Annotated in this window: 49 protein-coding genes (1 of these 49 running past the window's edge); 20 read left to right on the top strand and 29 right to left on the bottom strand. The window is 60.2% G+C overall.

Going from position 1 to position 57671, the window contains the following annotated elements; translation table 11 throughout:
- Positions 1-1373 carry the 5' portion of a glycosyltransferase gene (locus CXY71_RS10910; protein ID WP_104135633.1) on the bottom strand. Its footprint begins 1108 nt before the window's first position, so only the first 1373 of its 2481 coding nucleotides appear in the window; it begins with the start codon at positions 1371-1373; its stop codon lies off the left edge, out of view.
- Positions 1374-1757: 384 nt separating this feature from the next.
- On the opposite strand from CXY71_RS10910, the gene CXY71_RS10905 reads away from it, so the two are divergent.
- Genes CXY71_RS10905 through CXY71_RS10875 form a run of 7 tightly spaced genes read left to right on the top strand, consistent with a single transcriptional unit; the run spans position 1758 to position 9842 of the window.
- Positions 1758-2822 (top strand): CpsD/CapB family tyrosine-protein kinase, encoded by a 1065-nt coding sequence (locus CXY71_RS10905; protein WP_233204600.1) that lies wholly within the window; start codon positions 1758-1760, stop codon positions 2820-2822.
- Between the two features lie 53 nt (positions 2823-2875).
- Positions 2876-4702, top strand: coding sequence for a nucleoside-diphosphate sugar epimerase/dehydratase (locus CXY71_RS10900; RefSeq protein ID WP_104135631.1), 1827 nt, complete (start codon positions 2876-2878; stop codon positions 4700-4702).
- Positions 4699-5832: a DegT/DnrJ/EryC1/StrS aminotransferase family protein gene (locus CXY71_RS10895; protein WP_104135630.1), complete on the top strand. Its 1134-nt coding sequence runs from the start codon at positions 4699-4701 to the stop codon at positions 5830-5832. The genes CXY71_RS10900 and CXY71_RS10895 overlap by 4 nt, the downstream gene beginning before the upstream one ends.
- Positions 5829-6458, top strand: a complete 630-nt coding sequence (locus tag CXY71_RS10890; RefSeq protein WP_104135629.1) for a sugar transferase — start codon at positions 5829-5831, stop codon at positions 6456-6458. Before CXY71_RS10895 ends, CXY71_RS10890 begins: the two co-directional genes overlap by 4 nt.
- A gap of 57 nt (positions 6459-6515) precedes the next feature.
- Positions 6516-7469 carry an NAD-dependent epimerase/dehydratase family protein gene (locus CXY71_RS10885; protein WP_104135628.1) on the top strand — a complete coding sequence of 318 codons (954 nt, stop codon included), beginning with the start codon at positions 6516-6518 and terminating at the stop codon, positions 7467-7469.
- The gene (locus CXY71_RS10880) at positions 7466-8647 is read left to right on the top strand and encodes a glycosyltransferase (RefSeq protein WP_104135627.1); all 1182 of its coding nucleotides are present in this window, start codon (positions 7466-7468) and stop codon (positions 8645-8647) included. Before CXY71_RS10885 ends, CXY71_RS10880 begins: the two co-directional genes overlap by 4 nt.
- A 4-nt stretch (positions 8648-8651) precedes the next feature.
- Entirely contained in the window at positions 8652-9842 is a 1191-nt protein-coding gene (locus CXY71_RS10875; protein WP_146072805.1) for a hypothetical protein, read from the top strand.
- Between the two features lie 6 nt (positions 9843-9848).
- Here the strand turns inward: CXY71_RS10875 and CXY71_RS10870 are convergent, their stop codons facing one another.
- The 12 genes from CXY71_RS10870 to CXY71_RS10815 all read right to left on the bottom strand — a co-directional run bounded on the left by CXY71_RS10870 (position 9849) and on the right by CXY71_RS10815 (position 25333).
- Positions 9849-10883, bottom strand: a complete 1035-nt coding sequence (locus tag CXY71_RS10870; RefSeq protein ID WP_104135674.1) for a 3-oxoacyl-ACP synthase III family protein — start codon at positions 10881-10883, stop codon at positions 9849-9851.
- Positions 10870-11880 (bottom strand): 3-oxoacyl-ACP synthase III family protein, encoded by a 1011-nt coding sequence (locus CXY71_RS10865; RefSeq protein ID WP_104135625.1) that lies wholly within the window; start codon positions 11878-11880, stop codon positions 10870-10872. The genes CXY71_RS10870 and CXY71_RS10865 overlap by 14 nt, the downstream gene beginning before the upstream one ends.
- Complete coding sequence (locus CXY71_RS10860) at positions 11877-12518, bottom strand: acetyltransferase (protein ID WP_104135624.1); 642 nt, start codon at positions 12516-12518, stop codon at positions 11877-11879. The genes CXY71_RS10865 and CXY71_RS10860 overlap by 4 nt, the downstream gene beginning before the upstream one ends.
- A complete protein-coding gene (locus tag CXY71_RS10855) occupies positions 12515-13234 on the bottom strand; it encodes an SDR family NAD(P)-dependent oxidoreductase (protein WP_233204598.1) in 720 nt (239 codons plus the stop codon). Before CXY71_RS10855 ends, CXY71_RS10860 begins: the two co-directional genes overlap by 4 nt.
- Before the next feature lie 41 nt (positions 13235-13275).
- The gene (locus CXY71_RS10850; protein WP_104135622.1) at positions 13276-13509 is read right to left on the bottom strand and encodes a phosphopantetheine-binding protein; all 234 of its coding nucleotides are present in this window, start codon (positions 13507-13509) and stop codon (positions 13276-13278) included.
- A 220-nt stretch (positions 13510-13729) separates the two neighbouring features.
- A complete protein-coding gene (locus tag CXY71_RS10845; RefSeq protein ID WP_104135621.1) occupies positions 13730-14815 on the bottom strand; it encodes a glycosyltransferase in 1086 nt (361 codons plus the stop codon).
- A 1306-nt stretch (positions 14816-16121) separates the two neighbouring features.
- Positions 16122-16829: a hypothetical protein gene (locus CXY71_RS20705; RefSeq protein WP_146072804.1), complete on the bottom strand. Its 708-nt coding sequence runs from the start codon at positions 16827-16829 to the stop codon at positions 16122-16124.
- Positions 16830-17826: 997 nt separating this feature from the next.
- Positions 17827-19095 (bottom strand): nucleotide sugar dehydrogenase, encoded by a 1269-nt coding sequence (locus CXY71_RS10835; RefSeq protein WP_104135619.1) that lies wholly within the window; start codon positions 19093-19095, stop codon positions 17827-17829.
- Complete coding sequence (locus CXY71_RS10830; protein ID WP_233204596.1) at positions 19095-20390, bottom strand: O-antigen ligase; 1296 nt, start codon at positions 20388-20390, stop codon at positions 19095-19097. Before CXY71_RS10830 ends, CXY71_RS10835 begins: the two co-directional genes overlap by 1 nt.
- Before the next feature lie 16 nt (positions 20391-20406).
- Complete coding sequence (locus tag CXY71_RS10825) at positions 20407-21789, bottom strand: glycosyltransferase family 4 protein (RefSeq protein WP_158253055.1); 1383 nt, start codon at positions 21787-21789, stop codon at positions 20407-20409.
- A complete protein-coding gene (locus CXY71_RS10820; RefSeq protein WP_104135617.1) occupies positions 21786-23186 on the bottom strand; it encodes a glycosyltransferase in 1401 nt (466 codons plus the stop codon). The genes CXY71_RS10825 and CXY71_RS10820 overlap by 4 nt, the downstream gene beginning before the upstream one ends.
- A gap of 44 nt (positions 23187-23230) precedes the next feature.
- The gene (locus CXY71_RS10815) at positions 23231-25333 is read right to left on the bottom strand and encodes an acyltransferase family protein (RefSeq protein ID WP_146072803.1); all 2103 of its coding nucleotides are present in this window, start codon (positions 25331-25333) and stop codon (positions 23231-23233) included.
- 218 nt (positions 25334-25551) lie between these two features.
- Between CXY71_RS10815 and CXY71_RS10810 the strand changes: the two genes are divergently transcribed.
- Positions 25552-27753: a glycosyltransferase gene (locus CXY71_RS10810; RefSeq protein WP_104135615.1), complete on the top strand. Its 2202-nt coding sequence runs from the start codon at positions 25552-25554 to the stop codon at positions 27751-27753.
- An 82-nt stretch (positions 27754-27835) separates the two neighbouring features.
- Here the strand turns inward: CXY71_RS10810 and CXY71_RS10805 are convergent, their stop codons facing one another.
- The 3 genes from CXY71_RS10805 to CXY71_RS10795 are packed head-to-tail and all read right to left on the bottom strand — an operon-like array spanning position 27836 to position 31555.
- Complete coding sequence (locus CXY71_RS10805) at positions 27836-29932, bottom strand: hypothetical protein (RefSeq protein ID WP_146072802.1); 2097 nt, start codon at positions 29930-29932, stop codon at positions 27836-27838.
- Between the two features lie 58 nt (positions 29933-29990).
- On the bottom strand, positions 29991-30722 hold the full coding sequence (locus CXY71_RS10800; RefSeq protein WP_233204595.1) for an ABC transporter ATP-binding protein: 732 nt from the start codon (positions 30720-30722) through the stop codon (positions 29991-29993).
- Complete coding sequence (locus tag CXY71_RS10795) at positions 30719-31555, bottom strand: ABC transporter permease (RefSeq protein ID WP_104135613.1); 837 nt, start codon at positions 31553-31555, stop codon at positions 30719-30721. Before CXY71_RS10795 ends, CXY71_RS10800 begins: the two co-directional genes overlap by 4 nt.
- Before the next feature lie 122 nt (positions 31556-31677).
- Between CXY71_RS10795 and CXY71_RS10790 the strand changes: the two genes are divergently transcribed.
- Positions 31678-32547: a glycosyltransferase family 2 protein gene (locus tag CXY71_RS10790; RefSeq protein WP_199184282.1), complete on the top strand. Its 870-nt coding sequence runs from the start codon at positions 31678-31680 to the stop codon at positions 32545-32547.
- A gap of 52 nt (positions 32548-32599) precedes the next feature.
- Here the strand turns inward: CXY71_RS10790 and CXY71_RS10785 are convergent, their stop codons facing one another.
- Entirely contained in the window at positions 32600-34111 is a 1512-nt protein-coding gene (locus tag CXY71_RS10785) for a glycosyltransferase family 39 protein (RefSeq protein ID WP_104135612.1), read from the bottom strand.
- Positions 34112-34347: 236 nt separating this feature from the next.
- On the opposite strand from CXY71_RS10785, the gene CXY71_RS10780 reads away from it, so the two are divergent.
- The gene (locus tag CXY71_RS10780; RefSeq protein WP_199184281.1) at positions 34348-35124 is read left to right on the top strand and encodes a polyprenol monophosphomannose synthase; all 777 of its coding nucleotides are present in this window, start codon (positions 34348-34350) and stop codon (positions 35122-35124) included.
- Here the strand turns inward: CXY71_RS10780 and rfbA are convergent.
- Together rfbA and CXY71_RS10770 are read right to left on the bottom strand one after the other, a co-directional pair.
- The gene (rfbA, locus tag CXY71_RS10775; RefSeq protein ID WP_104135611.1) at positions 35121-35987 is read right to left on the bottom strand and encodes a glucose-1-phosphate thymidylyltransferase RfbA; all 867 of its coding nucleotides are present in this window, start codon (positions 35985-35987) and stop codon (positions 35121-35123) included. The two genes, CXY71_RS10780 and rfbA, sit on opposite strands and share 4 nt — an antisense overlap.
- A gap of 5 nt (positions 35988-35992) precedes the next feature.
- Positions 35993-36601 carry a dTDP-4-dehydrorhamnose 3,5-epimerase family protein gene (locus tag CXY71_RS10770; RefSeq protein ID WP_104135610.1) on the bottom strand — a complete coding sequence of 203 codons (609 nt, stop codon included), beginning with the start codon at positions 36599-36601 and terminating at the stop codon, positions 35993-35995.
- Positions 36602-36673: 72 nt separating this feature from the next.
- On the opposite strand from CXY71_RS10770, the gene rfbB reads away from it, so the two are divergent.
- The 5 genes from rfbB (at position 36674) to CXY71_RS10745 (ending at position 41792) form a co-directional block, all read left to right on the top strand.
- Positions 36674-37660 carry a dTDP-glucose 4,6-dehydratase gene (gene rfbB / locus CXY71_RS10765; protein ID WP_104135609.1) on the top strand — a complete coding sequence of 329 codons (987 nt, stop codon included), beginning with the start codon at positions 36674-36676 and terminating at the stop codon, positions 37658-37660.
- A gap of 1 nt (position 37661) precedes the next feature.
- The gene (rfbD, locus tag CXY71_RS10760; protein WP_104135608.1) at positions 37662-38516 is read left to right on the top strand and encodes a dTDP-4-dehydrorhamnose reductase; all 855 of its coding nucleotides are present in this window, start codon (positions 37662-37664) and stop codon (positions 38514-38516) included.
- Complete coding sequence (locus tag CXY71_RS10755) at positions 38513-39655, top strand: glycosyltransferase family 1 protein (RefSeq protein ID WP_104135607.1); 1143 nt, start codon at positions 38513-38515, stop codon at positions 39653-39655. Before rfbD ends, CXY71_RS10755 begins: the two co-directional genes overlap by 4 nt.
- A gap of 119 nt (positions 39656-39774) precedes the next feature.
- Positions 39775-40806, top strand: a complete 1032-nt coding sequence (gene gmd, locus CXY71_RS10750) for a GDP-mannose 4,6-dehydratase (RefSeq protein ID WP_104135606.1) — start codon at positions 39775-39777, stop codon at positions 40804-40806.
- Positions 40806-41792 (top strand): GDP-L-fucose synthase, encoded by a 987-nt coding sequence (locus tag CXY71_RS10745; RefSeq protein ID WP_104135605.1) that lies wholly within the window; start codon positions 40806-40808, stop codon positions 41790-41792. The genes gmd and CXY71_RS10745 overlap by 1 nt, the downstream gene beginning before the upstream one ends.
- A gap of 322 nt (positions 41793-42114) precedes the next feature.
- On the opposite strand, the gene CXY71_RS10740 is transcribed toward CXY71_RS10745, so the two are convergent.
- From CXY71_RS10740 to CXY71_RS10730, 3 genes are all read right to left on the bottom strand, one after another.
- Positions 42115-43479: an LCP family protein gene (locus tag CXY71_RS10740; protein WP_233204594.1), complete on the bottom strand. Its 1365-nt coding sequence runs from the start codon at positions 43477-43479 to the stop codon at positions 42115-42117.
- Positions 43476-43943 carry a 5-(carboxyamino)imidazole ribonucleotide mutase gene (gene purE, locus CXY71_RS10735; RefSeq protein ID WP_104135668.1) on the bottom strand — a complete coding sequence of 156 codons (468 nt, stop codon included), beginning with the start codon at positions 43941-43943 and terminating at the stop codon, positions 43476-43478. The genes CXY71_RS10740 and purE overlap by 4 nt, the downstream gene beginning before the upstream one ends.
- 98 nt (positions 43944-44041) lie before the next feature.
- Positions 44042-45178 carry a 5-(carboxyamino)imidazole ribonucleotide synthase gene (locus CXY71_RS10730; RefSeq protein WP_104135604.1) on the bottom strand — a complete coding sequence of 379 codons (1137 nt, stop codon included), beginning with the start codon at positions 45176-45178 and terminating at the stop codon, positions 44042-44044.
- Between the two features lie 126 nt (positions 45179-45304).
- Here CXY71_RS10730 and CXY71_RS10725 point away from each other — a divergent pair, with 126 nt between their 5' ends.
- On the top strand, positions 45305-45859 hold the full coding sequence (locus tag CXY71_RS10725) for a GtrA family protein (RefSeq protein ID WP_104135667.1): 555 nt from the start codon (positions 45305-45307) through the stop codon (positions 45857-45859).
- Here CXY71_RS10725 and CXY71_RS10720 read toward each other — a convergent pair.
- Both CXY71_RS10720 and CXY71_RS10715 read right to left on the bottom strand, forming a co-directional pair.
- Complete coding sequence (locus CXY71_RS10720) at positions 45836-46411, bottom strand: PH domain-containing protein (protein ID WP_104135603.1); 576 nt, start codon at positions 46409-46411, stop codon at positions 45836-45838. The two genes, CXY71_RS10725 and CXY71_RS10720, sit on opposite strands and share 24 nt — an antisense overlap.
- 8 nt (positions 46412-46419) lie before the next feature.
- Positions 46420-47244, bottom strand: coding sequence for a biotin--[acetyl-CoA-carboxylase] ligase (locus CXY71_RS10715; protein ID WP_104135602.1), 825 nt, complete (start codon positions 47242-47244; stop codon positions 46420-46422).
- 287 nt (positions 47245-47531) lie between these two features.
- On the opposite strand from CXY71_RS10715, the gene CXY71_RS10710 reads away from it, so the two are divergent.
- Positions 47532-49136 carry an acyl-CoA carboxylase subunit beta gene (locus CXY71_RS10710; protein WP_104135601.1) on the top strand — a complete coding sequence of 535 codons (1605 nt, stop codon included), beginning with the start codon at positions 47532-47534 and terminating at the stop codon, positions 49134-49136.
- A gap of 17 nt (positions 49137-49153) precedes the next feature.
- Positions 49154-49384 (top strand): acyl-CoA carboxylase subunit epsilon, encoded by a 231-nt coding sequence (locus CXY71_RS10705; protein ID WP_233204593.1) that lies wholly within the window; start codon positions 49154-49156, stop codon positions 49382-49384.
- 316 nt (positions 49385-49700) lie between these two features.
- Here CXY71_RS10705 and CXY71_RS10700 read toward each other — a convergent pair whose 3' ends face one another.
- Genes CXY71_RS10700 through CXY71_RS10685 form a run of 4 tightly spaced genes read right to left on the bottom strand, consistent with a single transcriptional unit; the run spans position 49701 to position 54200 of the window.
- Complete coding sequence (locus tag CXY71_RS10700; RefSeq protein ID WP_104135599.1) at positions 49701-50750, bottom strand: hypothetical protein; 1050 nt, start codon at positions 50748-50750, stop codon at positions 49701-49703.
- Entirely contained in the window at positions 50750-52147 is a 1398-nt protein-coding gene (locus CXY71_RS10695; RefSeq protein ID WP_146071601.1) for a sensor histidine kinase, read from the bottom strand. The genes CXY71_RS10700 and CXY71_RS10695 overlap by 1 nt, the downstream gene beginning before the upstream one ends.
- The gene (locus CXY71_RS10690) at positions 52140-52844 is read right to left on the bottom strand and encodes a response regulator transcription factor (protein WP_233204592.1); all 705 of its coding nucleotides are present in this window, start codon (positions 52842-52844) and stop codon (positions 52140-52142) included. Before CXY71_RS10690 ends, CXY71_RS10695 begins: the two co-directional genes overlap by 8 nt.
- Before the next feature lie 39 nt (positions 52845-52883).
- A complete protein-coding gene (locus CXY71_RS10685; protein WP_104135597.1) occupies positions 52884-54200 on the bottom strand; it encodes a class I SAM-dependent RNA methyltransferase in 1317 nt (438 codons plus the stop codon).
- An 81-nt stretch (positions 54201-54281) separates the two neighbouring features.
- On the opposite strand from CXY71_RS10685, the gene CXY71_RS10680 reads away from it, so the two are divergent.
- The gene (locus CXY71_RS10680; protein WP_104135596.1) at positions 54282-54977 is read left to right on the top strand and encodes a nucleoside triphosphate pyrophosphatase; all 696 of its coding nucleotides are present in this window, start codon (positions 54282-54284) and stop codon (positions 54975-54977) included.
- 79 nt (positions 54978-55056) lie between these two features.
- A complete protein-coding gene (locus CXY71_RS10675; RefSeq protein ID WP_104135595.1) occupies positions 55057-56829 on the top strand; it encodes a biotin carboxylase N-terminal domain-containing protein in 1773 nt (590 codons plus the stop codon).
- Positions 56830-57102: 273 nt separating this feature from the next.
- Here CXY71_RS10675 and CXY71_RS10670 read toward each other — a convergent pair whose 3' ends face one another.
- Positions 57103-57435, bottom strand: a complete 333-nt coding sequence (locus CXY71_RS10670) for a hypothetical protein (RefSeq protein ID WP_199184280.1) — start codon at positions 57433-57435, stop codon at positions 57103-57105.
- Between the last annotated feature and the right edge of the window lie 236 nt (positions 57436-57671).

Genomic DNA, 57671 nt, shown 5'->3' with positions numbered 1-57671 from the left:
CTCTTGCGCAGGCTGTCGAAGAGGGCCATTGCGAGCCCCTGAAAGACGATCACGTCGCTGGTCAATTCCAGTTTGCGCATGGCGCGGTCATCGCCCGGTCGCACGTGCACGATCTCGAACGGAGCAGAGACCGGCTCAGCTCCCGCCAGAGTTACGAGGGTCACGGCGTTGTCCTTGGAGAGCGCCTCGGCCATGTGCCAGGCACGAATGGCCGGACCCGCCATCTTAGCGCCGATCGGGTCGCCGGTGATGATGAGCACCCGGGTCAGCACGGGAATCTCGGTCACCCCAAAGGCCTGAATAATCTTGTCGTAGCCCTCAAGATAATGCTCGGTCGGGTAGGAGGGAGCATCCGTTTCAACGAAGAGCGGCCAGATACGGTTGTCGGCGACAACACGACTCGATTGGATCTCGTTGCGCGATATCAGCAGCGAAGGGAGATTCTCGACGAACTGATCAATCGCGTACATCCCGGCGACGGTCTCTTTGGCCACCGTGGTGGCTGGCCCGTTGTCTGCACCCTTGCGCAAATCGAACTCGGTGGAGTCGAGGCCGCCTCGCGCGACCGCGCGGCGCACGGCCAGCGCGAGGGTGGCCGGGAACGTCTTGGCCAGGGCTTCGTCGCCTAGGTTCTTGTACTGCGTGAACAAAGCATTGCGCTCAAGCAGATAGGTCTCTTTGAAGGAGCCGTACGAGCCCATCGACGCGTGGTGTTTATGGAAGGCGATGGAAGCCGGCGCATATGCATAGCGATAGCCCTTAAGGTTGAGCCGCCACCCCAGGTCGACGTCTTCAAAGAACATGAAGTAGCGCTCATCGAAGCCGCCCAGCTCGTCGTAGACATCCCGGCGAACGAACATCGCCGACCCCGTGCCGAACAGCACGTCTTGTTCCACATCCGGCGTGGTCGGGAGAGGCTGGCCGGTAAGGGGCTTGTAGCCCATACCGAACCAGGTCATGGCCGACCCGATGTAGTCGACGAGAACGCCGTCCCAGTCGACCACCTTGCTGGCAACCGCCCCGATGCGGGGTGATTTTTCGAACGTCGCCACGGCCGCGGCAATCCACTGCGCGTCGGGCTTGGCGTCGTTGTTCAGGAACGCCAGATACTGCCCCGAACTCGCTGCCACACCCAGGTTGCAGCCGCCGGCGAAACCGAGGTTCTCCTTGGAGACGACCAGCTTGATCTGCGGAGCAGCGGCCCGCAGGCGTTCCTCGCTGTCGTCACCCGACGCGTTCTCGACAATGATGATTTCGAGCTGGTCTTGCGGCCAATTCAATTTCTTGAGGTGCTCAAGCGCCTCGATCGTGTCGTCGGTGCCTCGGTAGTTCACGAGTACAACGGAAACGACACCCGGTCGGAGCTTGGTCATGCGGGCCTCTCATACGGGAATTGGTACCCCGGCAGTCTACCCATCCCGAGGAGGGTCGAGACCGAAGGTGCTGTCGTCTAATACATGTTCTGTAGAATGTTGGTCTATGCCAGCCGACCGTGAAGTGAACTGATGACGGAACCAATGATGCGAGCAAGTGAATATCTAAGGCTCCTGCGTAACAGCTGGGCGTCGATACTGGTTTTGTGTCTGACCGCCGGCACGCTCTCATTGGCTATGAATTCGCTGCAAGCGCCCGTCTTCAGAACCACCGCGACTCTGTCCGTCGCGGCGTGTGTGACATTCGAGGATGCAGCTGGATGTGACCCCGTTAGAGGAACGGCCCACGCCGTGCAGCGCGCTGACATCTACGCTAGCCTGGCGGTGTCTGAGCCTGTTGCAAATAGGACCGCTTCCCGACTCAATTTTGAAGTAGACAAAGGCAGGCTAGCGGGAGCCATTACAGCGGCTGCCCGAACAGGAAGTCCTCAGTTCAACGTGACCATCGATTGGCCAGTTGAGAACGAGACGGCAGCAATCGCAAACGCCGTTTCGGCTGCGATTATTGATTACGCACACTCAGCCATCGACAGCGTTGACGGCGAAAACTCATCCGTCGAGATTTTTATCGCTAGTCCCGCCGTCGATACTCAGCGAATTGTCGGGTCAGCCACTACCGCCACCGCCCTGGGGTTGACCCTCGGTCTTGCGCTCGGGCTGGGCATCGCTTTCCTGAGGTACTTCTTGGATCGTCGCCTCCGAACAGCAAGAGAAGCGGAAGAAATAACAGCTCTCGACCTCTTAGGAGATTTGTCCCCGCAAATCGGACCGCGTCCACAATCCCAGCCTGCATCCACAGCATCGCTCAATGATTCCATTCGTCGTGTCAGAGCGGGGGTGCTGCAGCGAATGAACGCAAGGCACGCAAGAACTCTTCTGGTCGCCTCTTCCCGAGAAGACGAAAATGCCGCTAACGTCGCTATTTCTCTGGCAACGTCGATCGCCGAGACTGGGGCGCGCGTACTTTTCGTCGATGCAGATCTACGCGACCGCAGCATGAGTGCCCATTACGGATTTCAGGACGGTGACGGGCTCATCGATCTGGTTAATGAAACAGCGACGTCGGATCAGCTGCTGCACCAAGTCGGCGCCAGTTCTCTTAGATTTCTAGCTGCCGGGTCCAGGACTGCTGATGCCGCAGAATTCATGTCGCACGGCGCGGTCCAAGAAAAACTCAGGCAGCTGAGTGCGGACTTTGACGTCACGGTAATCGCAGCACCTCCAATTCTTGCCTATTCAGATACGCTGGCTCTTCTGCCCGTAGCCGATGCTGTCCTTCTCGTAGCCCGAGTAGGTGTCGTTCATCGCCACGCTCTCGTAGAGGCTGTTCGAATTTTAGATCAACTAGGAAAACGTCCGATGGGTCTCGTTACAACAGACACGGTCTAGCGAACACAAGCAAACCTGGAAGACAATTACCGGTCGTGGAAAGAACTAAAGCAATGACTCGTCAGAAACCGAGAACCCGGTTGCATAAGCAGTTGGCATCTTTACGGATCTTGTTTGGGGGACAGTTCTTCTTCGACTCCGCCTCGTGGGCGCTTGCGCTGATACTCGCCACCATTTTCCGGTACGAGTTTGCCATGCAATACGTATCGTGGCCACCTCTTCTCATCCTGTGTGCAGTTGCAATCGTTCTTCAGTGGGTCCTAGGCCGTATCCTCAACCTTTATCGCGGTCGGTTTAAGGTCGGAACGTTTCATGAGGTTCAAACACTCTCGCTCACGGCCGCCATTGTCGCGGTAATAATTGGACTGCCTGTTCTTCTCTTTGGCATCTCATTTCAAATTCCTCGCAGCGCGGTACTTCTAGCGTTGCCAATCGTTCTGGTTCTCATGGGCGGAGCACGCTATCTTCGTCGATTGCGCGCTGAGAAAAACGCCAAGCCCGACGAGACGGCCCAACGGACAATCATTTATGGCGCTGGATATATGGCTAGTCACTTGGTTCCGCAAATGCTCACTGACCGCTATTCGAAGTATTTGCCCGTCGCCCTTGTCGATGACAGCCCGACGAAGCGCAACTTCTCTGTGCATGGAATTCATGTTCGGGGTACAGGAAATGACCTTGCAGAGGTCGCGGCACGAACTGAGGCGACGACCCTTATCGTATGTATCGCTCGCGCTGATGCGGCCCTAATTCGAGGGATTACCGACGCCGCAAGCAAAGCCAAACTGCGCGTGCTTGTGCTCCCCCTAATGGACGCACTTCTCGAGGGCGGATTTGGACTCGGGGACCTCAAGGATGTATCAATCGAGGACCTCATTGGGCGCAACCCCGTAGATACGGAGATTGAGTCGATCGCGGATTACCTAACTGGCAAGAAAATTTTAGTCACCGGTGCTGGCGGATCGATAGGTTCAGTACTTTGCAAACAAATCGCTAAATTTGCGCCGGCCGAACTCATGATGCTTGACCGGGATGAGTCCGGCCTTCAGGCGACCCAGATCACAATCGACGGGAATGGACTTCTCGACACTAAGGACGTAATCCTCGCTGACATTAGAGACGCGCAGGCAATCTCGAAAATTTTCGTTGAACGTCAACCCGATGTCGTCTTCCATGCAGCTGCGCTCAAGCACCTCCCCATGCTTGAGCAATACCCTGACGAAGCGTGGAAGACGAACGTGATCGGAACGCTCAACGTGCTGCAGGCAGCACGTGCGGTCAATGTCGGTACGTTCATCAACATCTCTACCGACAAGGCCGCGAACCCGACGAGTATTCTCGGGCATTCCAAACGTGTCGCCGAGAAGTTAACGTCTTGGGCTGCTCAGGAAACTGGTCAGACTTACCTTTCAGTGCGTTTTGGCAACGTAATCGGAAGCCGCGGATCTATGCTTCCCACCTTCACTGCCCTCATCGAGTCGGGCGGGCCCCTCACGATCACCCATCCCGATGTGACCAGATTTTTCATGACGATCCCCGAAGCCTGCCAGCTCGTCGTTCAGGCCGGGGGAATCGGACGTCAGGGTGAAGTCTTGATCCTTGATATGGGTGTCCCTGTGCGGATCCTGGACATTGCGCAACGCATGATCGCTATGTCGGGCAAGAACATCGAGATTGTCTACACGGGTCTGCGTCAGGGTGAAAAGCTCCACGAAGAACTTCTCGGAGACAGCGAATCTGATTCCCGACCACTACACCCGAAGATCTCACACGCGGTTGTGGCGGCCCTCGACCCCGCAAAGCTAGACAAACCTGAATGGGATCGTCGCGCTGGGGTCAACGTACCGTATCAAAGCGTATCGGAGACTCAAACACGATGACCAAACGTATTTTTATGTCCGCCCCCGACGTCGGAATTCTCGAGGAAACCTACGTCCTTGATGCCATACGGTCCGGTTGGATCGCGCCCCTGGGCCCCGATGTCGATGCCTTTGAGAAGTCGATTGCCGAGTTTACGCAACGTTCGCATGCCGTTGCGTTGAGTTCTGGGACCGCAGCGCTCCACCTTGCACTTCTTGCTCACGGGGTGAAGCCCGGCGACATAGTTGTGACGTCAACAATGACGTTCGCCGCCACCGCTAACGCGATCCGATACGTGGGCGCTGAGCCTTATTTCATAGACTCACTAGCCGCCACCGGAAATATCGACCCGTCACTCTTGGACGAAGCGTTGACCGGTCTCTACACTCGGGGTGAACGCGTCGGAGCAGTTCTACCCGTGGACCTCCTCGGCAAAGTCGCCAACTATCCAGCGATCCTTGCGCTCACCGCGCACTTCGATGTTCCGCTGATTTCGGACGCTGCGGAGTCTCTCGGAGCCAGCCACTCCGGCCACCCCGCTGGATCGTTTGGATCGGCCGCGGCGATTTCATTCAATGGGAACAAAATAATGACAACGTCAGGTGGCGGCATGCTCCTCACCGACGATCCCAACATTGCTGCCCGCGTGCGATATCTCGCCACGCAGGCTCGCCAGCCCGTCGCCCACTATGAGCATACGGAAATTGGCTACAACTACCGCCTGAGCAATATTCTTGCCGCCCTCGGTCGAGCTCAGTTGGAACGACTTCCATCCATGATCGCGCGACGTCAGCACGTTCGGGACGTATACCGGAAGTTGTTCGCCCGAATTGAAGGCGTTGCAATCTTCGGGGGCGACAATGACACCGCGGATAACTTCTGGTTGACTTCAATCACGGTCGATCCGATGGTCACCGGCTGGCGAGCTAGTGAACTCTCCACCGCACTCGCGGCGGAGAACATCGAAAGTCGTCCGTTATGGAAGCCGATGCACCTTCAACCAGTATTCGCTCACAACCGCGCCCTCGTAAGTGGGGTATCAGAGCGACTGTTTGAGACCGGGATCACTCTTCCCAGCGGATCCGTGCTCAGCGATGAGGATCTCGCGAGAATCACGACTTCCATTCAGGCCTTCCTGGGCACAAAATGAGGCAGCGCGCAATTCTGTATGACGAGGTAAAACGAGGCGGTGATGCCGTGATCGCAAGCATCGCCTTGCTCGTTTCTTTGCCCGTCCAAGTCATCATCGCGGCTCTGGTCGCCGTAAAGCTCGGCCGCCCGGTGCTATTCAGACAGCCCCGCCCTGGATTGAACAGCCAGGTCTTTACGCTCTATAAGTTCCGCACGATGAAGACTGCCGACCCCACCAGAGGACTCACCACCGACGCGGAGCGTTTGACATCGTTCGGCCGAGCCCTCCGCGCCACGAGTCTCGACGAGTTGCCAACCCTCATTAATGTCTTACGTGGGGATATGAGCCTCGTCGGTCCGCGTCCGCTCCTTGTGGCGTACCTTGATCGATATACCGCCGAGCAGGCCAGGCGACACGACGTGCGCCCTGGAATAACCGGCCTAGCTCAGGCATCTGGACGCAATGCAATCAGCTGGACCGAGAAATTCGCCCTGGATGTGTACTACGTCGACCACAAGTCTTTCGCCCTTGATGTCTCGATCCTTGCAAAGACTGTCAAAACCCTGCTGAAGCGCGAGGGGATAAGCGCAGCAGATAGTGCGACGATGCCCGAGTTCGGTGTGGGAAAAGCAGGCCCGACCTAAGAATCCGACCGCCACCCCGAATACTTTTGGACACACAATCAGGAATAGGTACTTGTCATGAAGATTCTCATCACCGGCGGCGCCGGATTTATCGGGTCTAATCTCACCCGCCACATCAACACTCAGCACCCAGAGTGGGAGGTGCGCATACTGGACAACCTAAGCACCGGATTTCGCGAAAACCTCGACGGTCTTGACGCCCACTTTTTCGAGGGCAGCATTCTGGACCTAGAAATTCTCGCTGCAGCGTCTGACGGCGTCGACTCAATCGTGCACCTCGCGGCCATTCCCAGCGTCCCTCGTTCCGTCGCAGAGCCCCGTCCGACCCACGATGCCAATTCAACAGGCACTCTCAATGTTCTTGAAGCCGCACGCACTGCGGGCACCGCGCAAGTCATCGTTGCTTCGTCCAGTTCCGTATACGGAAGCAACCCTGCACTCCCCAAGTCAGAATTTGACTGGACGCGCCCAATGAGCCCCTACGCCGTCAGCAAGCAAGCCACCGAGGGTTACCCCCTCGCCTACAATTTCTCCTATGGAATGAAGAACCTCGCGTTTAGGTTCTTCAATGTGTACGGGCCGGGACAGGCCGCGGGACACGCCTACGCGGCCGTCATCCCGCAATTTCTGGACGCCGCCCTTTCCAATAAAACGTTGCTAATCCACGGAGATGGGTTGCAGTCTCGAGATTTCACGTTCGTGGGCACTGTGTGTGACGTCATTGCGACCGCCATCGATGAAAAGGTGTACTCCAACGATCCTGTCAATCTGGCATTCAGCACCAACACCACGCTCCTAGAACTAGTTTCGCAACTGGAAGTGACCCTTGGTCACCCTGTTAATACGACGCATCAGGCCACTAGAGTCGGCGACGTGCGCGCCTCGCAGTCCGATGGCGTCCGAGTGCGGTCGATGTTCCCGCGAGTCGAGCCCGTCGCACTCGATTTCGGCCTCGCTCAGACCGTCTCGTGGTTCAAGAAGACTCAGGTCGGAGCGACCGAAGGATCATGACACGACCACCCAGAATACTGCTCGGTGTGACAGCAGACGCGTCACTTAAGCTTATGCGTGGATTCCCCGAGTATCTGCGGGATAAGGGTTGGGAGGTGCACATCGTGAGCACTCCTGGCCCCATGCTCATGTCGCTGTCGGAAGTATCCGGCCTGTATACGCACGCCCTGGCGATGGAGCGCCCGCCGTCCCCCGTGAAGGACTTGCTTGCTCTGGTCGCTTGGTACCGACTTTTACGCACAGTGCGTCCGGACATAATCTCCGTCGGGACCCCCAAGGCAGGTCTTCTGGGGGGGCTAGCCAGCTTGCTTGCTAGAGTGCCGGAGCGCATCTATCTCCTGCGTGGTCTGCGACTCGAAACTGCTCATGGTTTGCAACGATGGGTGCTTGAGTGTCTTGAACGACTTTCGCTTGGCGTGGCAACTCAGATTCTCTCCGTAAGCCCTAGCTTGCGCCAACGAGTGATATCTCTTGGACTTGTCTCACCCGCCAAGGTGCGAGTGCTCGGTCATGGGAGCTCCAATGGAGTAGATTTAGCTGCTTTCGAGCCAGCGCGCATTTCCGAGGAGCAGGTCGTCAAACTCGCTGAACAACTAAGGATTCTCAAAGGCGTCCCCGTAGTCGGATTTGTCGGTCGTCTAACTCTCGACAAGGGCTTGGCCGACCTGGCCGATGCACGCGAAATTCTCGCACACCGTAACATCGACCATCAGATCCTTCTGGTTGGCGAGATAGACGAGGGTCAAAATCAGGATCTACTGGTCCGGTTACACGCCTACGGCCGGCCCGTCATAACGACTGGACATGTCACTGATCCGAAACCGTACTATCGCCTCATGGATTTGCTGTGCTTACCGACGCTTCGTGAGGGCTTCCCAAACGTCGTCCTCGAAGCGGGTGCGTCTGGCTTGCCGACTGTAACTACGGATGCGACTGGCGCTGTTGATTCCGTTATCGGAGGCGAGACAGGTCTGATCGCAGTCGCTGGAGATTCAAGGTCACTCGCGGCCAAACTTGAAGAACTGTTGCTGGTTCCGGATACACGGACTGCGATGGGCACCGCCGCCAAGGCGCACGTCATGGCAAATTTCGACCGCACGCTTGTATGGGCGCACCTTGCTGAGTTTTTCAACTCTTTAGTGGCACAAGACAAGCCCACGCAGAGGAAGTTGAGCTAAGCCGGTGACTTACATGGCCGCTCTGGCGACCGGCACTTTCATTATCGTTGGGCTCGGCGTGAGCCTATTTGCCGGACACTATTCGAAAACTCTGGTGCAAACCGTCGCCTCTTTTGCTGTGCACACCGCCGCAGCGCTATTGATTTATTACATTGTCGGACTCGGCGCACCAGATGCCGAGTACTACGACAGAGCAGCCTTGGCGCTCGCGATCGGCGGACCCGAGGTCAACGTTACAGCGGGCAAAGAAGGCTGGATCCTCATACTCGCCGCGATCTACACCCAGATCGGACACTTTCCTGAACTTGGCCTAGTTTTGAACGCGACGTTTGCTGCCCTCACGGTGTGTGTTGCCGGTCTGACCGCTGCACGGTTGGACTTGCCCGTTGGACCAACCGCTTGGATCACCGCTGCATTCCCCTCGGGAATCATTTGGAGCTCTTTCCTCCTCCGCGAATCATTCAGTTGGCTTCTCATCAGTTTGTGCGCCCTGGCATTCGCGGGTCTCGCCAGCGGCAAGTTTAGGTGGCCAGAACTCGCTCTTGCACTAACAGCCCTAGCCGGACTCTTACTTGTGCGCGGAACAGCTGCCGTGGCGGTGGCAGCCGCAGGGCTAATCGCGATCGCGTTTGTTCGACGACGCTACATTTCATTTCTCCTAGGGACCGCTCTCGGCGCACTGGTGGCCATCGCCAGTCCACTAGGAACACGTGTGAATGACGTCGTTGGCGGAATCACCGTTGATACTTTCAACTCGTCACGTTCTGCGCTCAGCGGTTCAGCGTCAACGAGCTGGCCCACCATCGATGTTACGGGAATCCCTTCTGCTTGGGAGGCGTTCCTCATCGCATTCCCGAGAGTTATCTTCGGGCCGTACCCATGGGAATGGCCTTCGATGGCAATACCCCTCGCACTGGACGGGCTGCTTTGGCTCGTCATACTCAGTCTCACGATACGGGCATGCCTCGTGCTGAGGGATCGGCGTCTAGCCGTACTCCTGCTACCGGCCGCTGCGCTACTTGCAGCTCTCGTAGTTGGAAGCGGTAACTATGGCACCATGGAGCGACTACGCATGCAGTCAACGTTCCTGATGATCCCGGTCGCCGCAGCAGGATTCGTTTCGTTGGTTCCGAGCCTGAGGACTCGGACTAGCATCGACGGCGTTACGGACAAAGACGCAGTTCAAAACCCCTGATTTCAGCTAGTTCGACCAACGCACAATCATTCCGCCCCACGAGTAGCCAACGCCAAATCCGAGCAGCATGACGGCCATTCCAGGTTTCAAGACACCCGCCTTTTGGGCCTCCGTAAGCGCAATGGGAATCGTTGATGAAACGGTATTTCCAGAGTTTTCCATAGAAACATAGAACCTCGCCTCATCCACTCCTAGCTTCTTACGCAAGTGCTCCAGCATGTACTGATTGGCCTGGTGAAAGACAAACAGATCTATGTCTTCCAAGGTCATGGAGGCTTTCTCCAGAATCCTCTGCACAGAGCTGGGAACCACGCGCAATGTGAAGTTAAATATCTCAGGACCGTCCATATATAGGTCAAATCCGTTAGAAACCAACTCGCGCGACGTCGGTAAAGCTTTGGGCGCAAGCGAATCAGCCGGCCTTAGACCGCCGCCGGGAACAATCAAGTTCCTTGCGCCCGAACCGTCGGTGCCATAACTAAACGCAAAGAGCTCTTCCGTTGCGGCCGACTGAGTCACCAAGGTGGCTGACGCACCATCTCCAAAGATCGTCCGAACCGACTTGTCTTTATCGTTGATGAACTTGCTGTACGTATCGGCGGTCAGAACGAGAACGGTCTGCACCTGCTCAGACTCGATCAGTCCCTTAGCAAGGCCCAGCGCATAAATATACCCCGAGCATCCAAGACTGATGTCGCTCGCCCCAACACGGCTCGACAGGCCGAGATTGCCTTGCACGATGCATGCAGTAGCTGGCATATAAAAGTCCGGGCTTTGAGTGCAGAGGACAATGTAATCAATTGTGTCGCGATCAATTCCATGTTCCAGAAATAAAATTTCGGCCGCTTTCGTCGCTAAGTGCGACGAAAACTCCTCGTCCCCGGCAATACCTCGTGAGCGAATGCCTGTCTTGGACGCGATCTTCTCGACCGTCCACTCGGGAAATTGTGCGCTCAATTCTGCGTTGGTTAGCCGCTGCTCGGGCAGAAAGTAGCTTGTAGCAGCGATCCGCGCCTTTGTCGGTGCATTAGCTCCACTCAAGGACCGCACCTCCCCATGATAGCCCAACGCCAAACCCTAGAATCATGACTTTGCTGCCCTTTCTAATTTTGTTCTCACCGCTTGCACGAGCAAGTGCGATCGGAATACTCGACGACCCGGTGTTACCCAGGTCAGCGATCTCGACTGCGAACTTCGACTTGTCGATCCCCAGCTTCTTTCGCAAATGTTCGATCAGATAGCCGTTCGCCTGATGGAATACGAAGTAATCGATTTCATCGAGCGTCAAAGCGGTACGGTCCAGAATCTGCGCCACACAATCGGGCACGACACGAAGGGTGAAGTTGAAGATCTCCAGACCGTCCATATACATGTCATAACCGTTGGTTTCGAGGCCACGAGCCGTGGGACTAGATCGAGGAGAGTACGAACCGCCCGCCCTCAAACTTCCATTTGGTATCACGAGGCTAGGACCGCCTAGTCCGTCACTCCCATACGTGAAGCCCGTTAATCGAGTCGATACCGCTGTGCCCTCGATGAGGGTAGCCGCCGCAGCATCGCCAAAAATTGGCCGGGTGCTCTTGTCGTTGGGATTCGCGAGTTTGCTGTGCGTTTCAGCAGTGATGACGAGAACATTTTTTACTTGGTTAGATTCGATGAGCCCTTTTGCCATTCCGAGCGAGTAGATGTAGCCAGAACAGCCGAGATTCACGTCTACAGCCCCGATTTCCGTGCGCAATCCAAGTTCGTCTTGTACGAGACATGCCGTCGACGGCAGAAAGAAGTCGGGTGATTGAGTGCAGAGGATCAGATAATCAATAGATTTCGGATCAATGCTCTGGGATGCAAAAAGTTGCAACGCAGCTTTCACCGCGAGGCTCGACGTGAATTCCTCCGTCCCCGCGACATGGCGAGTCATGATTCCAGTCTTCGCTGCGACTTTATCTATCTTCCAATCAGGAAACTTCTCGTCGATGTAGGCATTCGTTAATACCGTTGGCGGCAAAAAATAGTCGATTCCGCTTAATTGGGCGCTCACACATTCCTCGATCCATAAGACTTGCTCGGGTTCCCAAAGCTCGTAACTCCTGCCGGCACGTTGCGAAGGACGACACTCCCTGCTCCGACGAGCGACCCCGCCCCGATTCTTTTATCGGGTATGACCGTCACTGCCGTGCCAAGGAACGCATGTTTCTCTACAACGACCGAGCCGGTTAAATTGCAGGAAGAACTCAGCGTGACAAAGTCCTCTATAATGACATCGTGGCCAATCGTGCAATTAGAATTTATATGCACGTGTGCACCGATCTGAATATCCGACGAAATGATCACGTTGGGACAAACCACCAAGCCAGCTTTTGTGACAACATTCATTCCCATGACAGTACTGTCATGAATAAATTGGACGAACACTCCAGACCGGCTCTCGATTTTCTCAACCACCGCGCTGCGAACCTGGGGTGCGCCAATCGCACAAATGAACTTATCAGAGTTGAGTGGGACATACCCCTCGATGCTACTGACACACGGTGCCGGTAGGCCCATCGGATCCTCTCGATCATCGATGTAAACGATGCTGTCAACGTTTTCTTGCTGGAGGAACCTTGGCGACGACCTCAGCCAAGCAAAAATCTCCCGACCGAATCCTCCGGCACCCGCTATCACTATTCTGCTCATTGCGCTGTATACCCTCCATCAACGGCCAGAGAGCTTCCGGTGACCCACCTCGAGGCAGGGGAAAGTAAGTAAAGCACAGCGGCTGCGACGTCCTCCGGCAGCCCCAGGCCTAATGGATGGGCCGCCGTAACCTCTGCAAATTTTTGGCTCCCAATGGCTCCTTCCAGTGACCGTGTCATCGCTGTTCGAACAACTCCAGGGCTTACGCAGTTGACTCGAATTCCATCGCGTGCAAGCTCGAGGGCCAACGATTTAGTTAGAGCCAGGATGGCCCCCTTGCTCGCAGCATAGAGGCTCACTCCGGGCTGCCCCACAACTCCGACCGCTGAGGACAGGAAGACCAAGGACCCATTTTGGCGCCGCACTTGCTTGTGCCGAAACGCCTTAGCAAGCATCATTGCAGACCCGACGTTCAGATCGAAAAGTTCGCGGTAATCAGACGTCACCACATTGCGAAGCGGGGTCGTTTTGTGCATGCCCGCAGCATGCACAACACCATCCAATCCGCCGAGTTCCTTTGAGACCTCGCGGACAACGTCCCCAATTCCGTCGAGTTGGTTAAGGTCAAAGGGGAGTGTCATGTGGCCTCCACCAACCAACAACTCACGAGTTTCGTCGAGCTGAGTTTCGTTCCTCGCGACAAGGGCCACCTGAGCACCATATTTGCTCGCTTCGATTGCGACCGCGCGGCCGATTCCACTGGACGCGCCCGTCACCAAAACTGTCTTGCCACCAAGCCGCAGGAAGTCGGAGATGATTATTTGCCTTTAATCGCTGACTCGGCGAGGCTAAAGAGATCCTGAACGGTCTCACAACGGGCGAGCGTTTCCGCGTCGACTACGGCACCGTGACTCATGTCCAGGGCCGCGATGAAACTGATGTTGGCCAGCGAATCCCAATCAATCTCCGCCAACTTGTCCGTCAGCGCGATAGTGCCCATCTCGACTTCCAGCGTCTCCTCGACAAGACCAATGAACTCTGATTTTTCCACGAAGTGAACCCACTATCTTTTCTCGACCGATTACTTATATACACTTTACCGCGGTCCTGTATGTCCGACCGCATCCCAGAGGACCGGGCTACGCGCAGCGGGTCCGTCTTCTAGTGGACAATGCCAACGGGTGATCTCATCCGGTGCATGTTCCTGTCGACGGCGGTTTGGGATTGGGTGCAACGGTGTCAGACACTGCTGGCGCCTCAGCAACCACTGGCTACCGACCGTCAATATCCGCTAAAATGGTCTTCTCGTAAAGTGTCAGGTAGGACTGAACTGCCCTGCCGATCTGAAACGTAACAGCGTGGTTCAGAGCATTTCCTGACAGCTCCGAATACAGCCCCGGCTTCTCTCGCAACTTACGCACCGCATCAACGATCGCGGAAATTCCTTGAGATTGATCGAAGAGCAAGCCCGTAATGTTGTCTAATACGGATTCATTGAAGCCCGGCACATCGGGTCCGATGACAGGCAGGCCCAATGCCATCGCTTCTGCGGCAACCAGCGAGAAGCCCTCGAATTTGGACGTCGAAATTAGGGCCGTGTGCGTACTCATAAGGCTCGAAACATCGTTGCTTGGGCCTAACAGGTGGATCCGATCTGCCACCCGCAGAGATTCAATTAAGTCCTGGAGGTGACCGCGCTGTGGCCCGTCACCTACAATCGAGAGTTGGACTGAGGGGCTTTCGGCAACAGCGCGAATGGCATCGCCAAAATTCTTGCGATCATCCAACGTGCCGACAGCGATCAGCTTGAAGTTCGTGTTTGCTTCACGCCGCATCCTCAACTCAGAGCTGAAAAAGACATCACCGATTCCATTTGCCACGACGGCCACCGAAGATTCAACTTTCAGTGTCGACATATACCGCAGCAATGATTCGCGAACGCCCTCGCTAATTGCAGTTAACTGGGTGTACTTCCGGTATGCATAACGATCTGCGATCCGAAAAATCCATTTGTCACGGCGTCGATTCCACGTGCTGTGCTCGGTGTAGAGCAGGTGTGCCTTGCGTGACGCAAGAGCAACGAGATAGAGAGAAGGGAAGAGATGAACGTGGACAACGTCTGCACCTCTCAACGCTTTCCAGAGTCGGGGTAAGACTGTAACGTCATAGGGTGAGCGTCCGAGGAACCTGACATTGAGCTCTCGAGCCATTGCCGTTTCGTATGGCACTCCGCGCCCTGGGCCAATCGCAATGATTATCACTTCGTGACCAAGATCACGCATCGAGGTCGCTAAGTCAACCACTAACGTCTCGGCTCCCCCCGTAGAAAGAGAATTGATGACGTGAACGATTCTCATGGGAGTCGATCCGTTCGGTTGCTCGTGCCCCTCGGTTTTTCATTTTCTGAATTTCGCAAAACGTTCGTCGACACCACATCTGCCGCTGGTCCTAGATTAGGGGCTGACGAACCCGGGGCGAGTCGCGATTCAACGATCGTCAGAATCAACCAGACCAAAGCACCCGCCGTTGTGCCAACGGTCACGCCGAGGAGTGCCCCACCGAGTCCCCATAGGACTGCCCCAGAAACCGGTAGCACAATACCAATGAATGACGTCACCAGGCGTCCGGAAAGTAGCATCTTGCGCGAGAAATGCGTACGCCCAACCAAGTAAAAAACTCCGTTAAGGAACGTTGCACCAACGAATATTGAAGCGAGCCCTGCATGAGGCATGAGTGCAGTCAGAGTGCCTAACTCAACCGCCGATAGTTCCAAGACTCGGAGGCACGCGTAGGCAAGCGCCCCAAGGAGACCAGCAATACTGCTCATCCCGAGCAAGCTAAGGAGCCCCGCAAATTTTAACAACGAATATGAGGAAAAAAGCGGTCTGAGCGGGAAAAGAAGTAGTTTTACGGGCCCAGCGATATTGGAAAGGGCCCGATAAATTCCAAATCCCGCAACGCCAAGCATGGGGAGCAGAACGTACGGTGTCCCGATCGCTGATGCATCCAATATCGACGAATCTGCAAGGAGTGTTTTGATCTCTTTCTTGTGGTAGGCCATCCACCAACGGACGGCCGTGATCCTCACGCTGCTAACAGGCTTCGACGCAATCGCGGAAACGACGGAGCTCACCGCCCATAACAGCACGATATGCGCCGAAGTCACAGCAAGCGAGTCCGTGAAAATATATAGGATCCAACCTACAGAGAGAACGAGCACGCTCAGAACATCGCCGGGAAGAACCAACTTCAACGAACGTTGCTGAAGTGCAAAATACCTCGCCCCGGTCCTGTAACTTGCGAATCCGACTGCGGCTGCTCCCAAATAAGAAATCCCCCGCAATCCCGGGACCAGCTGGCATAACACGACGGTTATTACCGCTGAAGCGACTGACAGCCAAAACAATGTCGCGCCATATTCTTTCCAGGCCGCCTGCGGTCGGCACCTCTGCCAAGCCTCGCACACCACAGATAAGAGGACAGAGGTTGAGAGTGCGGACACAAGGTAAAGAGCCGAAAATCGTCCAAACTCTGTCGGCGCCAGCGTTACAAGCGCCAGAATTTGCAGAAGGAGAATTGACGCGGCATTCAGTAAAGTTCCAAGGACAACACCAAGAAGCTTTCCCCGACTTCTGCCCGATCGGAAAATCGATCTACTTAGATTCATGCTTCACCTAGCAAGCCGGCACACACTAGCAGGCCTTCGAAATGCAGTGTCGGGTCCATTATCGCAAAACTCGCAGTGAAGCCGACACTGACGCTAAATGTTTCAACAACGTCAGCATCGATATGATCCTGAGTTCTTGTTGAGTAGAAAATGACAACGGCCATCATGAGCGGAAAGAAGACGGGCCACATATGCTCTGGAGCCCGCCTATAAGGGTTCGTGACATCGCCGATCAAAAAGGCGGAAGCGCCGATGCTGCTCACAAATAATCTTCCCCTAAGCGAATCGGCGGAACGAAAAGCACGGCGTAATCCGCGTACGGAGAAAAATAAAGGGGCGCGCAGGAGGAGAAGGCCAGCAAGTCCGGTCCAATAGTAGATTCCGTGATCCTGAAGCTCAGTCTGCCAAAGTTTCATTGCACTGTCGATACCGTCTCGGTCGACTGCAGCCCCGCTACCGCGTCCGAATAGGACATCTGTCATGGAATCCGCATCAGTGACGAAACGGATTTCGCTTGCGCGTATTCGATTTCGATCTGCAATCTGGTCGCCTTCGCTGATCAAATACGTCGTCCCACTCTCTAAATCAGCTTGTGATAATTTCGAGGGCCGCTCGATTCCTAGCACCGTTCCAACTGATCCATTACCCGTCTCAAGCATCGACTTCACTTGTGACTGTCGCCCCATCGAAATCGATCCGGCCACAAAGAAACAAGCGAAGACTCGAGCCGAAGTCTGTAGGAGGGGAGGGCGGGGACCTTCCGGATCGTTCTTGAATCGAAGCAAGAGCCACATTATCAACATGATTATCGGGACCAGGAAGTGGACAGGCAGTATACCGCGACGCCAAGCGATTACGGCAGCAGAAATCGCAAGTGTGCCCGCGAGGAGGCGCAGCCGCATCGGCGGCAAGTATAGGTCGTCCCTAACACACGACAGAGAAGCTGCCCACATAGCTCCCAACCATAACAATGGGGGAAGGCTATGCGCGGCCAGTGCGATCACACCAGTGCCGTCGACTACATGGACTATTGCTAATGACGACGTTATCCAGAAAGGCAGAGATTCAAACGGAGTTCGTCCGAGTGCAATAAGCGCACACGCCTGAAAAGTAAGTAAAATCACAACCGTAACTACCGCCCCTGGATAGAACACCGTCTTCACGGCATGTTGCTTAGAACTCAAAAAAATTAGCGAAGAGATAACGGGCCAGAACAGGAAGGAGACAAGTGTTCTCGGCCACGACTTCGCGTCTCTAAGAAGAACAACCGCAATTTCGTAGGCCACAAACGCAAACCAAATTCCGGCCGGAACCAACAATAATTGACTAGCTAACGGACGAGTGCACATGAATCCAAGGGTCGCGATACCGGCGAGACTGAGGACGAGCGGGTGAAATAAGAAATTGTTCGAAATTGGTGTGAGGAAAATGTAGCTGGTCGCGACGATAAGCCATACAGCCAGAAGACCAGGCAGCAACTTAGGCCCCCTCGAGGGATAAATCATGCACTGGCCCGCTGACGACGGTGACCCGATTACCCAAGCGCAGGATCTTAGTCGTCGCATTATCTGCGCCTTTCCAGGATGAATTGCATGGCAAATTTAAACGTACAATGTGCCAAATTCCTCACGGAGGCACGAACTGCAACCTAGGCGAATTTCTTCAACTAGATCAGCCGGGGCGTCGCACGACAAAACTTTGCTATAGCCGTTCGACATGCTCTCCGGAGAGTTTGTTCTTGGTGTCGAGAATCCCCGTTGTGGTGTTGCGGAGCAGGTCGAAGTCGAAGTCGTCGTGATCGGTGACCATGAGAACAGCGTCGGCAGCATCGAGGGTGGCTGCGTCGAGCGAACCCTTTTCCACACCGGACGGCCAACGGTGCGCCTCGACGTGTTCGTCAATGCCAACAACGGTCGCGCCGTATTCGGTGAGAATCTCAATAAGGCGAAGCGACGGCGATTCGCGAATGTCGCCCGTGTTCTTCTTGTAGGACAAGCCCACGAGAACAATTCGCGAACCATTGACCGACTTGCCGAGCTTGTTAAGCATGAGCATGAGTCGTTGCACGACATAGTCGGGCATGTGGTCATTGATATCGTTGGCGAGTTCCACGAAGCGAAAGTTCTGTCCGAGTTTGCGCCGCACCTGCCACGACAGATAGCTCGGGTCGACCGGCAGGCAGTGACCGCCCACGCCGGGCCCTGGCGTGAACTTCATAAAGCCGAACGGCTTCGTGCTGGCAGCCTCGATCGACTCCCACACATTCACGCCCAACTGGTGTGCGTAGGTTGCAAGCTCGTTCACGAGCGCAATGTTGACGTGTCTGAAGGTATTCTCGAGCAGCTTGGTGAGCTCGGCTTCCTTCGGCGTGCTCACCGGGACGGTCTGATTGACCAGGCTGTCGTAAAAACCTTGAACCGCAACGAGGGACGCCGCGGTAATGCCGGAGACGACCTTGGGTGTCTCAACAAAGCCCCACGTCTTATTGCCCGGGTCAATGCGCTCGGGGCTGTATCCCACGTGAAAGTCAACACCGGCAACGAGCCCAGAACCCTTCTCGAGGATGGGAACCAGAAGCTCCTCCGTCGTGCCGGGGTACGTCGTCGACTCCAACACCACGACGGAACCCTTCTTGAGCAGCTGGGCGAGGGACGTCGCCGAGTCTTCAATGAAGGTGAGGTCGGGCAGGCTCTCGCGCAGAGGCGTCGGAACGGTGATGACTGCTACGTCGAATTGGGCCGCATCCGCATAGTCTGTTGTCGGCAGATACGCACCGGATTCGAGTGCCGCCGTGAGCTGCTCGGCGGTGATGTCATCAACGAACGAGACCCCGGCCTTGAGGCTGTCAACTCGTCGAGTGTCGACATCGACGCCAACCACCCGGTATCCCTGCTCAACGGCGCGCATTGCGACGGGGAGCCCTACGTATCCTTGGCCAACGACTACAACGGTTTGTGTGCGGTTTATCATTACTCTGAAGTTACCATTTCTTCTGCTTTATTAAGTCGCGGTGCGCGTTGGCGCTGCGACCAGCTGAGGAGAATCAGGCGTGAAGTTGGCTTCGCCGAGGCCCCCGACCAGTACTTCGCCGCGACGAAGGCCACCAGCATGAGGATGAACCACCCCTGTGGTGAGGTCTCACTGATATCCGTGAGGCCACGCCCAATGAGCATGACGCTGGCCAGGAGAATCCACAGGCTGCCATCGACTGCCGTTCGCCGATACATCCGGATGCCCCCCCACAACACGAAAACGTAGAGCGCGACTATCAGGATTAGGCCGGCTGCACCCAGCGTCACGAGCCAGTTCAACGCCTCATTGTGGGCGTGAAAAACGGTGACTCCTCCAAGCGCCTCAACGACGGCCGCGCTGTGCGGCGACCCCGTCGGCCACGACCGCGTCCAACCGAAGCCGATCATCGGGCTCTGTGGCACGACCGAAAGCACCGCATCCCAAATCTCGGACCGGCCATTGAGAGTGGGACCCTTGCCGAGAAATTCCAGAACGCGACCGAAGTTGGCGATGGCAGCCACACCGGCAACCGCGGCTCCAAAAGCCAGAACGGCCACGTAGATCCAGCTGCGCCGGAGCAGAACAACGGCAATCCAGACCAGGACGGCGAGCGTCATTGCGAAAATCGATGTCTTGGAATCACTCGCGACTACGCCAGCCGCCAGCGCCAGAACAATGGACGCCTTGACCAGAAGTCCGCCGCGGAAAACGAGACGTATGGCCATGGCTGCGGGTAGCGCCGCCAGAATGACATAGCCGAAACCATTGCGGGTGCCGTAGAAGCCCTGCACGGCGCCCGTGTGATAAAACGCTTGCTCGGGTGCGAGCACGAGGAGCACCAGAGACCCCCCGAGTGCGACCAGACCGCCCGACACAATCCCGACCAGAATTGTATTGAGGCGTGCAATCTGAACGACAAACGCTGCCGCCAGAGCGAGCACGACAAAGGTGAGGGCATCCCTCGCGGTCTCCCACGAGGCGAAGCTCCATGCCGCCGACACGCACATGAGCCCGAGCAACACCACGAGGACTGTCGGAACGACGACAACGCGAATAGCCGCTCGACTATGCACAAAAATCAACAGGACGGCAGCCAGGATCACGAGGGAAAGCTCAAGGAGTGAGTAGCGGCTATCGAAACCGACCGGCGGAAAGAGTAGGAAGAAGGCCAGCGCAATGACCAGCGCGAGCAGGGGCTGGGTCAGTCGCGAGTTCTGGGTTACCTCTGGCTCCGACGCGTGGATCAATCCCACAGCACGAGGTCGTCGCCTATTTACTGCGGGCACGTCGCACCAATCGTCGAGCCGTTCGTTTGAGGAGCCGAGCGGGCGCGAGCGCATAAGTGCCTAGCCGCCACGAGGCGGAGGTCAGCACAGCCGTGTTGCGGTCGTGGAGCGCGCGACCGGTCCCCTCCACCGCGGCCGGCAAGTCGAGCCACAGGTTGAGTGCATTCGGGAGTCGCGCCATCGGGCCCGCACCGCGAGCAACGAGTTGCTCAATTCGCGCGACAACGGCATCGAGCGGGTAGGCACTGGAGATTTCGGCGACCGATCGGCGAGCCGCCTCCCCTATCGCTGGGAGATCATTTCGATGGTCAACGGCGTATCGCAGCGCACGCACGAGATCATCGGGGCTCTCGGCATCGAAGAGCAGTCCGGTCATGCCGTCGCGCACCAGCTCGGCGCCTGCCCCGCCGCGCCCGGCAATGACCGGTTTGCCCAGGGCCATGTATTCGACGGTCACTCGACCGAATGCTTCGCTGGTCGATGCGGTGATTCCAACGTCTCCGCGCTCGATGTACCAAAACGGGTTGTCGGTCTCCCCGGTCAGAACGACCTGGCCGCCGAGGTTCAGATCCCGGATACGCTTCGTCACGTCGTCGGCGTCGCCTCCCTGATCGCCGCCAACGAGAATTGCCGCGATGCTCGTTCCCTCATCGCGCAGCTGGGCCAAGGCATTTAGGAGCCGCCATTGCCCCTTCGATGGTGCCAGCCGACCGACCATCACGACGGTGAGCTCGGCTCCGGCCTCGGGCAAAACCGGGTGCTGCGGTGCCTGGCTGGCCAGTTCTCGGGCGCGGTCCAGGTCGATAACCGGATAGGCGATCGCGCGCTTGTCTGCCGGCACCCACTGACCGATGTGCTCGTGAACCGCACGCGAGTTCGCGACGACCAGATCGGAGAGAATGCCAATATCTTCAAAAGTCGACCCGCGCGATATCTCGAACTGCAGGCCGTGGTCCAGATCACCAAACTCATGCACAAACCAAACGTGCGGAATGCCGAGGTAGCGCGCAGCGAGTGCTGCCCAGGGCGAAATGATCGTGTTGGTAATGACGACATCGGGGGCCGCTCGTCGCAACAGCTCAACGATCGCCAGAACCGCTTCGGAGTTTCGCCGTGCCGTATCGAGGATATCTGCGGGGTCCGTTCTCACGAGAGGCAGCACCCAGGCATCAAAATTCAGCGTGTGCGTGGGCACGCGGCGAGCCGCCAATTCTGGTTGCAGCAGTCCCGCCGGGCCGCGCGTCACGACCGTAAATTCCACCTCAGCATCGTCTGCGGTCCAGGCATCGATCACGTGCAGCAGAGACAGCTCGGCGCCGCCGAGATTTTCAATTGCCGAACTATGCGACAGGCAAAAGACCTTCATGCGCGCCATCCGTTTCGAATACTGCGAGGAACAACGCGTCGAACAATTCGACCGGCAGCTCGGCGGCCAACCCGCAGCGGTCGAGCCAGGGCATTGCCCACGGTCCAGGTGACCGAATCGTGCGGATCGACCAGCGCTCCGACATCGCCGAACATCTGTTGCGCCGTCGCGGGCAGGGTCATCCACGATACAACCAGGTGGGGCATCCGCTCGATGGGAGCAGACCCTGCTGCGATGCAGCCCTCGATCTGCCGCACAATCGCGGACAGGGTGTTGCGGTTCACGATCTCATCGACCCCGGCGAGTGCGGCCGCGCCGTGTGCGGCCAGCGACGCTGGGTCTCGATGATAGGTGAGCAGGGCTTCTACGAGGGCAGAATCGTCAGCGGGGTCGTAGAGAATACCCGTGCGGCCGTCAGCGACCAGCTCAGGGGTTGCTCCGACCCGCGCTGCGACTACGGGTTTTCCGGCCGCGAGGTACTCGACCGTGACACGTCCGAACCCTTCACTGACCGAAACGACAACGCCGATGTCGGCGGCGGCAATGTACGAAAAAGGATTAGCGGTCTCACCGGTCAGTACGATGCGGTCACCCACATCCAATTCATCAATCAGTCGACGGATGCTCGCCAGATCACGATCCCGCGCGCTCCCCACCAGGGCCGCTTCCACGCGAACGTTTTGCTTTTTGAGCTCGGCGATAGCGCGCACCAGCCGCGTCTGACCTTTAGAAGGCGCGATTCGCCCGACACACACCACCCGCAAGGTCTCCGGCAGGGTAGAGAAAGGATTCGACCACTCGGGCGGCGTATCTTTCACTCGGTGCGCAATATCGGAGAAGTCGAGCGCCGGATACAGTACGGCCATTTTATCGTCGGCAATCCAGCGCGACAGGTAGGTCTTCAACGCGGCCGAGTTCGTCACGACGAGGTCGGACAGCGCCCCCAGGTCTTCAAAGGTGTGGTCAACTCCGATCGCGAACTCGTGATCGTCGCCGTATTCGCTGGGAAACCAGACGTGGGGAACTCCCACCATTTTTGCCGCGAGCGCCGCCCACGGAGCCACAATGGTGTTGGTGGCAACGATATCCGGTCGAAATTCCTGAATCAACCGTACCAAGGCTTTCGTCGCCAGAAAATCGTGACGTGCGGTTCGATACACATCTTCCGGCGCAACGATCAGTTGCGGGAGTACCCAAGATCCAAATTCCAGATTCATCCAGGGCACGGCGCGACGTTCAAGTTCTGGCTGCAGCAGCCCTACCGGGCTGCGTGACACGACCATGATTTCTACCGAGGGATCATACGTCCTCCAGTTGTCGATCATCTGCAGCATCGAGAGTTCTGCACCGCCCAGATTTTCGACGGCGGAACTATGCGACAACAGGAGTACTCTCACCCCGTGAGCTTAGCCTGCACTACTTCCGCGTTTTCTTTGAGGGCTTAGCGGGTTTCGGCCAGTGCCGCCGCGATGACTTCTGCAAGCTTCGAACTGAGCTGCTCCGAATAAGTCGCCGTGAGATGCGCCGAATCACGGTACATTACAAAATTGCTGGTGATCATCGGGCAAACGTCTTCCGAACACAACAGCTGGGTCGGATCGAAATAGGACACGTGCTGTTCCATGGCGATGCTCTCATTAAGCTGCCGCAAATCCTGAGGGACAGCTTTTTCCGCTGGAGTGGAACACGCGCTGACATCGAGAATGTTCTCCGACAAGCATGTCGCTGGATCCCCGATGACCGTGGGAGTTTCTCCCATCAGGAGCACGGCGCTGCCTGTTGCCAGTTCCTGGACTGTTGCCGAAACGCCATCCGTCCATTTTTCGATGAATCCTACTTCAAGGCTCACTTTGCTGGTGCGGTATCCCTGCGCGTAATTTGCATAAACGACAAGATCCGGGTCGAGAGCGAGAATCGCACCCGGCGCATCCCTCTGCCAGGTTGCGCATTGAGGCCATTCTTCATTAGTCTCACCCAGGCTAACGTCGACCTCGGCGAGCGCGCAGCCATTCTTGCCAACGATAAATAGCTTCCAATTGTTATCCCGAGCTGCCTTATCAACGGCTGGCCACCACTGGCCGGCGTGGGAGTCCCCCGCGAGTATGATTCTCAACTTGCCGTCTGGGGCACCACCTTCGCAAACGGTGACCTCACCCGCGTAGCAACCATTCGTGAACACCTCCGCGAGGTCATTGGCGACCTCATCAAGAGGGGTCTGGAGGTTGGCAGGCACACCATCAGGCGTTGGCCCTGGCCCCTGAACAACAAAGGCAATCGGGCTTATTGCAGACGAAAGAGCGGTGTCCGGGGGCCCCGCGTCGGCAACGATTTCACCCGACGATTGGGCAATGAATGTAGTGGCAACAAACGGAATCAATGACGCGACCATGGTGACGGCGATCCCGACTGCGATCACCCGCAAGGAACGCGCGGCAGCCTTGATCCGACCAAGTTGCCGTTCAACAAGGTAGTAGCTTGCAATCGCCACGAGTATAGCAACCACGACCAGGCCGAGTAACTTCGTCCGCCCGGGCTCTCCTCCAAAATGCGCCGAACCAAGCACAAGTACCGGCCAGTGCCACAAATACAAGGAGTACGAAATATTGCCGATGAACTGAGCCGGTCGAAGGCTCAGGAGTCGATAGACGATGCCACTTTCGCCGGAGGATCCAGCCCACAGCACCAGCGCAGCACCGAGCGCGGGAACAGCCGCAGTCCATCCTGGAAAAGGAGTTGAATCAGTATAAAAGGTGGCCGACCCTGCAATCGCCAATATGCCGGCCCAGCTCGCGCCGGTACGAACGGCCCCGGAGAGTAACCATCGACGGTGGAAAACGATGTATGCGAGTGCACCCCCGATCGCGAGTTCCCATGCACGTGTACCCAGCGAGTAATACGCCCCTAGAGCTCCAGCATTTGTAAGCGCAATGGAGGTGCTGAGAGAACAGACGATGATTGCTAGGAGCACCCCCACGAAGAACGATCTGCGCCTCCTAGCTAGTATCAGCACGGCAGTGAGTACTAGCGGCCATAGAAGGTAATACTGCTCTTCAACCGCCAGCGACCAGAAATGGAGGAACGGCGAAGGGTCCGAGTTGTCGAAGTATCCCGTGGTCGCTTGGGCAAAGTGATAGTTCGCCAAGTAGACCGCAGTCCAGGCCATATCCTGCAAGATGCTCACGAGGTGAAGAGGGCCCAGAATAAAGGTCGCCGCCAACGCTGTTCCGACCATCGTGACCACCGCCGCCGGCAGCAACCGGCGAATGCGCCGAGCATAGAAGCTCGACAGCGAGATTCGACCTGTTCGTTCAATCTCTTTGAATAACAACAACGTAATGAGAAAGCCGGAAATGACGAAAAATACATCGACACCGATGAAACCCCCGCTGAGGGCGCGAGGGAAGTAGTGATAAATCACAACCAGACCCACAGCTAGGGCGCGTAGCCCCTGAATGTCACGTCGGCGCAGTGAGCCCGGGCTGCTTGGTACGATCACGGCTCGAAACGCGTGCAAAGCGACGCCAGAACCCATCACTTTACCCACACCATTTCCGCCCGAGTAGGCTTCACCCCGTCCGAGCGATTAAAAAGCCAAGCCCCTATATTAGGGCGCAACTCATCTCAACAGGTACCGCAACCGATACGTCTGCGCCTTGCTGCACCGCCCAGATTTTCGACGGCGGAACTATGCGACAACAGGAGTACTCTCACTTGGCAAGCTTAGCTTTCCGGCTTGGTTGATCCCGCCGGTAGGCTGAGTGGATGCCCGCTCCTCAGGAATTAGACACCACACCTGCTGCCCCGACACCGGGGTCTCCCGCGGAGAAGACCCTCAATCGCGTCACGATCCTGGTGCCGGTCTACGGTGACTGGGCATCCCTGCGCAACTGCATCGCAGCTCTCATCGAACACGCGCCTGCCGACAGCTACGACGTTCTGATCGTCAATGATTGCGGGCCCGACGCCGATGTGATTGAGGCTGGCCTGCTGGGCATGATTTTCGGGAATTCCAACTTTCGATACGAGCGCAATCCATCGAATCTCGGTTTCGTGCGCACCTGCAACCGTGCCGCGTTTGAACTTGACCGGACCGGCAACGACCTGCTGCTGCTCAACAGTGACACCCGCATCACGGCCGGCGCGCTGGATGAAATGCGCCTGGTGCTCAGCCTGTCTGAGCGCCACGCGGTCGTCTGCCCGCGAAGCAACGATGCCACTATCGCCACGATGCCCTTCTATCAGCGCGATCGATTTGCTGACCGCGATGAGGCTCGAACCGCACGCGTCTTTGACGCGGTGGCCCCCAGTCTCCCCCGCTTCTACATAACGCCGGTTGCCATCGGATTCTGTTTTCTGATTCGACGGTCGTTGGTGGCGAACAATGGCCTCTTTGATGAAGTTTTCGGCATGGGCTACAACGAGGAGAACGATTTCTGCCTGCGCCTGAACGCCCTGGGCTATTCCTCTCTCATCGCCAACCATGCGCTGGTCTACCACGTCGGCAGCACGAGTTTTGGTGCTGAACAACGGGCGACCCTCGAGGCGGAGAATTCTAAGATTTTGCACGCTCGATACCCGTTCTATCCTGCCGCCGTGAGCGACTTCGTCAACAACGGGTACTCCGGTCTAGATCGATTTGCCGACATCATTGCGCACCCGGACGACCCCGGAAAAAAAGTTCTGATCGATCTGCATCACCTCTCACTGGCCTTCGATGGATCCACGAAGAATGCCCTGAGTTTTCTGAAATTCGTTGCCGAAACAATCGACCCGGCGTCCGTCGCGGTGACAGTAGCCGCGCCCCAGGACGTCATCGAGTTCTTCGATCTGACCTCCTACACTTTACGGGTGATCCCCTACGGCGACATCGATGAGGTCTTCGACGTTGGCGTCGCCATAGCGCCGGTCACCTCTCTGGGACAGATAGCGACACTCAACCGGTTCTGCGCGAAGTGGGTTGTCTCCTACCTCGATATCATCGCCTTGCGTTCCTGGGGGCTGCGACTCATGGTGCCGTACAAGCCCGAAGTCGTACACGCGTCGCTCGCCTATGCCGACAGCGTCGTCGCCATCAGCGAGGCCACGCTCGACGACGCCCTAGACTTCTTTCCCGATCTCGACAACTTGCGTTCGCGCACCACCGTTGTGCACCAGGGCTCCGGCCTGTCCGCTCGCGTCACCGACGTGAGCGACTTCTCGACGCCACTCACGCCGGCCTGCACCGAGGTCATTGCTCAGGGCGACTACGTTCTCGTTGTCGGGAATGCCTTTCCGCACAAGCAGGTACGGTCCGCGCTCGTGGCACTGCGCAGCAGCTCGCTGCCGATCGTCGTTCTCGGGAGTCCCGATACGGCTCGGGACTTTCCACTGATGCACGCACTGCCGGGCGGAAGCCTCACCGACGCCGAGGTGGCTACCGTCTATTCGAGAGCACGTGTGGTGGTCTTCCCGTCGGCCTACGAAGGATTCGGCCTGCCGATTCCCGAGGCTGCGCAGCTCCAGAAACGCATCGTAGTTTTCGATACCGCGGTTGCTCGGGAGGTCACCTCAGCTCTGGGTCTCGAAGAGCATGTGAGCTTCTTCAGCCTCTTCTCCGAATTGCCCGATCGAGTTCGCGAAGCGTGCAACGCTGACCTGCTGGTCGAGCCGGGCCCGCCGGCAGCGCGCACCCTCGCCGACTACAACAAGGATTTCTGGGGCCAGGTGCTAGTAACGCTGAATGCCCCAATCGACCCGGATCACCTGAGTCGACGCTACGCAGCAATCCGAACCATGACCGTGGTCAGTGAAGAATTTCTCCGGCGCACGGCAGCCGACATGTATGAGCTCACCGAGATCAAGAACAGTCAGAAATACCGCCTGTCCCTGATGATCGCACGCATTCTCGGACCGCTCGGCCGTGTTGTCGGTCGCGGTCGAAATCCCGGGCCGACGCCGCAGATGCGCGACATCGAACGCACCTAGGCCAAGCAGAGAAATGCAGAATGCGGGCTGAGTTACTCAGCCCGCATTCTTGCCTACCCAATCAGGTATCGTTCGCCCGACCCTACCTCGTCGTGACCGTCGAGCAGCCGAGATCAACCGAAGCGCTACGGGTCGAGTTCAATCCGAACACGCACACGCGGTGTGATCCGGGTGCGAGGGCGATCAGGGAATCAAACCCGTGATTAGCACCGAGACCCGGAAACACGCCAGCCACGTCGGTGCGCGACACTGTCGCGGAAAAGCCCGAGCTGAATTGTCCGTCTGCGTAGACGTGCACGTCAGTGGATGCCGCGGTCGTCGGGTCGAGGGACCAGCCGCGAACCTGCGCGCCGCCGCTCACACCCTGCACGGAATCGAGGTGACCGCGCGGGGCCGATGACGCCACACTGATCGACCTGCAGCCCAAAGACGTTGACGACGAACCCGACGCGGTCAACGCGTAGGCACAGACTGAATGACGACCGGAACTCAGCGCGATCGACTGGTTGAAACCGTGCTGACTCCCCTGATTCGGGTATACCGACTGAACATCGGTGCGCGTTCCTGACGCCCGGAATCCCGAAGCGAAACGGCCATCAGCGTAGACGTGCACATCCGTTGACGCGGTGGTTGAAGTATCGAAGGCCCACCCCGCCAGGTTCGCGCCGGTCGGCGTTGCCGTGACGGAATCGAGATTGCCCCGCGCTACAGCAGCAGCCGGGCCGGCAACTGTGACGGAGCGGCACCCCAGGCTGGTGGATTGCGAACCCGCCACGTTGAGTGCGTAGGCACAGACCGAGTGCCTACCGGCATTCAATGTGATCGTTGACGAGAACCCGTGCTGGGACCCGAGGGCGGGATACATGCTGCCGACGTCGGAGCGAGTGTTGCCGGCCGCGAAGCCTGCCGAGAACGCTCCATCAACGTAAACGTGAACGCTGGTCGATGTCGCGGTCGTGGGGTCCAGCGCCCAACCACGCACGGCTACGCCTGTCGAGGTTGCCGTGGCGGAATCAAACCAACCGACCGGGGCGGTCGAGGGCACCGTAACGGTCTTGCACCCCAATGCGGTATTGCCGCCGGCGCCGTCGTTAATGGCGTGGAGGCAAATCTGACGGGAGCCGGGGTTGATGGCCAAGGTTTGGTTGAACCCGGTCAGGGGTCCCCGCGAGGGGTAAACGCCTTGAACGTCCGTTCGGGTACCGTTCGCTATCCATCCACCCACCATGGTCGAGCCGCTGTAGGCGTGGATGGCAATCGAGTCTTGAGTGTCAAAGTCGAACGCCCATCCTCGAACGTTCACCCGCCCCGCTGTGGCGCTGATGGCATCAAAGTTGCCGACCGGCGCGGCACTGGCCTGCGTTGAGCCAAACCAATTGTTGTAGTAGACCCAAAAGTTGCGGTTGCCGTACGAGGAACACGCATCGCCACTTCCGCCCAGGTTGTTGAGCGCAGCGGCATTCGGCTGATACGGCGTGTAGTAGTAAAGAGACGCCGTAGCCCTGTTCTCAATCAGAACGTTGGACGATCCGCAACCGGCGTTGGGGTGTAGCCGAACAGCGTTCTGCTGCCCCACTTTGATAGAGGTATGCGATCCCTCGGAGTTTCCGTACCAGGCGAGTTGGCGGGCTCCAGAGAATACCTGGATGAAGAATCCGTAATACGCGGAGTCGCACTGGGCAGTGTCCGGGCAACCTTGTCCTAACGCCTTGCGCAGAATGGCTGCTGTAGGCGCTTTGCTTGTGACCAGACCCTGTTCTTTTTGCAGAGTAACAAGAATTACTTTGGCGCTTATAGAACAGGCCTGCTGCACCTTGTAGATTAAGCGAGCGGCGGATTCGTTCGCAGCTCCTACATAAGTGGAGCAGGTTCCAAACGACAATGTCGTGGTCGGCGTATCCACGCGAAGTACGTTCAAACAGAGACTGTTGTTACACGAACCGATTTTGGCGTCCAAAAACGACTGGATACCCGCCTCAGACATGGCATTTTGGGTATAGAAATTGGCGTCACTGATGATGTTTCCGGGTCGGAAGTCCGAGCCGGACACCGCCTGTGCTGGCGGCGCGGCTGGCGCGGCGACGACTAGGAAGGAAGAAACCAAAGCAACGGCGAGCGCCCACACGAGCAGCGGTTTGGAACGAGCTTTTCTGGACGTTGGGGCTGTGCCGCTGATCATATGAAACCTTTGGGTCTTGTCATAAATGTCAGTGCGCTTGAGCGCAGCTGGTCGTTCTCTACTGGGCGACACCGCGATACTCAGCGACAACGCTTTCGGGATTCCCAACTGCTTGGAGCTCCCCATGGCTCAACCAGGCAAGTCGGTCACACATCGTCATCATTGTGCCTAGTGCGTGACTGACAATAATTACAGTCTTGCCGTCACGGCGGAATTCCACAAACTTATCCGCACATTTCTGCTGAAATGTTTCGTCGCCGACGGCGAGCACTTCGTCGACGAGGAGAATGTCGGGGTCAACGTGGATCGCCACCGAGAACCCCAGCCGAACATACATCCCCGAGGAGTAATTCTTGACCGGTTGATCGATGAATTCGCTCACGCCGGAGAAATCAACAATCGAGTCGAACTTCTTCACGATCTCCTGCTTGGACATCCCCAGAATTGAGCCGTTGAGAAAGATGTTCTCACGCCCCGAGAGTTCGGGATGAAATCCGGAACCCACCTCAAGGAGGGCGGCAACGCGCCCCTTCATGGCGATACTGCCCTTGTCGGGGTAGAGAATTTGTGCCATGCACTTGAGCAGTGTTGATTTGCCCGACCCGTTGTCCCCGACCAGCCCGAACGTTTCACCCGTGTTGATGTCGAAGGAGATGTCGTTCAACGCCCAGAAGTCTTCGTGAACAGACTTGCGGCCGCGCATGATCGCTGACTTCAACGACTGGTTGCGCTCCTTGTACAGACGGAATTTCTTCGAAACGTCGTCGATGTGCACTGCTACTTCGGTCACAGGATTTCAGCTAGCTTTCTCTCGTTACGGCGAAAAACCACCCAGCCCAAGGCGAATACAACTGCCGAGATGAGCACGCAGGCGACGGTATCGCCCAGAGCCGGCCACGTGTTGTCGTACAAAAGACTGCGAAATGCGCTCAGGAAGCGCTCCATCGGATTAAGCCGGTACAGGTCGACCAGCGAGAACACACCAAATAGACTCCCGAAACGATCGGACTGCACCTGAACCAACGAGATCGGGTAGATCACCGGGGTGAGGTACATGCCGAGCTGAAGAATGATGCCGACAAAATACTGCGTGTCGCGAAAATGAACATTAGCGATCGACAGCATGAGCGCAATGCCCACGGCAAACACTGCTAGCAAGAACATGAAGAAGATGACGACGGGAAGCCAGACAATGACGCCGTACGCGCCCGCAATGACGAGGGCAACGATGAGTACCATCATCTCGATCCCCCAGTTCACCGCCAGAGACGCCGCACTGGAGAAAATAAGCACGTTGCGGGGAAAATAGACCTTTTTAATGAGGCCTTCATTGGCAAGGAGCACACCCATGCCCTGCTGCACGACGTTCGAGAAGAAGATCCACGGCAACAGCCCGCACAACAGCCACAACGGGAAGGCATCAAGCCCGCTCGGTGAGCCAACAGGCGGCGCGATGCGAAAGATGAAAGCAAAAACAAAGGTGTAAACGAGCATGAGCGCCAGGGGATTGGCCAGTGACCAGAGCTGCCCCAGCACTGTGCGCTTGTATTTTCCTTTGAGCTCCCTCTGCGTGAGGTTGATAAACAGCTCACGTGACCGCTTGAACTCGCTTGATACAGCCACAGATCCATCCTGAACGACGTTTGGCCCGGCCGAGCGCAGGGTCCACTAAGGATACATTGCCCGGCCAGCGACTCTCGCACTACTGGCAGCCCTTCTGTCGACGTTCTCGTATGATGGTACGAATGCACGGCAACCCACTCTCACCGGCAGTCTGCACTGCCGTTGTCACCGTTACCTATAATTCCAGCGCTGCCCTCGGTGCATTTCTGAATTCGGTCATTGTCAGTGAGCCGACTCCGCCGTCCGTGACCATCGCCGACAACCTGTCGGCTGACATCGATGAATGCCGTAAAATCGCCGGCGACTACGGCGCGACAGTGCTGTCGCTGGGTAGAAATCTGGGTTATGGCGGGGCCATCAACGCGGCCGTGCGCTCGGTGCCACTCCCGTTCGAGTTCGTACTGGTTTCCAACCCGGATGTACTTGTTCACCCCGGAGCCATCAGCGCTCTGGAAGACGTCATGCGGGCCAATCCCCAGGCCGCTACAGTCGGGCCACGTGTGTTGAACTCCGATGGCACAACGTATCCCTCGGCCCGACGTATCCCGTCGCTGCGAACTGGCGTCGGGCACGCGGTCTTCTCGCGGATCTGGCCATCCAACCCCTGGACTCGTTCATACCGCTCTGAGAATGAGACCGGCACAGAAATACGGCCAGTGGGATGGCTTTCCGGAGCCTGTCTTCTTATCCGCCGATCAGCCTTCGACGACATTGGCGGCTTCGACCAGGCCTTCTTCATGTACTTCGAAGACGTCGACCTTGGCTATCGGCTTGGCAAAGCAGGATGGCAGAACCTGTACGTGCCCGGCGCAATAGTGACGCACACTGGGGCTCACTCCACCAGCACAGATTCGCTGCGCATGGTCGCAGCGCACCACGAGAGTGCCTACCTTTTTCTTGCCCGTAAGTACCGTTCGTGGTATCTCGCGCCGGTGCGGTGGGTGCTGCGCGGCACCCTATCGATTCGATCCTGGTGGGCTACCCGCGGGTAGCGCAACCCGTTGCCCGGGTTATTCTGCTCAGCGGCGATCATGCACATGGCTGCTATTGGTGGCGACTGAGCAGAACGAGACTGGTCGAATTACCCGGATACACTTGCTGCACCGAGAATCCAAGTGCACGAAGCGTCGCCTCGTCTGTTGAACCACTCCAAGCGTATCCCGCCGGGTTGACCATCCATACTCGATTCGAATCTCCCAGCCGCAACACGGCCGTTTCAAACGGCTCGAGCTCATCAAAAAAGTTTGCCCGGGTCTCGTACGACGTTGCTAAAGCTATGTCCTTCAATTCACCGACGGCGTCGGGGTAGGCAAAAAGCATAGATCGGGCGTACGGATAGACGGCACTTTCTGCCCGGGAGAAGAAGACTGCGTCGCCCAGCTGAGAATGCTCACCCATGGTCATACTGGCGTCCCTCCAGTCGGTTCCTTTCGCCAATGGCGCGCGCTGCGCAAGGTACAAGGGTGTCGACAGGCCGAGAATGATGACTAGTCCGGCCGCAATGAGAAATTTGGATCGAATGCTGGCAAGGGCCACGGCCCCGAGTAGGGCCACAGCCGGAACGCTGAAGGCCACGTATCGGCCGACGTAAAGCGGCGACATCACCAGAGAACCAAGCACCAGCGCCGCAGTCGGCGCGATCAGCCACGGAAGGGCGAGGAGCACGACACCCGCAGCGGATGGATCCGACCGTCGTCGCACGATCGCTATGACAATGCCTGCTCCGATCAGAATCCAAAACACCCCGGCGACCCACACGCTACTGTCGAACCACTGATCCGCGAGCACATCGAAGATCGTCTGGCGACTGATCGGGCCGATCCAACTCACTTGACCTCGTTGAGCGACAGCCAACCTGAGGACGGGAATCGTGCAGACGACGATGGCCAGAGCGCTCAGCCCAAACAACCACCATGACCGGCGCCAGGCACGGAGAGCAATGACCGTGATCGCATGCGCTGCCACCAGGAGCGTGAGATAGATAAAAACCGTTACGGAGATTGTCCCCAAAAACGCATAGGCGAGCCACCACCATCTCGACGATGTGACCGCGAGGACGAGCACGATACTGAGCCAAACTGCCAGCATGACGGTCAATCCATAGGATCTGGCTTCGGTGGCTACCCACTGCGTTTGCGGAATGAGCGCGAGCAGGACGCCCGCTAGAAATCCCACCCGAAGGTTGACAAGCATGGCCCCAAGAACCACGATCCCCATCACCGCCAGCCCCACCGCAATCGCGCTGGGCAGGCGAAAACTCCAATCGTGAACTCCGACGAGGGCGAACCAGTAATGCATAAAGAAGTAATACAGTCCGTGCACGGCGTCCAGAGTGTTCGTAACGAGGGAAACCATCTCAGGAAGCGGGCGCGTGGCAGCAGACAGAGTCGCTTGCTCATCAGTCCAGACGGACGGCACCCAGGACCCGCCGAAGCTGATCGCCCCCGCGATCAGACCGAGCAGTGACGCAATGGTCCAAGTTTGGCTGGTAATAGTTCCCGGGTTGGTCTCACGGGCGGCCGAGTCCACGGTCGAGAACTCATTAATTACTGTCATGGTTCACAGGCCGCCCTGCGCCTTTCATAGTGCTGACGCCATTTGTGGTGACGCTCGTGACGGGCCAAGAGTTTAGTAATGCTTGCATCTAGCGACGGAATTCTCCAAGGTAGCATTGCTGGAGGACACTCCAACCACTTCGGTAGCCTTTTGAGAGTGTTGGGTCGTTGGGGGCCCCAGCTCCTACACATTGAACCGACCGTTTTCCCTGCCCCAAGAAGTAACCGAAAGAACTTGTGCCTGACTCCGCCACCAAAACGCTGATCATCATTCCAACGTATAACGAGGCCGGCAACATCGAAGCGACCATACGCCGGGTACACGCGGTCGTTCCTGGCGCTCATATTCTGGTTGTTGACGACCAGAGTCCCGACGGCACTGGGCAGATCGTAGGCCGGCTCGCCGCGGTGGACTCGCGCATTTTCGTTCTTCACCGCTCGAAGAAGTCTGGTCTGGGAGACGCTTATCTGGCTGGATTCGCCTGGGCGCTCGCGCGCGCCTATGAGCTGATCGGTGAGTTTGATGCAGACGGATCACACCCGGCCGACGCGCTCCCCGAACTGATCGCGGCCTTCGACCGTCCTGGAGTGCGCCCCTGGGTCGTCATCGGCTCTCGATGGATTAGTGGAGGCAGCGTCGTCAACTGGCCAAAGAGCCGCGAATTCCTCAGCCGGGCTGGAAACACCTATGCCAAGCTGATGCTTGGACTCCCGGTCAACGACGCGACGGCCGGTTTTCGAATCTACTCCGCGACGGCATTGCGGGCGATGGATCTGTCGAGCGTTAGTTCAAAAGGATATTGCTTTCAAATCGACCTGACTCTGCGAGTCTTTGATGCGGCCGGCCGCATCGTTGAATTCCCCATAGAATTTCGCGAACGCGAAATCGGCGAGTCCAAAATGAGCCGCGGCATCGTTCTCGAGGCGATGGGACGGGTCACGATCTGGGGATTGCAGCGATCGTTGCGGCGACTGGTCACCAGGCGATCAAGCGCACCCCGTACTGCGCCTTAATCCACCTGCGCGATGGCCTGGAGATACCTGCCGTATCCGCTCTTCACCAGGGGACCTGCAAGCACGGCCAGCTGAGCGTCGCTGATCCAACCGGCACGCCAGGCAATCTCCTCGATGCAGCCGACCTTGAAACCCTGGCGGTCTTCGATGACGCGCACGTACTCTGACGCCTGCATCATGGACTCGAAAGTTCCGGTGTCGAGCCAGGCAGTGCCCCGATCGAGCACCTGCACGTGCAATCTGCCCTGCTCCAGGTAGCGCTCGTTGATGGTGCTGATCTCGAGCTCCCCGCGAGCGCTCGGTTCGATCGTCTTCGCGATGGCGACGACGGAATTGTCGTAGAAGTACAAACCGGGAACGGCGTAGTTGCTCTTGGGCTTCGTCGGCTTCTCTTCGATGGACACGACGGTGCCCGAATCATCGAATTCAACGACACCATAAGCGGTGGGATTACTGACATGGTAAGCGAAAATACGCGCACCCTCGATCTCGGCGTTACCCCGAAGAGATGAACCAAGTCCTGCCCCGTGAAAAATATTGTCGCCGAGCACGAGCGCAACGCTGTCATCACCGATAAATTCTTCACCAATGATGAACGCCTGGGCCAGACCGTCCGGAGAAGGCTGCATAGCGTACTCGATGCGGATGCCCAGGTCGGATCCGTCCCCGAGGAGCGCCCGAAACTGCTCGTTGTATTCGGGGGTGGTGATAATCAGAATCTCTTTGATATCGGCCATCATGAGCGTCGACAGGGGGTAATAGATCATCGGCTTGTCCCAGATAGGCATGAGCTGCTTGGAGATGCCTTTGGTGATCGGCCACAGGCGTGTGCCAGAGCCGCCGGCGAGAATGATTCCGCGCATGAGCGTTAGTTCCTGTCGTTCAAAGATGCGTAGTAGGCACGGGCCGCATCCCAGGTGGGGAGTAAACCGGCGGCAGCTGCAGCGGCGAGAGAAGGGGCATCCGTGTCTTTGGGAGACAGCAGCAGCTCACCAGCCTCTGGCGGAAACACCAAGCCGATCTCTTCATCGAGCGGGCTGATGCCGTGTTCTCGGCCCGGGCTGAAGGTGCTGTTCACGAGATAGCTCACGGTGGCGTTGTCGGTGAGCGCGACGAAGCAGTGGCCGAGGCCTTCGGCAATGTAGACCGCGCGCCGATCGGTGTCGTCGAGGAGCACACTGTCCCACTGACCGAACGTGGGCGACCCCACGCGAATGTCGATGATGTAATCGAGCACGGTGCCGTGCACGGCCGTGACGTATTTGGCTTGGCTGGGCGGGACATCCGCAAAGTGGATGCCGCGCACCGACCCGCGCCTGGACACCGACGTATTCGCTTGGGCGAGGTCGAGCTTGTGCCCGACCTTCTCTTCGAGCTTGTCGAATCGATACCATTCGAGGAACACGCCCCGGTCATCGCCGTACTGCTTAGGCGTGATCTCGTAGGAATTGGGGATGGAGAGTTCGCGAATCTGCACGTTCGGAGTCTACCAATTGGCGTCCGGTAGAATCGCGGAGGCCATTGAAGCGAACGGAACGGTTACTCCTCTATGAAGATCCTCGTCACCGGCGGCGCCGGTTTTATCGGCTCCAACTTTGTACGACGCACGATTGAAGACAAGTACCCGGGCCTGGAAGGCGCCGAGGTCATTGTGCTCGACGCACTGACATACTCGGGCAACCTCGAAAACCTCACCCCGATCGCCGACTCACCGCGTTACTCCTTTGTGCACGGCGATATTCGCGACGGCAAGCTACTCGATACACTCTTCCCTGGGCTCGATGCGGTGGTGCACTTCGCTGCCGAGTCGCACGTAGACCGCTCGGTGATGGACTCCACCATCTTCGTTGAAACCAATGTGCTGGGCACCCAGCAGCTGCTCGACGCTGCGCTGCGCCACAAGCTGGCCCGGTTCGTGCACGTCTCTACCGACGAGGTCTATGGCTCGATCGCCGAAGGGTCTTGGAACGAGGAGCGCACGCTTGAGCCCAACTCGCCCTATAGCGCGTCGAAGGCGGGCAGCGACCTGCTCGCCCGCAGCTACCACCGCACCCACGGCCTCAACGTGTCGATCACGCGCTGCTCGAACAATTACGGCCCGTACCACTTTCCCGAAAAGGTCATTCCGCTGTTCGTCAGCAATCTCATCGACGACTTGCACGTTCCCCTCTATGGCGAGGGCAACAACATTCGCGATTGGCTGCACGTTGACGACCACACCCGTGCCATCGCCATGGTGCTGGTCGGCGGTCGCGCCGGCGAAATCTACAACATCGGCGGCGGCACCGAACTCACCAACAAGGAACTCACCCAGCTGCTGCTGGACTCGACGGGCAAGGACTGGTCGTACGTTGACCGCGTGGCCGACCGACTCGGCCACGACCTGCGCTACTCGGTCGATATCTCAAAGATTCAGGCCGAGCTCGGTTATGCGCCCGAGGTTCCGTTTGAACACGGCCTGGCCGATGTGGTGCAGTGGTACCGCGACAACCGCCAGTGGTGGGAACCGCTCAAGGCTCGTGCGGCGTTGAACTAACATGACCCGTTATCTGATCACCGGCGCGACCGGCATGCTGGGGCGCGACCTACAGGCGGCTCTAGCTGGACGAGACGTGACAGCTGTCGGCCGGAGCGACCTCGACGTGACCGACCTTGACGCGGTCAAGGCCGCCGTCGCCGGGCACGACGTCATCATCAACTGCGCTGCGTATACCAAGGTCGATGACGCCGAAACGCACGAAGATGAGGCTTACGCGGTGAACGCGGTGGGGGCGCGTAACCTGGCGGTGGCGGCATCCGTTGCGGGAGCGAAGCTCGTGCAGATCTCGACGGACTACGTCTTTAACGGCAGCGCGACCACTCCCTATGCGGAGAGCACGCCGCACAGCCCGATCTCGGCCTATGGCCGTACCAAGGCGGCTGGCGAAAACTTCGTGCTCGCCGAGAACGGCGCGCGCAGCTACATCGTGCGCACCGCATGGCTGTACGGCAAGAACGGGCCGAACTTCGCCAAGACCATGCTCACGGCCGCTGGCACGCGCGATACGTTGAATGTCGTCAACGACCAGGTCGGCCAGCCCACCTGGACGGTGGATCTCGCCGCGCAGATCGTGCTGCTGCTCGACTCGGTTGCGCCCGCAGGCATCTACCACGGTACTAACTCGGGGGTCGCGTCGAAGTTCGACCAGGCCCGCGACGTGTTCGCCCTGGCCGGGCTCGACCCGGAACGCGTGCTGCCGACCGACAGCTCGGCCTTTGTGTTGCCGGCGCCCCGGCCCGCCTACTCCGTGCTTGGGCACGCCAACTGGGCTGCAGCCGGACTTACGCCGATGCGCAGCTGGCAGGACGCCCAAGCTGACGCCTTCGCTGAGGGGGTATTCGAGACGCCATGATCACTCTGCGGGTTATCGTCGACCAAATGGTCGCGCCGGTTCCGGGCGGAGTCGGGCGTTACGCCGAGGAACTCACCCGCGCGCTGATTGCTAGCGCTCCGGCCGAGTGTGAGGTTGAGGGCATCGTCTCGTCGTCGCCTTCGGCGCAGTATGCAGTCATTGAGGCCGCCCTGCCCGGTCTGGCCAACTTGCACAAGACGGTGTTGGCGCGCCGCGAGCTGGCCACGGCCTGGGCACTCGGTGTGATTGCCTCGTCGGGTAGCGGCCTGATTCACGCGCCGGGGCTGCTCGCCCCGCTGCGCCGCCACGATCGGGCTGTGGACGGAACCCAGATTGCGGTGACCCTGCACGATGTGCTGGCGTGGACGCATCCGTCTTCGCTGACCCCGACGACCGTGGCCTGGACCAAGGGCATGCTTAAACGCGCCCGCAAACACGCCGACGCCATTGTCGTACCGAGCCACGCCGTGGCCCGGCAACTGACCGAAATCATGGACTTGGGCGACCGGGTGCGCGTGATCGGCGGCGCCGTGGGTCGAGGGCTCCTACTACCAGCCATTCCCATCGTGGAAGAGCGCCTACAGGCGATGGAGCTGCCGTCGCAGTATCTCCTGACGGCCGGGTCATTGGACCCGCGCAAGGCAGTGACAGCCCTGATCACGGCGCTCGGGCTGCCGGGTGCACCGGACCTGCCGCTGATCGTGCTCGGACCGGACACCTGGGGCGAGCTCGACCTCGCCTCGGTCGCCGATGAAGCCGGGCTGGCACCGGGGCGCGTACGCGCGCTGTCCGGGCTGAGCGACTCCGATCTGGCCGTAGTGATCGCCCGAGCGAGCGTGTTCGTGTACCCCAGCCTGGAAGAAGGCTTCGCGCTGCCGATCATCGAAGCATTTCACCTCGGCACGCCGGTCGTGCACTCCGACGCGCCTGCACTCCTGGAAGCGGCTGGCGACGCCGGTGTTGCGGTCGAGCGAGCGGATGCGAAGGAATACCCCGGTCGGCTGCTCGAGGCGGTTAACCGGGTGCTCGGCGACAGCGTGCTGCGAAATCGAATGAGCATCTTCGGTGGCGACCGCGCACGCGCGTTCAGCTGGCACGATTCGGCCGAACGGGTCTGGCAGTTGCACGCGGACCTGTAGTTGGGTGCCTCACACGACTTAGGGCCGCACGGTGCCAGCCAGTAGGCTCAAAGTGATCAAGGCAAGGCGCGACGCTCCATTGTTGCGGCTCCACTGCCCGTACGAATACAAAGGGTTTCATGACAAAGCGCGCGCTCATTACGGGAATCACCGGCCAGGACGGTTCGTATCTCGCAGAGTTACTGCTCTCCAAAGGGTATGAAGTACACGGCCTGATTAGGCGGGCATCCACTTTTAACACGTCACGCATCGACCACCTGTATGTGGACCCGCACGACGAGGGCGCGAAGTTGTTTCTGCACTACGGGGACCTGAGCGACGGATCACGCCTGACGACGCTGCTCGCCGAAATCAAGCCGGATGAGGTCTACAACCTGGCCGCCCAATCGCATGTGCGCGTCTCGTTCGATGAGCCGGAACACACCGCTGACACGACCGGAATGGGCACGATTCGCTTGCTCGAAGCCGTGCGCATGTCGGGCATCACAACCCGGTTCTACCAGGCGTCGTCGTCGGAAATGTTCGGAGCGACACCGCCCCCGCAAAACGAAGCGACCCCGTTCTATCCGCGCTCGCCCTACGGCGCAGCCAAGGTGTACAGCTATTGGATCACCAAGAACTACCGCGAGGCCTACGGCATGTTCGCGGTAAACGGTATCCTCTTCAACCACGAGTCGCCACGTCGAGGTGAGACCTTCGTGACGCGCAAGATCACCCGGGCGGTCGCCGCGATCAAGGCTGGGAAACAAGACCACGTCTATCTCGGAAACCTCGACTCGATTCGCGACTGGGGTTATGCCGCCGAGTATGTAGAGGGCATGTGGCGCATGCTGCAGGCCGACGAACCTGACGATTTTGTGCTGGCGACCGGAGGCAACTTCACCGTGCGCGACTTCGTGGAGACCTCGTTCAGCCACGCCGGCTTGGATTGGGAAAAACACGTGCGCTTCGACGAACGGTACCTGCGCCCCACCGAAGTGGATGCCCTCGTCGGCGATGCTTCGCACGCTTTCGACAAGCTGAGCTGGAAGGCCACGGTCGATACCGCGGAACTGGCCCGCATCATGGTGGACGCCGACATCAAACTGCTCGAACACGCCGGTCAACCCTGGATCGACAAGGTCGAGCTGGCAACTTGGGGAACGAAGTGATGACGACGGACAACCGGGATCAGGTCGCCTTCACACCGACCGCGCTGGATCGAGGGAGCCGTGTGTATATCGCCGGGCATCGCGGCCTCGTGGGCTCCGCGATCTGGCGCCTTCTGGAGGCCGAGGGGTTCACCAACCTGGTCGGGCGCACCTCAGCCGAACTCGACCTCAAAGACCGCGACGCCGTATTCGCCTTCTTCGCCGAAATCCAACCACGCTATGTTGTGCTGGCCGCGGCAAAGGTGGGTGGCATTCTGGCCAACGACAGCTTTCCGGTTGACTTTCTGAGCGACAACCTGCGCATCCAAGTCAACGTGTTGGATGCCGCGTTGAAGTACGACGTAAAACGCCTGCTGTTTTTGGGGTCGTCGTGCATTTATCCGCGACTGGCCCAGCAGCCGATCCGCGAGGATTCGCTGCTGACCGGGCATCTCGAGCCGACAAACGATGCCTACGCGATCGCGAAAATTGCTGGGATCCTGCAGATTCAGGCCGTGCGTCGCCAGTACGGTTTGCCGTGGATCTCGGCGATGCCGACAAACCTCTATGGGCCCGGCGACAACTTCTCGCCGACCGGCTCGCACGTTCTTCCCGCACTCATCCGCCGGTATGACGAGGCGGCCCAGTCGGGTGCGGCACGGGTGACGAACTGGGGTACCGGAACGCCACGGCGGGAGTTTTTGCACGTCGACGACATGGCTGCTGCCTGCTTGCATCTGCTCGAAAATTACGATGGCCCCGAACAAGTCAACGTTGGCACCGGAACCGACGTCACGATTCGTGAGATCGCGAAATCGATCGCTCGCGTTACTGGGTTCACCGGAGCTACCGATTGGGATACCTCGAAGCCGGACGGCACCCCACAGAAGCTGCTCGACGTGTCCAAACTCGCTGAAGCAGGCTGGACATCGCAGATTTCCCTGGACGATGGCATGCGGTCGACCGTGCAGTGGTATCGCGACAACGTGAAGTCGCTGCGCCAGTAAGGCAGCCGTCCGCATCCGCTTGACGCGCCTGAATTGGGCGGGTGGCGGCGCTGGGATTGCGTTCTCGGCATGCTCGACCAAGGGAGATCACATGTCTCGCAGGATGAGTCGCGTTTGTTGTGCGACGGTCGCGCGGTCGAAAGCTGCTGGAGCTGTCAGCGGACGCTAACGCTCGCGGCATGCCGCGCACGCAGCATTTCGACGCGTGAGGCGCCCCGGGTCAGGGGTGCGCCAGCAGGGTGCGGCCGCGAGTGCAGCATTCGGAGCGTGCGAGGCATGGACAAACCGCCTCAGGTGGCGGGCCGGGGATGCCGGCGTCGGGCTACGGTGTCGGGGTGGCAGTGGGCGCGGGGGCCAGAGCGGCGGCGATCATTGCGGTGATGGCGGCGTAGTCAGGGTTCTCCGGGTCGATGCCGTTTTCGGGGATGAGCGGCACCGACACGACCGGCAGTTCCTTTGTCTTAGATGCGAGGTTCATGAAATAGCCAAGCATGCCCTTCGGCACGTCGGTCTTCACGACGCGGGTGCCGGCAACGGCCACGCCCTGAAATTTGCTGAGCACGTTGGCCGGGCTGGCCTGAGCGAGAAGAGCCTCCTGCATTTGCGTCTGCCGCTGCATGCGGTCGTAATCGCTCGTGCCGTGCCGGGAGCGGGCAAACCAGAGGGCGTGGTAGCCGTCCATGTGCTGCATGCCGGGTTCGAACCAGAACAACACCTCGCTGAAGCTCTCATCGGTGTGCACCGGAACCCGGCTCTGCACGTCAATGTCGACGCCGCCGAGAGCGTCGATGAGGTCGGAGAATCCCTGCATGTCGATCAGCACGTAGTACTGGATGGTGAGCCCGGTGATGCCCTGCGCCGCCTCGAGGGTCGCCTGAATGCCCGGGGAACTGCCCTCGGCCACGGCATTCGGGTAGTACTCCGGGCGTTTGAGCTCGGCTTCGGTGAAGATGGAGTTGAGCATGCACGCCGACACGTCGCATCCGTCGATCGAGCCGTATCCCTCGGGGTAGAGCGCACCGAGCGAGGAACCGGCCGAGAATGGCACGTCCTCGAGGTTGCGCGGCAGGCTGATGGTCGTGGCCTGGCCGGTCGTGGCGTCGAGGCTGACCACGGAGAGGCTGTCGGGGCGCAGGCCGTCCCGATCGGCGCCGGCGTCCCCGCCGAGCAGCAAAATGTTGTAGCGGCCGTCGACCGGCGGTTCACTCGGGCCGGGGACGAAGACCGAGGAGAGGAATCCGCTCGCTGAGGTCGCGACGAAGGCACCATAGCCAGCCGTGCCGCAGACGACGACCATGAGCGCCGCGGAGAAAGCAGCGATCAGCGGGCGAGCGCCGGGCGCGGCTTTCAGCAGGTTGATCAGGCTGAGGGTGTTGACGGTGAGCACGAGCCAGGTGAGCGCGTAGAACGCGAGCACGGCGGCGGCGGCCCAGAGGCCGATCGTGTTCGTGAACACCGTGAGCACGGCCTCGGGCCAGAACAGGTAGACAGCACCGGCGACGATTGCCGAGGCCACCAAGATGAGCGTGGCGCCAAGGCCGAACCGGCCGAGCCGCCGATTGCCGGCGAGTACCTGTGCCGAACCGGGGAGCACGAAATTGAGTACGACAAGCCACCACGCACGCGTCGTCATGATGCGCGTGGAGCCGGAATTCGGGTGCCGGATCGGGTCAGTCACACTACTCATAATCGCTCTTGGAGGTCCCGGTTCTTCTGCTCGACCAGGTCGGCGAGTGCGACGGAATAGTCCTCGAGCTTCAGACGCAGCGCGTCATCGCTCGTGGCGAGAATCTTGATCGCGATGAGCGCGGCGTTCTTGGCCCCACCGATCGACACGGTCGCGACCGGCACGCCGGCCGGCATCTGCACGATCGACAGCAGCGAGTCGAGGCCGTCGAGCAGTCCGAGCGGAACGGGAACCCCGACCACCGGCAGCGTGGTCATGGCGGCGAGCATGCCGGGCAGGTGCGCTGCTCCCCCGGCTCCGGCGATGATCACCTTGAGGCCGCGGGCCTGCGCATTGCGACCATAGTTGAGCATTTTCTCGGGGGTGCGGTGCGCCGAGACTACCTGCACCTCGTGCGCCACTCCGAAGTCCTTGAGGGTCTGCGCGGCGGCGCTCATGACGGTGAAGTCGGAGTCGCTGCCCATGACCAAGCCGACCAGCGGCGCATTGGAGTTTTCGGGCACGCTGTTAGCAGGCACAGCGGAAGGCTCGATGTTGTCTGGCACGCAGATGATCCTATTGCTCAAGACTGAAAGATTTGTGCAGTGGCACGCGCCTGGTAGGCAACTTCGTCGAGATCGTCGCCGCCCGCGGTGACGTGGCCGACCTTTCGGCCCGGCCGTGACGCCTTGCCATAGTTGTGCACTTTCACCTGCGGATGCTCCGCAAGGGCGCTCTGATACCGGTCACCGAGCGAGCCTGACGCTGGCCCACCAAAGATGTTGACCATGACCGTCCACGGGTAGCGGGCGCCCGTCGCCCCGAGCGGCAGGTCGAGCACGGCCCGCAGGTGTTGCTCGAACTGGCTCGTCGTAGATCCGTCAATCGACCAGTGGCCGCTGTTGTGCGGGCGCATGGCGAGCTCGTTAATGAGGAGGCGCGCATCCGTGGTCTGAAACAGTTCGACGGCGAGCACCCCGGTGACGCCGATGCCCTCGGCGATCGCGATGGCGATATCGGAGGCGACGTCGGCGAGGTGCCCGGCCGATTTCGGGGCGGGCGCGATGACCTCGGCGCAGACGCCCTCTTTCTGCACGGTCTCCACCACCGGCCAGACCGCGATCTCACCGCTCGGGCGACGGGCGACGACCTGGGCGAGCTCCCGGCTGAAGTGTACGAGTTCTTCGACCAGCAGGGCACCGCCATTGCCGTCTTCGGCGAGCGCGGTAAACCAGTCGTCGACGTCGTGTTCGTGGCTGACCACGCGCACGCCCTTACCGTCGTAGCCGCCGCGTGCGGTCTTCACGACGGCGCGGCCACCGTGCTGCTGCAGAAAGTCGGCGAGACCGGACGTATCCGTTATGCGTGCCCAATCCGGAACCGGCAGCCCCAGCTCAGCAAGTTTTTCGCGCATGAGCAGCTTGTCCTGGGCGTAGAGCAGCGCGTCGGGTCCGGGGTGCACTCTGATGCCGGCGCGCACGAGCTCCCGCAGAATTTCCTGCGGCACGTGTTCGTGGTCGAAGGTGATCACGTCGACGGTCTTCGCGAAGGCGAGCACCGTGGGCAGGTCGCGGTAGTCGCCCACGCTGGCTTTTGCGAGCTCGGCGGACATTCCGTCGGCTTCGGCGAGCACCTTGAGCTCGATGCCGAGGTTCACGGCCGCGGGAATCATCATGCGGGCCAGCTGGCCAGCGCCAATCACACCGACGGTCAAAGCCATCTGTTCACCATTTTCTATGCCAGCGTTCAGCTAAACGCGCGTGGATACCCAGCCCGAGGGTTTTCAATCGCCGTAGACTGCGATACTTCAGTGCTTTTCTACTTTACCGAACCTTCGGACGGACGCATGTCGATCACCCTGAAGCAGCGCCTGCTCAGCTTTCTGAGCCAGGGCCTCAAGTTCGGTGCCGTCGGCGCGCTCGGCTTCGTGGTGGACTTCACCGTCTTCAACCTGCTGCGCACCACCGTGCTCGACTCATCCGAGGTGCACGCCGGCCCCATCTACGCCAAGGTCATCTCGACCGTGCTGGCCATCCTGGTGAACTGGCTCGGCAACCGCCATTGGACCTTCAGCAAGAACCGGCAGAACCAAACGGCGCGCGAGGGCCTGGAGTTTCTCGCGGTGAGCCTCATGGGCATGGGTATCGGCCTCGGCTGCCTTTGGTTCAGCCACTACGTGCTCGGCTACACGAGCGTTCTCGCCGACAACATCGCCGGTAACGTCGTTGGACTGCTGCTCGGCGCGGTGTTCCGCTTCACGTTGTACCGCTACTGGGTGTTCGCACCGAGCCGGAGCGGCGCGCCGGCCGATGCTGGGGCTGCAGCCGCGTCATCCGCTGTCTCGAGTTCGGTGCCCACGCGCACGGGGGCGATTCGCCTAGCGGCGACCCCAGAACGCTGACTCGGCGGCGAGGGCCGACTGCTCCTGCCGGCGGGATCCCATGACGGTGCTCTCCTGTTCCATGAGGTCGTGCAGCACGCTCTGCACCAGGTCGACGTTGGGGATGTCTTTCAAGATGAGCGGATGCTCCAGCCCCGAATTGATCAGCACCGTGCCAGAGTGGAACCCGGCCTGCACCCAGTTCTGCCGCACGCTCACGTCGTAGCCGCGGCTGTGCAGCAGTTCTTGCCGGGTGCGCACGAAGAATCCGTGGCGAAAGATGATGCGACGGGTGGTGATCGTGTAGCGCTTGGTCAGCCAGGCGACGAGCGGCAGCAGCCAGCCCAGCACGACCAGCACGACGGCACCGGGCAATAGGGCCGCGTTCTGCCAGGGCTCGGGCAGATTGCCGAAGAAGTAACCGGTGGCACCGGCCAGGGCGAAGAGCAGCAGGGTGGGCCAGAGCAGTACCCGGGCGTGCGGGCGCAAGCGGGCGACGACCTTCTCCGGCCGACTCTCCCGGGCGTAGCCGGAGGGTTCGGTCTCGTTGGGCTCTGTCTTCTTCGGTTTCATTACTTCTATTAATACCTCAGGTGGGTGACATCGCCGGCGGCGACAGACCGTTCTTCGCCATCGGCCTGGTTGACGACTCTGAGTTGCCCCTCGGTGTCGATGCCGGTGGCGGTTCCGACCAGGTCGCTGCCGCCGGGCAGCTCCACCCGCACGACACTGCCGAGGGTGCCGCAGAGTTTTTCGACGGCCGTATGCAGTCCGCTTTGTTGTGCGTCGCCGTTGGCTTTCACGAAGGCGCGGTACAGCGTGGCGAGCTCGTGCAGGTAGGCGGCGAGCACTTCGTCGGGGTCGGGGGCGGTGCGGGTGACCAGGAGCAGCGAGGTGGAGGTCAGGGTGGGCAGATCGTGTTCGTCGAGCGAAAGGTTGAGCCCGGCACCGATGATGATGCCCGTCGCGTCGGGCAGCAACTCGCACAGAATGCCGCACACCTTGTAGCCGTTGATGAGCACGTCGTTGGGCCATTTGAGGGTCGTCTCGTGGTGGGGATCCTCAGCCTCTTTCAGGCCTTCGACCGGCTGCAGGCTTTTCTCGACCACTGATCTGACAGCCCGGGTCATAGCGGCACCGGCCAGGAGCGGGAACCAGCCGAGGCTCGCCGTCGGCAGCTGCGGACGCACGAGCACCGAGATGGCCAGGGCTTTGCCGGTCGGGGCCAGCCAGACGCGGCCGAGCCGGCCACGCCCCTGAGTCTGGTTGTCGGTGACTACTACGGAGAGGTCGGGCCAGGCGGCGGCATCCGTTGTGGCGAATTCTTTGAGCACATCGTTGGTGGAGGCAGCCTCGGACAAGAACTCGAACCGGCTCACCTCGGTGCGGCTGAGCGAAAATTCCATGGTGGCCCTCTTTCGTGCTGTCGCGCCGGGCATGTGCCGGTGTCACCGGCGTGCGCCGTGGCTAATTCAGGATATTCGCACAAATCGGCCTCAAAACACCGTGTTTTGGCCGATTTGCGGAAGGATTTCCTGAATTAGCCACGGGGAAGGCGGGAGAGACTGAGAGTTGCGGGCGAATTGCGGCTGAAGAAAAGTGGTCCTGGAAGGGGAAATGACCAGTGTTGCGGGGCAAAGTTGTGGAACATCGTCAACGGGAAGCGCCCGGGGCGTGCCGGTAGAGTGAAAAGGTGACTGACAAGACGCCCGCCGCGGCCCCCGATCTGTATACGACGGCGGGAAAACTCGCCGACCTCAAGCTGCGCTATCACGAGGCCGTGACCGCCAGCGGGGCAACCGCAACCTCGAAGCAGCATGCCAAGGGCAAGATGACCGCCCGCGAGCGCGTCGACCTGCTACTCGACCAGGGGTCCTTCGTAGAACTCGATGAGTTCGTCAGGCATCGCACCGTGGCCTTCGGCATGGAGAAGAAACGACCCTATGGCGACGCGGTCGTCACCGGAACCGGTACGATCCACGGCCGCCAGGTGGCCGTGTACTCGCAGGACTTCACCATTTTCGGAGGGTCGCTCGGCGAAGTCGCCGGCGAGAAGATCATCAAGGTGATGGACCTCGCACTGAAGACCGGCGTGCCGATCATTGGCATTCTCGACTCCGGCGGAGCGCGAATTCAAGAGGGCGTGGTGGCCCTCGGCAAATACGGCGAGATTTTTCGTCGCAACACAGCCTCATCCGGTGTCATTCCGCAGATCTCGATCATCTGCGGCCCGGCCGCCGGCGGGGCGGTCTATTCCCCCGCGCTGACCGACTTTGTGATCATGGTCGACAAGACCAGCCAGATGTTCGTCACCGGTCCCGACGTGATCAAGACCGTCACCGGCGAAGACGTCGGCATGGAAGAGCTCGGCGGCGCCCTCACCCACAACAAGGTGTCGGGTGTCTCGCACTACCTCGCGAGCGACGAGTCTGATGCGCTCGACTTCGCCCGCGCCTTGCTGAGCTACCTTCCCGACAACAACCTGGCCGAGCTGCCCGTGTTCGACAGCGAGGTAGAGCTCGAGACAACGGATGCCGACCGTCGCCTCAACACGATCATCCCCGATTCGCCCAACCAGCCCTACGACGTGAAGACCGTCATCGAGCACATCGTAGACAACGGCGACTTTCTCGAGACGCAGCCGCTGTACGCGCCGAACATCGTCGTCGGATTCGCCCGGGTCGAGGGCCGCTCGATCGGGATCGTCGCCAACCAGCCCAACGCCATGGCCGGCACGCTCAACATTGAGGCAGGTGAGAAGGCCGCCCGCTTCGTGCGGTTCTGCGATGCGTTCTCGATCCCCATTCTCACCCTGGTCGACGTTCCGGGTTTTCTGCCGGGCACCGACCAGGAATGGACTGGCATCATCCGTCGCGGGGCGAAGCTGCTCTACGCCTACGCCGAGGCCACCGTGCCGCTCGTCACCGTCATTCTGCGCAAGGCCTACGGCGGCGCGTACATCGTAATGGGTTCCAAGCAGCTTGGTGCCGACACCAACCTGGCCTGGCCGACCGCGGAGATCGCCGTCATGGGCGGCCAGGGCGCCGTGAATATTCTCTACCGCGCCGAGATCAAGGCGGCCGAGCAGGCCGGCGAAGATGTCGCTGCCGTGCGGACGCGTCTGGCCCATGAGTATACCTACAACGTGGCGAGTCCGTTCCTGGCCGCGGAGCGCGGCGAGCTCGACGGCATTATCGAGCCGGCCGCCACGCGCGTATCGGTCGTCAAGGCCCTGCGGGCACTGCGTACCAAACGGGCCACCCTGCCGGCCAAGAAGCACGGAAACATCCCGCTCTGATGACTCCAAACCCCGCAATGTCGAAGCCGTCAGAGTTCGATCCGTCCGAGCTGGTTTTCGTAACCAATCAGGTGAGTGATATCGAGGTGTCAGCGGTGACCGCCGTTATCCGCGGGCTGTTGCGGGAGGAATCCGACGAGCGTCGGGCCGCCCCCGAGCAGCACCGGAGCGCCTGGCACCGCAACCAGCGGGCAATCCGCCAACCGGTGCACCCCGGCGGCGGCCGCTGGCGCGGCTTCACCGGCTGATCCCCTACGCTCAGTTTCACCTAGCCATTTTGGTCCAGGCCCTGGGCGGGGAATGGGCGGCAGCCGCAACCTCGTGTCTGTCCCCCTAAATGCCGACAGCGGGAATTTGTTGGATAGTGCAGACTGATGAGTGCTCGGTGGGACTCCTGGAGTTTCACCACCAATCATTCGCTGACTAGGGTAAGCGAGCGAATGTTTTGGGGGCGGGAACGGATGGCATTCGGGTTGTCGTCCATTCTCGAATCAGCGCTAGGGGATCAGCTTCGGCTGGTCCCCTTTCGCGTACCCAGGAGCCCCGAACAGGGAGCAGGGGTGCTCAGGCCGAGACTGCGGGCGTGACCTGACGGGGGATTTCCAGCCACAGGTTGACTTCATCGTCACCCGCTGAGTCCGGCCCTAGGGCACTCACGGCAGGGTCGGGGCTCGACAGCCCCACCACGGTCACCGCGACGGTCGCGCTGTCGGCCGCGGTGCGCACAATGATCTTGTCGGCGCTCGTCTGCTCGAGGGCCAGGGCGAGGGCGGCCAGCACGTCGTCGAGGGCAACACCCTCGAGATCGTCAATACCGCCCTCGTCAAGGAGCGTGACGATGGCTCCGCGACGCCGCGCAGCCATGACCTGTTCCCGCACCGCGTGGTTGAGCAGGCGACGGCCTCGAATCTCATCGCGAATAGCCGCTTCGAGAAACCGGCATTCCTGTTGTTCATCCTCGGTCAGCTCACCATTACTCTCGCTGATGCGCCGCAGCATCGGCATGGCGAGGCGCATGGTCTGAGTGAGACGCACCTGGCGCTCGTACAGGTGAGCCTCCTGGGCCGCGTGCCATCCACTCGCCTCGCGCTCGGCTCGGGAAAACTGACGGGCATCCCGGCTGGCTTTGACCAGGGCACGGGAGAGCACCGCGGCTGCGACCACCCAGACCACACTTCCGATGACGCCCAGTCCACCGAGTTCGCCGACTCCGGCCCAGATCACACTGTGAATGACGAGCACGGCCACACCCAGCAGTGCCAGCTGCGGACGCTTGCGGGTGGCGGTGATGGTCATTAGCGCGCCAATGGCGGCGACGTACCAGGTGGCGTAGCCGAGATTGCCCGAGGAGCCTTCGAGCTGGCTGCCCACGATCAGCGGCAGCGCCGCGCTGACCGCGACATTGAACAGCGCCAGCGGCAGCGACATGCGCATCGGACTGCTGGGCCACAGGCTCGCCATTGTCGCGACCACATACAGGCCCATGGCGACCAGGATCGGCACCGATGATGCCGGCTCTTGGATCGAATACAGCCCGAGAATCACGTGATAGCCCGAGAACAGAGCCGCTACGACGAGGGTGAGCGTGCGCGACACCACGACAACAACGGTCATCAGCGATCACCCGCCCGGTCGGCGTCGGCACTGGTGACGGCATGTGCGACCGGTGCGGGCGCAGCTTGAGTTTCGGCGTCGCTGCCGCTATCCGTTTCGCTTTCGCTCACGGCGGAGACCGCGGCCCGCGGCCAGCTGATGACCACGGTCGTACCTTGGCCAGGGCGCGAGTTCACCACGGCGACGCCGCCCACGCTGGCGATCCGGTCGCGAATAGAGACTCGTACGCCGAGCCGGGCACTAGCCACGCTGGTCGGATCAAAGCCGCGGCCGGTGTCGCTGATCTCGATGCGGCATCCGCTTTGATCGTTACCGCAGATCGTCAGGCTGCGCGTTTGCGCTGGGCCGGCGTGCTGCACGCTGTTGACCATGGCTTGCACGCTCGCCGCGTACAGGGCCTCGGCGACGAACTCCGGAATGCTCAGGCCATCGACCCCCAACTCGGCGACGGTGAAAACACCGGTGTCCGCGGCAGTGCCCCGAAGGCGCGCGACCAAACGGGTCACGTCCGTCGTCGCATCGTCGAGCGTGCGTTCGCCACTGGCCTCCTGCAAGCGGATGATGGCGCTGCGAGCCATCGCCGCGGCCAGTTCGGCTCCCTTGGAATTGCGCACACCGGCGGCCGAGAGCAGAGTCGCGAGAACGCTGTCGTGCACGATCGAGTCGACCTCGACGCGTTCCACCTCGGTCGCGTGATGGCGCACCGCCACAGCGTATTTTGCCAGGGCATTGGACTGGGCGGTGTCGACCTTGTCGGTCGCGTCGCGGAGCACGTAGATGATGATGAGCACGACACCGCCGAGCAGCATGGCGTAGCAGGTGTCGAGGACGGCGAGCAGGCTTTCGGCCTTGCCGCCGGAGGGCAGTCCACGCAAGAGTCCAAAGACGACGGGCGTGACGACCGTGTAAATGATGGCCCAGAGCAGCGGAAACGCGATCGCCGCGCACGAGGTCGCGACGGTGCACAGGTACCAGAGCCACGGTTTGCTGTCGAGAACGACCGTGGGGTCGCGCATGACGAGCGGCCAGACCATCAGGGCAATGAGGTAGCAGGCCGCGACAATGCCGGCCGTAGTGCGGATGCCGCGCCGAACCAGCGTTGCGACTACGAACACCAGAATTGACAAGCCCAGGGCGATTCCGATGGGCACTGCGGAACCGGGCTTGCGACTTTCCAGCTGTACGAGCATGAGCGGCAGCGCCTGGAGCGCGAAGACCACCGCGACGCCGGCCACCGAACGGGACAGCGCGATCTCGATCTGGGCGTGACTGATCGGATTGCGCGGGTGCCGGGGCCGGCCGAACAGGTCGTCCTGGAAGTCGGCCGGACTGACCGTGCCGAACGCCGCCGGATCGGTAGACAACAGGGCTCCCGCTCGGGCGACCCGTTTAGTCACCGCGGTCACCATCGGAGGCGTCGAGTCCTGGCAGGATTCCGTCTTCGACGGCGCGGCGCAGCAGGTCGACCTTGGTCGGCGCTGGGCGGCCGACCTCGACGTACTTTACGCGGATGCGGTCAAGGTACTCCCGCGCGGTGGAGTGCGCGATACCGAGCTGCAGGGCGACCATCTTGAGCGGCAAACCCGAGGCGTACAGGTGTAGAACGTCACGTTCACGGCGACCGAGCTGAGCCTTGGCGAAATCACGATCGGCGTCGATCGCGGTGGCCCACTCGAGATTGTTGAGCACATCGCCGCGGGCGACGGAGGCCACGGCAGCCATGACGGTGGTGGTCGGCGAGGACTTGGGGATGACTCCGGCGGCGCCGGCGGCGAGTGCCTCACGAACCGAGGCCACCCGGTCGGCGATGCTGTGGACAAGCACGGCCGAGCCGGTGCTCGCGACGAGGTGCACATTATCGGTCACGAGCGAACCGTCGCCGAGCGAGAGGTCGAGCACGATCACGTCGCACGCTCGTCCGGCGAGGCCGTCCACGAGTGCCTGAGCGGTCGCGGCGGCGAAAAGCACCTCGTAGCCGGAGTTTTCACAGGCGGCCTGCAGGCCCAGTCGCACCGATTCGTGGTCGTCGACGATGCCGACGCGAACGGGCTGCTCGGGGATGGTTGGTGCGGGATCAGGAAGTGCGTGACTCACGATGTCGCTGTCCTTCTGGTTGGCTCGTGTCAAGAATAGCTATTTGCTGAGCAGTGCGACGGCCTCGACGTGATGGGTATTGGGGAACAGGTCGAAGGCTCGCAGGGTGCGCAGCTGGTATCCCTGCTTCTGGAACAGCGCGACGTCGCGAGCCAGGGCCACCGGGTCGCAGGCCACGTAGACGATTTGCCGGGGGCCCAGGGCTACTAGCTGATCAACGACGGCGGTGCCCACGCCGGAGCGCGGCGGGTCGAGCACGACGGTGGCGGCGGCGAGGCGCGCTCGCTCCGCCGCATCCGCGGTGCGTTGCAGGCGCTGCAGAAAGCGGTCAACCCGGTCGGCCTCGGCCGTGGCTCCGGCCCATTCTTTAAGGTTGCGGGCGGCGAAGACGACCGCTTCCGGGTCGCTTTCGACCGAGGTGATGCGAGTCGACGCGCCGAACTTGTCGCCGACGGCCGCGGCGAGCAGGCCGACACCACCGTAGAGATCGAGGTTGGCGGCCCGCGGGTCGAACTGATCGGGGTCGATGATGTTCTGCACTGCGTGGTAGAGCGTGTCGGCGGCCATGGAGTGCACCTGCCAGAATCCGGACCGGTCGAGTTCGAACTCGCGGCCGTCGACAACCTCGTGAATCAGGCCGTGCGGCACCCGTCTGGGCTTGCCGTTGGCATCTTTGGCCGAGACGAGTACCTGCACGTCTCCCTTGCTTGGCGCAACCAGGTCAATCTTCGCGGCGTTGTGAAACAGGGTGTCGAGCGGGGCGCGCAGCTCGAGTTCGTGTTCGGCGAGCGGCAGATCGTCAATCGGGATCACGCGATGGCTGCGGGCGGCGTACGGGCCGATAGTGCCGTCGGCGGCGACGTGCAGGCTCACCCGGGTACGCCATCCGGTGCCGTCCATCGCGTCGCCGGGGCTGGCCTTGGCGCTGACTGCGACCGGTTCGACGACGACGTCGCTGTCGATCCCGGCCATGCGCTGGAGCGCGTCGGCGAGCACCTGGCGCTTGAGTTCGCGCTGGAATGCGAGCTCGATATGGCCGAATTCTGCACCGCCCGCGCGATCTTCGGGAGCGCGATCAACGGATGCTGCGCTCCAGATGTGCGGCTGGCGTTCCGGGGCGGCGTCGAGCACGGCCACCGTCTCGGCCCGCCAGAAGCTCTTGTGGTTCGCCTCGGTGAGGCGCGCGCGCACCCTCTCGCCGGGCAGGGTGTCGCTGACGAAAATGACGCGGCCCTCATGGCGGGCGATGAAGATTCCGCCGTGCGCGACGTTGGTGATGTCGAGCTCAAGTTCGCTGCCGACCGTTTCGGACGGGGTACTGTCGGCGGCCTGGGACTGATGACTCGAATTGCTCATTCCTTGATGATCCCACACCCCCTCCACCCCTGTGCGATCGAGCCTGATTGAATGGAGTCACCGAAACTGCGAAGGACAAGCATGCGCCTCTACCTGGCCTCCACCTCTCCGGCCCGACTGGCCCTGCTCCGGGCGGCCGGCATCGAACCGGTGCTGATCAACCCTGACGTCGACGAAGCACGCGTCGTCGCCGAGACCGAGGCTGCGGCCGGAACGCCACTCGCGCCGCGAGAACTCGTGCTGCTGCTGGCGCGGGCGAAAGCCGAGGCTGCGGCATCCGCTCTGCTGGCGCGGGCGAAAGCCGAGGCTGCGGCATCCGCTCTGCTGACAGAACCGCTGAACGGGCTGCTGCTCGGCGGCGACTCGGTGTTCGTGCTGGACGGGGTCATCTACGGCAAGCCGCACACCGCGGAGGCGGCACGGGAACGGTGGGAGCGCCAGCGCGGGCGCACCGGAACGCTGTACTCGGGGCACTGGCTGATCGAGCTGACAGCCGGAGTGCCAAGCAGCGCGGTCGGCGCGGTCGCGGTGGCCGAAGTGACCTTCGCCGACGACCTCGATGATGCCGAGCTCGACGCCTATATCGCGACCGGTGAACCGCTTTATGTGGCGGGAGCGTTCACGATCGACAGCCTCGGCGCTCCCTTCATTATGAGCATCGTCGGCGACCCGTCAACCGTGGTGGGGTTGTCGCTGCCGACGCTTCGACGGCTGGTGCGCGGCCTCGGCCACGAGTGGCCGACCCTGTGGAATCGCCCCGGAGCGCTGGAATTGTAGGCATCCGCAAGAATCTGGCCGGTCTTTTTGTGGGAGAGAACCAAAATGAATGCGGCGCGGCCCAATAGGCTAAGGGATTGTGTCACTCATAACGAAGGTCCTCATCGCCAACCGAGGCGAGATCGCCGTTCGGGTCATCCGTGCCGCGAAGGACAGTGGAATTGTCTCTGTTGCTGTCTACGCCGACCAGGATCGCGACTCCCTGCACGCCCGTCTCGCCGACGAGGCGTACGGTCTCGACGGCACCAGCGGCGCCGAAACGTACCTGGTCATCGACAAGATTCTGTCGATCGCCCGCCGCAGCGGCGCTGACGCCGTGCACCCCGGCTACGGCTTTCTGGCTGAGAACGCCGATTTCGCCCGCGCCGTGATCGGCGCCGGACTCATCTGGATCGGGCCATCGCCTGAAGCGATTGAGCAGCTCGGCGACAAGGTCTCCGCCCGCAAAATCGCCGAGAAGGTCAACGCGCCGATGGCGCCTGGCACCCTAAACCCCTGCAGCGACGCCGCCGAGGTACTCGCCTTCGTCGACGTGCACGGTCTGCCCGTCGCGATCAAGGCCGCCTTCGGTGGCGGCGGCCGCGGCCTCAAGGTAGCCCGCACCCGTGAGGAGGTCGCCGAGATGTTCGACTCCGCCACCCGCGAGGCCATCACGGCCTTCGGTCGCGGCGAATGCTTCGTCGAGAAGTACCTCGACTCCCCCCGACACGTCGAAACCCAGTGCCTGGCCGACCAGTACGGCAACGTCGTCGTCGTGTCGACCCGCGACTGCTCACTGCAGCGCCGGCACCAGAAGCTGGTCGAAGAGGCGCCAGCGCCCTTCCTCACCGAAGCGCAGACGACCGAGATGTATCGCGCGTCCAAGGCCATCCTCAAAGAGGTCGGCTATCTCGGCGCCGGCACCTGCGAGTTTCTCATCGGCCAGGACGGCACAGTCTCGTTTCTCGAGGTCAACACCCGCCTGCAGGTCGAGCACACCGTCTCCGAAGAGGTCACCGGCATCGACCTCGTGCGCGAACAGTTCCGCCTCGCTGAGGGCGGCGAACTTACCTATGGCGACCCCGTCGCATCCGCTCACTCGTTTGAATTTCGCATCAACGGAGAGGATGCCGGCCGCGGCTTTCTGCCCGCGCCCGGCCCGGTGCACGTATTTAAGCCGTCCGGCGGCCCCGGCGTACGCGTCGACACCGGCGTGCAGTCTGGCGATGTGATCAGCGGATCCTTCGATTCCCTGATCGCCAAGCTCATCGTCACCGGCGCAACTCGCGAAGAAGCTCTGGAACGTTCGCGCCGCGCCCTCGACGAGTTCGAGGTCGCCGGCCTGCCGACCGTGCTGCCCTTTCACCGCAAGGTCGTGCGCGACCCGGCCTTCGCCCCAAGCGACGAAAAGCCCTTCACGGTCTTCACCCGCTGGATCGAGACCGAGTTTGAGAACGACATCGAACCGTGGAGCGGCAGCATGGAAGATGCCGCTGGCCCGCAGAAACGCCACAGCATCGTCGTCGAGGTGCAGGGACGCCGTATCGAGGTGACGCTGCCCACCCGCCTGCTGCCCGGCGGCGCGAGCGCGCGCTCGGTCGGCCCGGCCCCCAAACGTCGCGGCGGTCTGCACTCCGTCGATACCGCCACCGGAGACGCCGTGAAAGCGCCGATGCAGGCGACCGTCGTCAAGCTGCTGGTGGCCGAGGGTGACCTGGTTGTCAAGGGCGACCTGCTGCTCGTGCTCGAGGCCATGAAAATGGAGCAGCCCCTCGTCGCCCACCGCGACGGCACCGTCGGCAACCTGGCCGCCGTCGTCGGCACCACTGTTTCCTCCGGCTCCGTGCTGCTGACGGTCACCGACGCCGCCTAGCTTTCGCCCCGACCCCGCCCACAGTTCACGAGTGGCCCGCGAAAACCGGGCGCTGGGACTCAGAGACTAGGAGCGTGGGTCAGTTCTGGTTGGAGTGTTTTTGGGGTTTGATCATGGGTTACGTTTCGGTGTGCTGTCGATTTTACCTTTCGTCGTGGTTTTCGCGTCGGTGGGGGCTATGGGCGGTGCAGCCGAGGTGAGGACCCTCGAAATGCCCTAATCTGCGGATGATGGCCCGGACGGGGACGGCACGCGTGTCTTTTAGGTGGCTGGCTACTCGTCGGCGCTCATCAGTGCCGTCGGGATCGTTGTTTGCTCCTCGTTCGAGCTCGTGGTGAGCCCTTCCAAGAGCTCGAATGCTTTTCCCAAGATCTGTTGTGCTGCCTCGGACTGCGCGACCTTCTTCTTCAAGGCCTCGTTTTCCGCCCGCAGCCGCGCCAACTCGGCGCGATCACGATTTCCCATTCTTTTCGGCGACCTCTCTGACATTGCGACCATTGATGCGGCCCATTCTTCATCGTCGCGAGCCTGCAGCCACCGATCCACCGTGCCCTTCGCGAGGTTGAACTCGCGGAGCAGCCGCACCTTCGCACCACCACGCTCCACGCACTCATTCCAGCGGCGCAGGTACTCAATCCGAAACGCCAACGGAAACGAGCGACACGAGCCAATCTCGGGGATCGTCCCAGTCTCCGCTGGTCGAGCTCGCCGAGACCTCCATCGACCAACGCGACCCTATCTGCGAACCCCGCCCATCCCCCCGCCGGAGCGTGCAGAGTACGCAAAAGACGGTCGCCACCCGCATGATTCGCGTGGTGACGGCCGTCTTCAGTGGATGCGTT

It is taken from the genome of Cryobacterium sp. Y62 (genome assembly GCF_002929785.1).
Lineage (GTDB): Bacteria > Actinomycetota > Actinomycetes > Actinomycetales > Microbacteriaceae > Cryobacterium.
Note: the sequence above shows the minus strand (reverse complement) of the source record. Positions and strands in the feature narration are given on the sequence as shown.

Coding starts and splice junctions, on each gene's coding strand:
- CXY71_RS10825 (WP_158253055.1), bottom strand. CDS start 21,789: ATGAAGGTCTTTTGCCTGTCGCATAGTTCGGCAATTGAAAATCTCGGC.
- CXY71_RS10705 (WP_233204593.1), top strand. CDS start 49,154: ATGTCGAAGCCGTCAGAGTTCGATCCGTCCGAGCTGGTTTTCGTAACC.
- purE (WP_104135668.1), bottom strand. CDS start 43,943: ATGGGCAGCGACTCCGACTTCACCGTCATGAGCGCCGCCGCGCAGACC.
- CXY71_RS10725 (WP_104135667.1), top strand. CDS start 45,305: ATGTCGATCACCCTGAAGCAGCGCCTGCTCAGCTTTCTGAGCCAGGGC.
- rfbA (WP_104135611.1), bottom strand. CDS start 35,987: ATGCGCGGAATCATTCTCGCCGGCGGCTCTGGCACACGCCTGTGGCCG.
- CXY71_RS10700 (WP_104135599.1), bottom strand. CDS start 50,750: ATGACCGTTGTTGTCGTGGTGTCGCGCACGCTCACCCTCGTCGTAGCG.
- rfbD (WP_104135608.1), top strand. CDS start 37,662: ATGACCCGTTATCTGATCACCGGCGCGACCGGCATGCTGGGGCGCGAC.
- CXY71_RS10860 (WP_104135624.1), bottom strand. CDS start 12,518: ATGAGCAGAATAGTGATAGCGGGTGCCGGAGGATTCGGTCGGGAGATT.
- CXY71_RS10880 (WP_104135627.1), top strand. CDS start 7,466: ATGACACGACCACCCAGAATACTGCTCGGTGTGACAGCAGACGCGTCA.
- CXY71_RS10805 (WP_146072802.1), bottom strand. CDS start 29,932: ATGATCAGCGGCACAGCCCCAACGTCCAGAAAAGCTCGTTCCAAACCG.
- CXY71_RS10680 (WP_104135596.1), top strand. CDS start 54,282: ATGCGCCTCTACCTGGCCTCCACCTCTCCGGCCCGACTGGCCCTGCTC.
- CXY71_RS10810 (WP_104135615.1), top strand. CDS start 25,552: ATGCCCGCTCCTCAGGAATTAGACACCACACCTGCTGCCCCGACACCG.
- CXY71_RS10890 (WP_104135629.1), top strand. CDS start 5,829: ATGAGGCAGCGCGCAATTCTGTATGACGAGGTAAAACGAGGCGGTGAT.
- CXY71_RS10885 (WP_104135628.1), top strand. CDS start 6,516: ATGAAGATTCTCATCACCGGCGGCGCCGGATTTATCGGGTCTAATCTC.
- CXY71_RS10790 (WP_199184282.1), top strand. CDS start 31,678: ATGCACGGCAACCCACTCTCACCGGCAGTCTGCACTGCCGTTGTCACC.
- CXY71_RS10755 (WP_104135607.1), top strand. CDS start 38,513: ATGATCACTCTGCGGGTTATCGTCGACCAAATGGTCGCGCCGGTTCCG.
- CXY71_RS10730 (WP_104135604.1), bottom strand. CDS start 45,178: ATGGCTTTGACCGTCGGTGTGATTGGCGCTGGCCAGCTGGCCCGCATG.
- CXY71_RS10835 (WP_104135619.1), bottom strand. CDS start 19,095: ATGATAAACCGCACACAAACCGTTGTAGTCGTTGGCCAAGGATACGTA.
- CXY71_RS10720 (WP_104135603.1), bottom strand. CDS start 46,411: ATGAAACCGAAGAAGACAGAGCCCAACGAGACCGAACCCTCCGGCTAC.
- rfbB (WP_104135609.1), top strand. CDS start 36,674: ATGAAGATCCTCGTCACCGGCGGCGCCGGTTTTATCGGCTCCAACTTT.
- gmd (WP_104135606.1), top strand. CDS start 39,775: ATGACAAAGCGCGCGCTCATTACGGGAATCACCGGCCAGGACGGTTCG.
- CXY71_RS10745 (WP_104135605.1), top strand. CDS start 40,806: ATGACGACGGACAACCGGGATCAGGTCGCCTTCACACCGACCGCGCTG.
- CXY71_RS10900 (WP_104135631.1), top strand. CDS start 2,876: ATGACTCGTCAGAAACCGAGAACCCGGTTGCATAAGCAGTTGGCATCT.
- CXY71_RS10715 (WP_104135602.1), bottom strand. CDS start 47,244: ATGGAATTTTCGCTCAGCCGCACCGAGGTGAGCCGGTTCGAGTTCTTG.
- CXY71_RS10895 (WP_104135630.1), top strand. CDS start 4,699: ATGACCAAACGTATTTTTATGTCCGCCCCCGACGTCGGAATTCTCGAG.
- CXY71_RS10785 (WP_104135612.1), bottom strand. CDS start 34,111: ATGACAGTAATTAATGAGTTCTCGACCGTGGACTCGGCCGCCCGTGAG.
- CXY71_RS10845 (WP_104135621.1), bottom strand. CDS start 14,815: ATGAGAATCGTTCACGTCATCAATTCTCTTTCTACGGGGGGAGCCGAG.
- CXY71_RS10740 (WP_233204594.1), bottom strand. CDS start 43,479: ATGAGTAGTGTGACTGACCCGATCCGGCACCCGAATTCCGGCTCCACG.
- CXY71_RS10685 (WP_104135597.1), bottom strand. CDS start 54,200: ATGAGCAATTCGAGTCATCAGTCCCAGGCCGCCGACAGTACCCCGTCC.